Below are 57,671 nucleotides of genomic sequence, written 5' to 3' on the forward strand. Positions count from 1 at the left end.
TCTACCGACACCTCACAGCCACCACACCAGTTGACAACCTATAGAAGCGTCTCGGCGCTAGCGCGCCTCGCACCTCGACCACCGACCCCCGGTGGTCTAGCTTGTCGAGACCCCCGCCACCCACCGCCCCGCCTCGGGTGCGGTGGCCTCGACGACGGTCGCTGCTCGACCACCGGAAGGACGGGAGGGCGCGTCGGCGCGAGACCGCCGTACCCGTGTTGTCAGCCTGTCGGTGGCCGATCCGAGCGGACCCGCAGGTCGCGCTCACCGAGCTGCCGCCGAAGCTCTTGACGCCGAGGGGTCGATGCGGGGAACGTCCCTCCATGGAGCGCGTGCCTCACGAGAACGTCGCCACCGTGCTGGTCGACCCGGCGGTGCTGCGTGAGCTCGAGGTGCACCTGATGACCCTCGATCTGAGACTGTGGCCGATCGCCACCGCGCCCATCTGTGCCGACGGTCCGCGCCGGGCCTTCCAGGTCCGCTACCGGATGCTGATGGCGCGCAGGGGCGAGTGGGACGACGCGGCCGCCTGGACGCCGGCGTGGATCTCCTTCGGCGACAGCTGGTACGACGGCGACGAGCCGCTCCCGTGGGTCGCGCACCGGACGCTCTACCGCACGCTCGAGCAGTACGCCGAGCAGGTCCGCTACCGACCCGGCCTCGGTGGCGTCCCACGCCTCGCCGTACCCCGCGAGCGGAGTGCGTAGCGCCGGTCACGCCGGGTGTTGCCAGGTCAGGAGGCGGCTGGCGGGCCCTGCTAGCGTCTAGTCGGCTCGGGGCGGCTCGCCACGACCACGGCCGCAATGGCCAGATCTAGCCCAGGGGGAAGCCGACGGTGTCACTGCGGTCTCGAGCACTGAAGAGGATCGTCTGAGGTGCCCTCTCCTCCCTCGTCGGATGGCTGGACCTTCGCGCACGGCATCGGCGGCGCCAAGGACCTCCCGATCTCGCCGGAGCTGGCGATCGCCGGAGCGACCGCGGCCCTCGTCGTCTCGTTCACCGTCCTCGCGGTCGCGTGGCGTACCCCGAGGTACGACGCTGCGAAGTCCGGCCGACCCGCGCCCGCCTGGTTTGTCGGGATCGTCGACGCCCTCTGGTGGCGGGTCCTGTGGCGGACCCTCGGGTTCGCGCTGTTCGCGTACGTCGCGACTGCGGCCGTCCTCGGCGAGGACCTGGTCAGCAATCCCGTCTTCGGGGTGTTCTACGTGTGGTGGTGGGTGGGGCTGGTCCCGCTCTCCCTGCTGTTCGGCCCCGTGTGGAAGGCGATCAGCCCGGTCCGCACCATCAACGCGGCGTTCGCGAAGATCTCGGGCAGCGACCCCGATCGCGGCGTGTTCACCTACCCCGAGCGGCTCGGCCACTGGCCGGCCGCCGTCGGACTCTTCGCCTTCGTCTGGCTCGAGCTGGTCTACCCCTACTCGACCGAGCTCGGCCCGGTGCGGTTGTGGGCAGCGGCGTACGTCGCGGTGATGCTGGTCGGCGGCGCGCTCTTCGGCAACGTCTTCTACGAGCGGGCCGACCCGTTCGAGGTCTACTCGACGCTGGTGTCGCGGATGTCGGCGTGGGGCCGTCGCGACGGGGTGCTGCTCATCCGGAGCCCGCTGGCCAACCTGGACTCCACGCCCGCCCTTCCCGGCCTGGTGGCCGTGGTCGCGGTGCTCTTCGGCAGCACGGCCTTCGACTCGTTCAAGGACTCCACGCGCTGGGTGCAGTTCATCCAGGGCAGCGACATCTCCATCTACCTGCTCAACAACCTGGCGCTGCTGGCCTTCTGCGTCGGGGTCGGTGCGATCTTCGCGGCCGGCACCATGCTCACCGGGCTCGGCGACGACCTGCAGCGCAAGCACCTGCCGGACCTGTTCGCTCACTCGGTCGTGCCGATCGTCGTCGGCTACGTCTTCGCGCACTACCTCAGCTACCTCGTCGAGGTCGGCCAGCTGACGCTGGTCCAGCTCAGCGACCCGTTCAGCAACGGCAGCAACCTGCTGGGCACCGGCAACCTCGAGGTGAGCTACTGGCTGAGCTACCACCCCACCTTGCTGGCGAACATCAAGGTGATCGCCGTCGTCGCCGGTCACGTGCTCGGCGTGATCGCGGCCCACGACCGGGCGATCCGGATCCTGCCGCAGCGCCACCAGCTCACCGGTCAGCTCCCGCTGCTCGCCGCCATGATCGCCTTCACCGTCGGCGGGCTGTACCTGCTCTTCGCTGCCTGAGCCCGTTCAAGCGCAGGCGTCGTGGGTCGGCCGCGCGCTGCGCTCGCACACTGAGAAGCACGTGGCAGCCGATCTCCGTGGATCCGCGGGGACGACGGAATGAGTCATAGGGCCGAGCTGTTCTCCCACCGCCGATATGGGCGATTCGCGACACGGTGTCCGGGATGAGGGACCACACTTGACCGTGCCGTACGGTGGACGTACTGAAATGAGGAGTTGACGATGGCCAACCAGTCGACGGTCAAGGTCGGGCCGGTTCCCGCCGATCGCAAGACTGCAGTTGGCAAGTCGAACCCGATCGGCTCGGACTCAGGTGTGAAGACGTGGGTCGTGGGCGGCAAGATCCACGGCATCACGATCAAGAAGTCCTGACCGCTGGGTCGCGAACGGCCCGGGCAGCGTGGCCGCCGCCGAGTGGCCGCGTGCTCCGCTGACTTCAGTCGCTGAGTTCGTTGATGAACTTGCTGGCGAGCTCTTCGATGGAGTTCAGCAACGCGTCGAGTTGTGGCGCATCCATCCGCGCAATCGGTGAGACCTGCGACCCAGGGATGGACGAGTCGCTGACGTCGACGGCCCCGGTGGTGTCGAGCGAGATGGCGCCCACCATCAGTCGGTCGAGTGCTTGTCCGTTGACCTGTGACTCGGATTCTGCTCCGTTGATGATGAGCGGCACTGCGATGAATCCACGCCACGCACCAGGTTCGGTCTGATTTCGCAGGGTGTGTGTGCCTCCGAACAACGCTTTGCCGACGTTGTAGGGGGTGCCTGCCCACACGTGCGCCACGCGATTCCCGTTCCAGGGGAGCCAATGGACGTAGGTTGAGGAAGCAATGAGACCCAGCGTGATTCTGCGCGCCGACGGTCGCGGGATATGACGCAACCACAGATACGCTGAGAACTGCTCTTCCTCCTCGCTCATCACTTGGTCGGCTACGAGTTCACGGGTGTCGTTGATGAGTTCGACGGGGCCGCCCGGCGCGTGGAGACCCTCGCTGAGGTACTTGCTGTAGCGCAGGGCACGGTCCTCATCGACGCGGCCGGTCGCCTGATCGACATGCAGACCTTCGTACAGTCCCTCGAGCGCTCGCTGAAGGCGCAGTCCGTAGACCAGAGAGTCCGGCGCACTGTGGGTGTACCTGTCCGGTTCAGCGGCCGCCAGGGCCATCTCGCTGATCACCTGCGTCGGTTGCGCGTGGGTCTTGAGCAGGATCGGTCTGACGCCCAGTCTTTCGTCCAGGTAGCGCGCCTGGGTGACCGCGTACTCGGCGGCTGGTCGCGACCGTCCTTCTTCTCCGAGGTGCGGAGTGAAGAGAGCGAAGGCATCCCCGTTGGCCGCTCCGTCCTCGGCACTTGCCCGCTTGAAGAGCGGGCCCAGGAGGTTCGGATCGGTCATGCTGAGCCCGACGAACAGCGTCACGTCCTGGCTGATGAGCTGACTGACGACTCCCTGCACGTCCTGTCCGTGAGCCAAGAAGTCGGACTCGGTCAACAGCAGCGGCTCGAGAGGTGGATCGCCCTGTCGCACCATCCCGTGCAGATGCAGGATGCTGACCGCCTGTGCTTCAGGGTCGAGGCTCCACCACTCATCGACGTTGTCGAGGGAGAAGGACCGAGCGGTGCCTATGCCGTGCATCGCATTGATCGCCTGCTCGAGGAGATTGTCGAAGTTCGTGGTGACGATCCGGACGTGCGGTCCGTAGGCGAGGGACATCCTGACGATCGCGTCGACGAGAAGCCCCGGTTGCTGCGTTCTTCCGTCGGTGTACAAGGCGTCGCGGACGATGTCGCCGACCGAGAGGTTGCCGTTGTAGCCGCGCATGATCTGCACCGCGGTCTCCGCCTGCCGGAACAGGTTCGATGACTCGAGCCCCCGGATCAGCTCTTGGGTCGGCTCGCTGACGATGCGCGAGATCATGTTGTCGACTAGTCGAGCCCATGAGGGCAGCCCGGACCCCATCGAGGCGCCGGCGCCGACGATAATATTGAGGGGTCGTTCGCCCTCGCGCACGATCGTGATCAGGTCCTTGAGAATGGGTTGGCGCTTCAGTGAAAGCGAATGGTTGTTAACGAGGACGCCAGCGTTGATAACCCGGCTGCTCAAAGTCACTCCATCCGTCTGCTGTCCGCACTTTGCAGCGCGTTGTCTGGCGCCAGTCGGCTCGCGTTAGCGAAGGCTAGTCGAACAGCGAGCCCGCGTGACCGGGTTATAGGAATCTGCGGCGGGGAGATCGCCCGGATATCACGCGTCCACCGGTAATGCGGCAGGCAGTCCTACTTTTGTGAGGGTGTCCGTCGCCGCGCAAAGTCGAAACAACGTCAACGATCTCGTGTGCCGTCGGCAGCGGCACGAGCTGAGGCTATTGCCGGTGGTCACGTCCTGCGTACCGAAACCGCGCGGACCGCGGCAGCGGGAGATCAGGGACTGACGCCGACGCGCCACTGCGCCGAGAGCCTGTCGGGAACGAGTCGGTCCAGAGAGGCGAAATGGCGGGCAGCAAGGGCAACTGCAACGAGTCCCCCTGCACAAAGACCCCCGCTGATGCTTCAGCGGGGGTCTCGCTGCAGGTCAGCGACCTACGGTGCCTGTGGCCAGGGGCGGGGTCGAACCGCCGACCTTCCACTTTTCAGGCGGACGCTCGTACCAACTGAGCTACCTGGCCAAGCGACGGAAACCATACAGGAGCGGACGGGGGTGGGCGAAAACCGGACCAGCCTTCAGGCGGCGGGGTCGATCACGACGTCGCGGACGCCGATCAGGCGGTTGATCTTCGCGGCGACCCGCTCGACCTGCCAGGCGTCGCCGCGCACGCCGATCTCCACGAGTGCGTCGGCTTCGGGACCCACGACGTACTCGAACCGGTCGATGCTGAACGGTCCGAGGATCGAGGTGATCCGGGTGAGCATCGCGTTCCCGTCCACGGCGCGCGCCCGTACGCGCGTCGACGAGACGTCGGCGGCAGGGAGAGCGGGCACGTCTCGCAGGCTAGTGTCGCGCGCGTGCATGCCGGTTCGTCGACTTCGACGGGAGAGGCCGGGCAACCTCGTCGGATCGGACGAACACCCCGGGAGATCCGGCTCTTAGCGTGTGCCGCATGAGCAACCTCGAAGACGTCCAGGCCTGGATCGCCGATCGGATGCCGGCGCTTCTCGAGAAGTACGACGTCCCGGCCGCGGCCTGGGCCGTCCTCGCCGGTGGTGAGGTCGTCGACGGCGCCGCGGGGGTCCTCAACCGGGCCACCGGAGTGGAGGCGACCCCCGACTCGGTCTTCCAGATCGGCTCGATCACCAAGCTCTGGACGAGCACGCTCGTCATGCAGCTGGTCGACGAGGGCATGCTCGACCTCGACGTCCCGGTGCGCACCTACCTGCCGGAGTTCACGATCGGCGACGAAGCGTCGGCCGCGGTGATCACCGCCCGCCAGCTCCTCACCCACACCGCGGGCTTCGAGGGCGACATCTTCACCGACACCGGGGTCGGTGACGACTGCGTCGAGAAGTACCTCGGCGTGCTGCACGAGGTACCCCAGCTGTTCCCGGTGGGCGAGCGCTTCTCGTACAACAACGCCGGCTTCTGCGTGCTCGGCCGGCTGGTCGAGGTGCTCCGCGAGAAGACGTACGACGCCTGCCTGCGCGAGCACCTGTTCGCCCCGCTCGGCCTCACGCACGCGGCGACGAACCCCTACGAGGCGATCATGTTCCGCGCCGCGCTGGGCCACATCGAGCTCGAGCCGGGCGCCGGCTACCGGCCTGCGCCGTACTGGACCTTCGCGCGCTCGAACGCTCCGGCTGGTTCGATGCTCTCGATGCGCCCCCGCGACCTGCTGAAGTTCGCGGCCATGCACATGCACGACGGCAAGGCCGAGGACGGCACGCAGGTGCTCGCGCCCGGCACCGCGGCGCGCATGCACGCCAAGGAGGTCGAGCTCCCCGACCTCGGCCTGATGGGGACGTCCTGGGGCCTGGGCTTCGAGCGGTTCGACACCCCCGACGGCGCGATCATCGGCCACGACGGCAGCACGATCGGCCAGAACGCCTTCCTGCGGATCGTCCCGGAGGCCGGCGTCGCGGTCGCGCTGCTCACCAACGGCGGCGACATCATCTCGCTCTACGAGGAGGTGTACGGCCACGTCTTCGACGAGCTCACCGACACCCACCTGCCGACGCTTCCGGTGCCGCCCGCCGACCCTCCGGCGGTCGACGCGAGCCGGTACGCCGGCACCTACTCCACCGAGGTCGGCGACATGATCGTCAGTCAGGACGACGAGGGCCGGGTCTGGATCGAGATGATCCCGAAGGGCATGTTCGAGGAGCTCGGCGAGAAGCCGGAGCGCAAGGAGCTCGTCTACTACAGCGAGGACAGCCTGATCCCGCTCGAGCCCGACCACGGCATGCACATGCCGCACGCCTTCGTCGGTGACGACGGTGACGGTCGCGCCCTCTACCTGCACGTCGGTCGCGCCATCCGGCGCGCCGGAGCCTGAGCACCGCCATGACCACCGCGACGACAGGAACCTCCATGAAGCTAGCCGTCACTGCCATCAGCCTCGGCGTGACCGCCGCCCTTCTCGCCGGGTGCGGCGGGAGCGATGGTGGCTCCACGTCCGGAGACAACGGCAGCAGCGACTACGTCGACGGCGCCACGTTCACGATGGCGCTCAAGGGCGACCCCGGCAAGCTCGACCCGCAGTCCTCCGCCAGCAGCCAGCTGTTCACGATGAACCAGCTCGGCTACGACAACCTGGTCGCGATCAACGCCGACACCGGTGCGATCGAGTCCCAGCTCGCCAGCGACTGGAAGGTCGACGGCAAGACCGTCACGCTGACCCTCAACGAAGGCATCACCTGCTCCGACGGCAGCGACTTCACGGCGACGACCGCCGCCGACAACATCGCCTACGTCGGGGACCCGAAGAACAAGAGCGCCTACCTCGGCACCTTCCTGCCGGCGGGCGCGACCGCGAAGGCGGACGACGCCGCGGGCACCGTCACGATCACGCTGGCCCAGCCCGCGCCGTTCGTGCTCAACGGCCTCGCCAGCCTGCCGATGGTCTGCGACGCCGGGATGAAGGACCGCAAGTCCCTGGCCGCCGGGACGGCCGGCACCGGCCCGTACGTGCTGACCGAGGCGGCACCGGGCGACCACTACACGTACGAGGTCCGCGACGGCTACACGTGGGGCCCCGACGGCGCCACGACCGCCGAGAAGGGCATGCCCGAGACGGTCGTCATGAAGATCATCGAGAACGAGGGCACCGCCGCCAACCTGCTGGCCGCCGGCGACGTCAACGCCGCCCAGGTCATCGGCCCCGACGCCAAGCGCCTCGAGGCCCAGAACCTGTTCTCCTACGGGACGCCCGCGCTGCAGGGCGAGCAGTGGTACAACCACAACGACGGGCACGCGACGAGCGACCCGGCGGTGCGGATGGCTCTCACCCAGGCGCTCGACCTCGCCGAGCTCGCGTCGGTGTCCACCGCCGACGCGGGTACGCCGGCCACCACCCTGGCCGCGATCCAGCCGGTCGCCTGCCCGGGTGACTCGGTCTCCGGCGCGCTCCCGGCGCAGGACGTGGACGCGGCCAAGACCGCGCTCGCCGGCAAGCCGGAGCTGACCTTCCTCTACTCCAGCGCTGCCGGCAGTGCCGTCGCGGCCGCCGCCGAGCTCGCCGTCCAGCAGTGGGAGGCAGCGGGCGTCAAGGTGACCGCGAAGGGCGTGGACGAGACCGCTCTGCAGGGAGCCATCTTCGGCACCGGCGACTGGGACATCGCCTGGGTCCCGCTCAACGTCAACAGCCCCGATCAGCTGGTCCCGTTCCTGTCCGGCGCCGGCCTGGCCGACGGCGGCACCAACTTCTCGGGGATCGACAACAAGAACTACACCGACGGCGTGGCCGCGGCGAGCGCCCAGCCCGGCACCGACGGCTGCGACGCCTGGCTCGACGCCGAGTCGTCGCTCGTCTCCGCGGCCGACATCGTGCCCTTCGCCAACAACGTGGTGAAGACGTTCGGCAACGGCGCCGAGTTCGAGACCCCGGGCCAGCTCGTGCCGACCAGCATCCGAATGCTGGCGAAGTAGTCCATGGCACTGGCGAACTCGGCGATCGCCGCCACCCCGCGCGTCGGGAGGCTCGGCTCCCACGCGTGGCTCCGGTTCGGCGTACGCCGAACCGGGCGCCTACTGGTCTCGCTGTGGGTGCTCGTCACGGCGTCGTTCCTGATGCTCCACCTGATCCCCGGCGACCCGGTGCGCGCGGCCCTCGGCCCGACGGCACCGGCCGCCCTGGTCGCGGCCAAGCGTGACGAGATGGGTCTTGACGACCCGATCCTGGCGCAGTACTGGCACTACCTGCAGGGCCTCTTCACCGGCGACCTCGGCACCTCGATGATCTCGCAGCTCCCGGTCTCGGAGGTGATCTCGCAGCGGCTGCCCGCCACGTTGACGCTGGCCCTGCTTGCCTTTGTGTTCGCGGTCGCGGTCGCGGTGCCGTTGGGAGTCACGATGGGCGTGCTCACCCGTCGCGGCCACGGCCGGCGCACCGAGCTGGCGTTCACCACCAGCAGCGTCGTGCTCGGGATCATCCCCGACTTCGTCATCGGAGTCGTCCTGGTCTACGTGTTCGGAGTCAGCCTGGGCTGGCTCCCGGTCGCCGGCAACGACACCCCCTCGGCGTACGTCCTGCCAGTGCTGTCGCTGGCGATCGGGCCGGCCGCGATCCTGTCGCGGATCATCCGGGTCGAGATGGTCAGCGTGCTCGACGCCGACTTCGTCCGTACGGCGCGCGCCAAGCGGCTGCCGCGGCGGACGATCTATCTCGGCCACGCCCTGCCCAACGCACTGACCGCGTCGCTCACCCTCGGTGGTCTGATCCTCAGCGCGATGGTCGCCGGGACGGTGCTGGTCGAGAACGTCTTCGCCTGGCCCGGGCTCGGCAGCACCATCGTGTCGTCCATCCTCAACAAGGACTACCAGGTCGTGCAGGCCATCGTGCTCGTGTACGGCGTCGGCGTGCTGCTCGTCAACACCCTGGTCGACGTCGCGCTCGCGCTGCTCGACCCGCGCTCGATGATCCGGGAGGACTGAGGACGTGTCGCGCCTCAAGAGCGTCATCCGTACGCCGGTCGGCCTCACCGCCACGGTCCTGACGGTCGGTGTCCTGCTGCTCGCCGTCGTCGCGCCGATCCTCTGGAGCGACGACGCGGACGCCGTCGACACCGGCAACATCCTGGCCGGGCCGTCCGCCGACCACTGGGCCGGCACCGACAACCTGGGTCGCGACATCTTCTTCCGGACCCTGGTCGCGACCCGGCTCTCCGTCGAGCTGGCACTGGCCGCCACCGCTATCGCCGTGGTCGTGGGGCTCCTGCTCGGCACCGCGTCCTTCGTGCTCGGCCGACGCAGCGGGCGGATCGTCAACGCCGGCGTCAACATCGCGGTCGCGTTCCCCGGCCTGCTGCTCGCTCTCTTCTTCGCGGTCGTCTTCGGCGTCGGCGCCACCGGTGCGGTCCTCGCGATCGGACTCGCCGGGGCACCGGCGTTCGGTCGACTCACCCGGACCCTCGTCGCGTCGGTGTCGTCGCGGGACTTCGTCGACGCCGCCCGCGTCGCGGGCGTCGGCCGGGTGCGGATCCTCTTCCGCCACGTGCTCCCCAACATCTCCGAGCCGCTGGTCGTCAACGCCACCATCGGGGCGGGCGGCGCGCTGCTGTCCTTCGCCGGCCTGTCGTTCCTCGGCCTCGGCGTGCAGCAGCCGTCGTACGACTGGGGTCGGCTGCTCTTCGACGGCATCGGCTCGATCTACGTCAACCCGGCCGCCGCGCTCGCACCCGGCGTCGCCGTGGTCGTCGCGGGACTCGCGTTCAACCTGTTCGGCGAGTCCGTCGCCAAGGTCCTCGGCGTCGGTGTCGTCGCAGGGATCGAACTGCCGCCGTCCGTGCCTGCGATGGAGGCGCCCCCTCCGATCGACGACAGCCACCACGACGCCGACGACGTGGTGCTCGACGTCCGCGACCTCGAGGTCACCTTCCCCGGCCCCGCCGGTCCGATCCGTCCGGTCCGCGGCGTCACCTTCGCCGTACGCCGCGGCGAGGCGGTCGGCGTCGTGGGGGAGTCGGGCTCCGGCAAGTCGCTGACCGCCCTCGCCGTCAGCCGGCTGGTCGGCGATCCAGGACGGGTCGACGCGAGCCGGCTCGAGCTGCTCGGCCACGACCTCCGCGCGGCCGACAGCAAGCTCCTGCGCAAGCTGCTCGGCACCTCGCTGGCGATGGTCTTCCAGGACCCGATGACATCGTTCAACCCGACGAAGCGGATGGGCGGCCAGCTCGCTGAGGTCGCCCGCCACCACCAGGGTCTGGACCGCCGGTCCGCGCTGGCCCGGGCGGTCGACCGGATGCGCGCGGTCCGGATCGCCGACCCGGAGCACCGGGCGCACCAGTACCCGCACGAGTTCTCGGGCGGGATGCGGCAGCGCGCGATGATCGGGATGGGCCTGATGGGCACGCCCGCGCTGATCGTTGCCGACGAGCCGACCACCGCCCTCGACGTGACGGTGCAGCAGCAGGTGCTCGACCTGCTCGCCTCGATCCGCGCCGCCGACGACGTCGCGCTGGTGCTGATCAGCCACGACGTCGCCGTCGTCGGCCAGGTCTGCGACCGGGTGCTCGTCATGTACGCCGGCAAGATCGTCGAGGACCTCCCCGCCGCCGACCTGGCCGCCACCGCCCGGCACCCCTACACCCGGGCACTCGTCGCCGCGGTGCCGGACATGGACACCGATCTCGACCAGCCGCTCGCGGTGATCCCGGGCCGGCCGGTCGACCCCGCCGACGTGCCGCCCGGGTGCGCATACGCCGCCCGGTGCCCGCTGGTGACCGACCGCTGTCGCGCGCAGGAGCCGCCACTGGAGGCCGACGCTGGCGGACGCCGGGTGGCCTGCTGGCACGCGGGCGAGCCGGTGGACATCGAGATCGAGGACCGCCAGATGGTGGAGGTAGAGACGCCGTGAACGAGCTGCGCTTCGAGGACGTCACCGTCCGCTACGGCCAGACCGTCGCCGTCGACGGCGTCAGCCTCACCGTGCCCGGGGGCCAGGTCGTCGGCCTCGTGGGGGAGTCCGGCTCCGGCAAGTCCACCCTGGCCCGGGCGGCGGTCGGCCTCGCGCCGTACGCCGGCCGGATCCTGCTGGGAGACCAACCGGTGCCGACACGCGGTCGGCGCCGGCCGCTGCAGATGGTGTTCCAAGACCCCTACTCCTCGCTCGACCCCCGGATGAGCATCGGCGAGAGCATCGCGGAGGCGATGCCGCGCGGGACCTCTCGCGCGCAGGGACGGGCCGAGGTCGAGCGGTTGCTGGAGCTCGTGCACCTCGACCCGACGCGCGCGTCCGCACGGCCCGCGGAGCTCTCCGGCGGCCAGCGCCAGCGGGTCGCGCTGGCCCGCGCCCTCGCCGGCCGGCCGGAGGTCGTCATCGCCGACGAGATCACCTCGGCCCTCGACGTCTCGATCCAGGGCGCCGTGCTCAACCTGGTGCGGGAGCTCCAGGCCGAGCTCGGCCTCTCGATGCTGTTCATCTCCCACAACCTCGCCGTCGTGCGGTACGTCGCGACGCACGTCGCCGTCATGCGCGACGGCCGGATCGTCGAGCAGGGCCCCACCGCGCAGGTGCTGGCCGCGCCCGAACACGACTACACCCGCGAGCTGCTCGCCGCCGTACCCGGATCGACCACCAGGAGCCTCCGATGACCCGCCGCACCACCATCGACGACCTCACCTCTCTCGCGGTGCCGTCGCAGCCTGCGCTGTCGCCCGACGGCACCCGCGTCGTCTACGTGCTGCGCACCCTCGACGCCGACGAGGACCGCAACGTCGACCAGCTCTGGACCGTCCCTGTCGCCGGCGGCGCCGCGCGCCGTCTCACCACGGGCAGCAGCGACATCGCGCCGGTCTGGTCGCCGGACGGCTCGCGGCTCGCCTTCCTCCGTGACGGTCAGGTGCACGTGCTCCGGACCGACGGTGGCGAGCCGGAGAAGGTCACCGACCTGCCGCTGGGCGCCGGTGCGCCGGTGTGGAGCCCGGAGGGCGACCGCATCGCCTTCACGTCCCCTGTGAACCCCGGCGACCCCACCGACGGCAGCGGCCCGCTCGCCACGTCGGGCGTCGACTACCAGGCCGACGGCGCCGGCATGTTCGGTGCGGTCCGCAACCAGCTGCACCTGGTCGACCTCGAGTCCGGTGCATGCCGGCAGCTCACAGACGGCGACCACGCCGGCCAGCCCGCCTGGTCGCCCGACGGCAGCACTCTCGCCTTCGCCCGCAAGCTCGGCGCGGACAGTGACCTCACCCTCCGCACGGCCGTGCACCTCCTCGACGTCACCGACCCCAAGGCCGAGCCGCGCGTCGTCGCGTTCGAGGACGGCATCGCCGGCACCGTCTCGTACGCCGCCGACGGCCAGAGCCTGCTCGTCGTCGGGCACCCGAGCCTGAGCCTCGGGCACGCCCACCTGGTGAGCGTCCCGCTCGACGGCGGCGCGCCCGTCGACCTCACCCGCCACCTCGACCGCAACGTGATGCCCGGCGGCCCGGCGTACCCCGGCGCCCGTCCGGTCGAGACCACCGACGGCCGGATTCTCTTCGCGATCCGCGACCGCGGTTGCTCGCACCTCTGGGACGAGCAGGGCCCGATCCTCGCCGGGGACGGCCGCGTCGTCTCCGGTCTCTCGGTCGCCGGCAGCATGGCCGTCGTCGCCCTGGCGACCCCGACGTCGTACGGCGAGATCGTGGCGCTCGACCTCGCGTCCGGAGCCGAGACGGTGCTGACCGACCACGGCCTCGCTGATGTCGAGCTGTTCGTCCGCGAGGAGCGCACCTTCACGATCACCGACGGCACCGAGGTCCAGGCCTGGCTGGTCCGCGACCCCGAGCTCCAGGGTCCGCTGCCGCTCCTGCTCGACGTGCACGGCGGGCCGCACAACGCCTGGAACGCCGCCGCTGACGAGATGCACTTCTACCACCAGGAGCTGGCCGCGAAGGGCTGGGCGGTGCTGCTGGTCAACCCGCGCGGCAGCGACGGCTACGGCGAGGCGTTCTACGACGGGGTCCACGGTGCATGGGGTGTCGCGGACCACCTCGACTTCCTCGAGCCGATCGACACCCTGGTGGCCGAGGGGCTCGCCGACCCCGAGCGGCTCGCGGTCACCGGCTACAGCTACGGCGGGTTCATGACCGCCTGGCTGACCGCCCACGACGACCGGTTCAAGGCGGCCGTCGCCGGCGGGATCGTGAGCGACCTGGTCAGCGAGTACGGCTCCAGCGACGACGGCGCGCTGATGGGCCGCTACGAGCTGGGCGGCGCGCCCTGGGACGACCCCGAGGCCTACGCCGCGATGTCTCCGATCACGCGTGTCGGCTACGTGGCGACGCCGACCCTGGTGCTGCACGGCAAGGACGACCTCACCTGCCCGGTCGGCCAGGCCCAGCAGTGGCACACCTCGCTGCGCGACTGCGGCGTACCCACCGAGCTGGTGCTCTACCCGGGCGCCTCCCATGTCTTCATCCTGCTCGGCCCGCCCTCGCAGCGGCTCGACTACGCCCGTCGGGTCGTCGACTGGGTCGAGCGGTACGCCGTGCGCGGCGGACGCCCGCGCCTCGACCTCGCCCACTGGCAGCGTCGCCTCGAGGTGCTCGCCGAGAAGCACCACGTGCCTGGTGCACAGCTCGGCATCCTCGACGGGGACGACCTCGCCGAGGCGGCGTACGGCGTCCTCAACAAGCGCACCGGCCAGCCGGCGACCACCGACTCGGTCTTCCAGATCGGCTCGATCAGCAAGGTGTGGACGGCGACCGTCGTCATGCAGCTGGTCGACGAGGGGAAGATCGCGCTCGACACCCCGGTGATCGAGGTCGTCCCCGAGCTGCAGCTCTCCGACCCCGACGTCACCAAGCAGGTGACGATCTGGCACCTGTTGACGCACACCAGCGGCATCGACGGCGACGTGTTCACCGACACCGGACGCGGCGACGACGCCCTGGAGAAGTACACCGAGCTGCTCGTCGATGTCGCGCAGAACCACCCACTCGGCGCCACCTGGTCCTACTGCAACTCAGGCTGGTCGCTGCTCGGCCGGGTGATCGAGAAGCTCACCGACCAGACCTGGGACCAGGCGATGAAGGAGCGGCTGTTCACGCCGCTCGGCCTCGGCCACACCGTCACCCTGGCCGAGGAGGCGATCCTCTTCGCCGCCGCCGTCGGGCACGTCGATGCCGACGGTGAGCAGATCCCCACGTCGGTCTGGGACCTGCCTCGCTCGGTGGGTCCCGCCGGACTGATCAAGTCGACGGTCCGCGACGTGCTCGGCTTCGCGAAGATGCACCTCTCCGGCGGACGCGCGCCCGACGGCACGCAGGTGCTCTCGCCGGAGTCGACCGAGGCGATGACCCGCCACGAGGCCGACCTGCCGGACAAGTTCATCCTCGGTGACTCCTGGGGGCTCGGCTGGATCCGGTTCGGCTGGGACGGCGAGCGCCTGATCGGTCACGACGGCAACACCCTCGGTCAGGCGGGGTTCCTGCGGCTGCTCCCCGGCTCGGCCGGTCATGGGGGAGTCGCGGTCGCGCTGCTCGCCAACGGCGGCAACACGCGTGACCTCTACGAGGACCTCTACCGAGAGATCTTCCGCGAGGTCGCCGGCGTGGAGATGTCGACGCCGTTCGCACCGCCGGCCACGCCGGTCGACGTCGACGTCGCGCCGTACGTCGGCACCTACGCGCGCTCCTCGGTGCGCATGGAGGTGCTCGCGCCGGAGGGCGACGCCGGCCCCCGGCTGCGCACCACGGTCCTCGGGCCGCTGGCCGAGGTGGTGCCGGACCCGGTCGACGAGTACCCGATGGTGCCGGTCGGCCCCGCGCTCTTCGCGGTCCGGCCTCCGGGCGCGGACACCTGGGCGCCGGTGACCTTCTACGAGCTGCCGACCGGGGAGCGCTACGTGCACTTCGGTGTGCGCGCGACGCCGCGGGTTGACTGATGGACCTCGAGGCAATGCTCGACGACGTCCGCGAGCTGGTCGAGTGCGAGTCGCCCTCCGGCGACCTCGCGGCCGTCGCCCGGTCGGCCGAGGTGGTCGCCCGCGTCGGCGCGCGCCGGCTCGGCGTCGAGCCCGAGCGGATCGTGCTCGACGGGCGCACTCACCTGCGCTGGCGGCTCGGCAGCGAGCCGTCGCGGATGCTCGTGCTCGGCCACCACGACACGGTCTGGCCCCTGGGCTCGCTGGCGACGCACCCCTGCACGGTCGAGGACGGCGTGCTGCGCGGACCGGGCAGCTTCGACATGAAGGTCGGGCTGGTGATGGCCTTCCACGCGCTCGCCGGAGTGGACGGTGTCACCCTGCTCGTCACCGGCGACGAGGAGCTCGGCTCGCCGAGCTCGCGAAGCCTGATCGAGGACGAGGCTCGGGCTGCGGAGGCCGCGCTGGTCCTGGAGGCCTCCGCCGACGGCGGCGCCCTCAAGACCGAGCGCAAGGGCGTCTCCCTGTACGACGTCCGCGCGGTCGGCCGCGCCGCGCACGCGGGCCTCGAGCCCGAGGCCGGTGTCAACGCCACCGTCGAGCTCGCCCACCAGGCCATCGCGGTCGTCGCGCTCGGACGACCCGGGGTCGGCACGACGGTCACGCCGACGGCGAGCCGCGCCGGCACCACCACCAACACCGTCCCGGCCGCGGGGTCGTTCTCCGTCGACGTACGGGTGCGGACCATCGAGGAGCAGGACCGGGTGGACGCGGCGATGCGCGCGCTCTGTCCTGTCCTGCCGGGCGCCGTGCTCGAGGTCACCGGTGGGCCGAACCGGCCGCCGCTCGAGGCGTCGGCCTCGGCCGCGCTGTTCGATCGAGCGAGCACCCTCGCCGTACGCCTCGGCCTGCCGGCTCCGACGTCGGCCTCCGTCGGGGGCGCCTCGGACGGCAACTTCACCGCAGGGGTCGGCACTCCGACGCTCGACGGCCTCGGTGCCGTAGGCGGCGGGGCGCACGCCGACGATGAGCACGTGCTCGTGGACGAGCTGCCCGATCGGACCGCGCTGCTCACCGCCCTGGTCGCCGACCTGCTGGCGCAGCCGACGAACTCGGTCCTCACGGCTGGTGCCGCACGACCATGACGAGCCCGGAGGAGCGCAGCAGCATGGGAAGCGTGACGAGACTGACGAGCGTCGGCGCGGTCGACCAGGACCTGGACGAGGCCGTCCAGGCGGCCGACGCGGCGGCGCTGGCGGCGGGCGTGTCGGTGCGCGAGGTCTCGGAGCTCGACGACCTGGCGGCCGTGGTCGGCCTGTACGCGAGCATCTGGGGCCGCGACGCCAACCCGCCGATGACGCTGGAGCTCCTGCGTGCGTTCACCAAGGCCGGCAACTACGTCGGCGGCGCGTTCGAGGGTGGCCGCCTGGTCGGCGCGTGCGTGGGCTTCTTCCACGCCCCCGCGGACGACGCGTTGCACAGCCACATCGCCGGAGTGTCGGGCGACGTGCTCGGGCGCCACGTCGGCTTCGCGCTCAAGCTGCACCAGCGTGCCTGGGCGATGCTGCGCGGTGTCTCGGAGATCGCCTGGACCTTCGACCCGCTGGTGAGCCGCAACGCCTGGTTCAACCTGGTCAAGCTCGCGGCCCGGCCGGCCGAGTACCTGCCGAACTTCTACGGCGCGATGCTCGACACGATCAACGGCGACGACGACTCCGACCGGCTGCTCGTGCGGTGGAGCCTGCGCGACCCGGCCGTCGTCGCCGCGTGCGCCGGGAGGACCACTCCGGCGCTGCTCGCCGAGGAGCTCTCGGCGGGGGCCGTCGTCGCCCTCGGCATCGGGGCCGACGGCGGCCCCGAGCCGGGCCCGCTGGACGGGGCGACCAGCCTGGTCGCCGTACCTCCGGACATCGGTGCGCTGCGCGCCGCCGACCCGGCGCTCGCCCAGAAGTGGCGGCTCGCGGTGCGCGAGGCGTTGTTCGCCCTGCTCGCGGACGATGCCCGGATCGCCGGCTTCGACCGCAGTGGCTGGTACGTCGTGAGGAGAGACGCGTGAAGCTGACCGGAGTCGAGCTGCGGCGGGTCAGCATGCCGCTGGTCTCGCCCTTCCGGACGTCGTTCGGGACCCAGACCGCCCGCGAGCTGATGCTGCTGCGCGTGGTCACGGACGAAGGCGAGGGCTGGGGGGAGTGCGTCGCGATGGCGGACCCGCTCTACTCCTCGGAGTACAACGACGCCGCTGCCGACGTGCTGCAGCGCTTCCTGGTACCCGCGCTCGCGGCCTCCGGACCGCTGGAGGCGCATCGGGTGGCGACGGTGCTGGCGCCGTTCAAGGGGCACCGGATGGCCAAGGCCGCACTGGAGATGGGCGTCCTCGACGCCGAGCTGCGGGCGCAGGGCCGCTCCTTCGGCAGCGCACTCGGAGCCGTGCACGAGCGGGTCCCCTGCGGGGTCTCGGTCGGGATCATGGACAGCGTCCCCGCCCTTGTCGACGCCGTCGGCGGCTACCTCGACGAGGGCTACGTCCGGATCAAGCTCAAGATCGAGCCGGGCTGGGACGTCGAGCCGGTCCGTGCGGTCCGTGAGCAGTACGGCGACGACGTGCTCCTCCAGGTCGACGCCAACACGGCGTACACGCTCGCCGACGCCCGCCACCTGGCGAAGCTCGACCCCTTCGACCTGCTGCTGATCGAGCAGCCGCTCGACGAGGAGGACGTGCTCGGCCACGCCGACCTCGCGAAGCAGATCCGGACGCCGGTCTGCCTCGACGAGTCGATCGTGTCCGCGCAGTCAGCGGCGGCGGCGATCCGGCTCGGTGCGGCGGCGATCGTCAACATCAAGCCGGGCCGGGTCGGCGGCTACCTCGAGGCCCGGAGGATCCACGACGTCTGTGTCGCGAACGGCGTGCCGGTGTGGTGCGGCGGGATGCTCGAGACCGGCCTCGGCCGGGCGGCCAACGTCGCCCTCGCCGCACTCCCGGGCTTCACGCTGCCCGGCGACACGTCGGGGTCGGGTCGCTACTACCACCGCGACCTCACGGCGCCGTTCGTCCTCGACGACGGCCACCTCGGCGTACCGACCGGGCCGGGGCTCGGCGTCACCCCGCTGGAGGACGCCCTCGCCGAGGTGACAACGGCGACCGAGTGGCTGACCGTCTGAGCAGCCGTAGGCTGGCGGTCGCCATGACCCCGGTCCCGACCGCACGCCCGCGCGCCAGCCTCGGCCGCGTCTTGGACGACCTCGGGGCCACCCTGCTCGATCTCGTGCACGGCGACGCCGAGAGCACCGAGGAGATCGGCGGCGTCGTCATCCACGACCCGGTGGACGCCCCGGCCCTGCCGCCCCACGCGCTGGTGCTCGGTGTCGGGGTCGAGGATCCGGAGCAGGTCGTCGCTCTCCTCGGGGTGCTCGGCGCCGGAGGAGCCGCCGGCCTGGTGGTCCGCGGCCCGGTCCAGGCGACACCGGAGGTCCGCGTCGCGGCCGACGCCGCCGGCGTCGCGCTGCTCGGGCTCAGCCGCGGCGCGCCCTGGGCGCACCTCGCGGCGATGCTGCGCTCGCTGCTCGCGGAGGGCGACGTCCGCGTCGCCGACGAGGAGACCCTCGGCGGGCTGCCGTCGGGTGACCTGTTCGCCGTCGCCAACGCGATCGCCTCGCTGCTCGACGCCCCCATCACCATCGAGGACCGCAGCTCGCGCGTGCTCGCCTTCTCCGGCCGCCAGGACGAGGCGGACCCGTCCCGGGTCGAGACGATCCTCGGTCGCCAGGTGCCCGAGCGCTACTCCCGGATCCTCAACGAGCGTGGGGTCTTCGGCGAGCTCTACCGCACCGACCAGCCCGTCTTCATCGAGCCCGCCGGCGACCAGGGCAGTGCCTTCTCGATGCCCCGGGTCGCGATCGCCGTGCGCGCCGGTGACGAGGTGATCGGCTCCATCTGGGCGGCCGTCCCCAGCCCTCTCAGTGCCGAGCGCAGCGAGTCGCTGGTCGACGCCGCCAAGCTCGTCGCCCTGCACCTGCTGCGGGTCCGTGCCGGTGCCGACGTACGCCGGCGGGTCCGTGCCGACCTCGTCAGCTCGGCCATCGAGGGCGGGACCGGCGCGCGAGAGGCGCTCGAGCGACTCGGTCTGGTCGACACGTCGCTCGTGGTCTTCGGGGTCACGCTCGCGGGTCCGCTGTCGTCTGCGGACGCCTCCATGACCCATGAGCTGCAGCGGCTCGCCGATGCCTTCGCGCTGCACCTCAACGCCGTCAACCCCCGATCGGCGGCCGCGCTCCTCGGTGGTGTCGTCTACGGCCTCGCCGCGGCGAGCGGCTCCGCTGACGAGAGCGAGCAGCGCGCTGTCCAGCTCGCCACGGACTTCCTCGAACGGATCGGTGACCGGTCGCAGGCCGTGGTCGCGGTGGGCGGCGCCGCGAGGACCGTGCCGGAGATCGTCGAGGCGCGGACGGCGACCGACCGCATCCTGCGCGTCATGCGGGAGCGCCCGGTCGACAAGCAGGTGGTCCGGCTGACCGACGTCCAGACCGACGCACTGGTCCTCGAGCTGCGCGACCTGGCGGCGGCCCGCAGCGAGCGGCCGACCGGGCCCCTCGGCCGGCTGATGCAGTACGACCGCGAACACTCCGCCCACCTGGTCGACACCCTGCAGGCCTGGCTCGACGCGTTCGGCGACGTCGCCCTGGCGTCGGAGCGGCTGTACGTGCACCCCAACACGTTCCGCTACCGACTCCGGCGGGTCGCGGAGGTGGGCCAGGTCGACCTGCGCGACCCCCGGCAGCGCTTCGCCGTGATGCTCCAGCTCGCCGTGTTGGGTGACTGACTCGAATTCGTGCCGGAACCGGCCGACCTCTATGCTTCTGCGTGCGTCCGGCCCCCATCGTCTAGCGGCCCAGGACCCCGCCCTTTCACGGCGGTAGCACGGGTTCGAATCCCGTTGGGGGTGCAACGGCACAATCGTGTCCTGACCTGCGGAAACGCCTGGCGGACCTTCAGCGGCTTCGGTGGCCCCAGATGGCTGGGGCAACACTGGGGCAACAAGACGGACAGCCGCGCGCCGCTGCTGGGCCACTGTTCGGGCTGCGTCCATGGCATCGCCGACCTCGTCGAGGCGGTCGTCGAACAGGTGACCGTAGGTGTCCAGGGTCATCGTCGCGGAGGCGTGGCCGAGCATCTGCTGGACGACCTTCACGTCCGCGCCGCTGGCGATGGCGAGACTGGCGGCGGTGTGGCGGAGCTGGTATGGGTGCAGGCCCGGGATGCCGATGGCCCGAGCAGCCGCACCGAACTGTTTGCGGAACGTGCTCACCCGCGGCGGCTCTCCGCTCCTGAGTGTGCAGAAGACGAGCTCGTCGGGAGCCTTGTGCGCGACGTGACGCTCAAGCTCATCAACCAGGAAGGCTGGGATCGGGACCTCGCGGCGTTGGTGGGTCTTGGGCGTTCCCCAGACCCAGGCCGTGACCCTGGACCGAGGTCACTGACTCGGTGATGCCGGCGCGTCGTCGGGGCTGGTCGAGTCGCCGGACACGCAAGGCCGCCAGTTCGCCGAACCTGACGCCCGTGTAGGCGAGGAACAGCACGGCAAGGCGCGAGGTCTCATTCGAGCGGGTGTCGTAGGCGGCGTGCTTGCTCGGCTCGGCTGGAAAACCGGTGGCATGGGCGAGGTCATCGACCTGGTCATGGGTCAGGTACAGATGCTCGTGCTTGGCGACCCGCGGCAGGTTGACGCCGTCGGCGACGTTGCGAGCGAGTCGCCCGTCGTTGACGGCCATGTCCAGGATCAGACCGAGGACGCGGTGGATCTTCTGGACGGTGGCGGGTGAGTCCTCCTTCGCCCAGCGCGGTGATCCAGGCTTGTACGTCGGCATGGGAGACGTTTGCGAGCTTGACGCTGCCCCATCTCGGGTGGACGTGCGTGCGCAGGATGCCGGCGTACCGCTCGTAGGTGGTCGGCTTGAGATGCGCCTGCCCCGGAAGCCAGCGGTCGGCCCAGTCGCCGATGGTCACTTTGGCCAGCGCCGGCCGTCGTGGACCAGGATCATGAAGCCCCGGAAGTTCAAGGACTCGTTGCCGCTGTAGGTCTCGTAGGTGCCGGTGGTGGTGACGTGGGTGTAGGGCGGCACGTGCCATTCGGGTTCGGACGTCGTCACGATGCGTGCTCCACCCGCTCGGTGGTCAGCGCATTGGCGTGGGCTACGAGCAGCTCGACCCTCGGATTGGGTGGGGTGGGTGCGCCGAGGTTCTCCTCGGTGAAGACGCCGGTCCGGTCGGTCTTCCCCCACCGCCAGGCCCGGGCGTCGGGCTCGTCGATGCCGCGCAGGACCACGAAGAAGCGGTGGCCGTCGTCGTGCCAGAACTCGATCTGGGTCGGGGCGTCCGGGTCGGTCCAGGCATGCACCTCGAGGACACCGCCGCAGAAGGGCAGCTCCCACTGGATCTCCACCGGCTCCGCCTGGTGGTTACTGATCACGAGTCGGGTGGCCATGAGAGGAGACCGCCGCTTTGGTGCGACACTCCCCCTGCCCAGTGATCACGCCCGGCGCAGCGGCAGTGACGGCGTGGCATGCAGGCGGCGGCAACGAGCAACTGGGCAGAACCCTTTGAGCTGCGTCCACCTCATGCGAAGCTTGCCGAAGCCCCAACGGCAGCCCTCGGGGCGGGCGGCGTTGTGGTCGTGACCGACGCCGTCATCAGTCCGACTCGGCAGGGCACGAGCTCAGCCTCGCAACGGGTTCCAGCGCTCGGCCAGACCGCGACTACGCAGGAGATCATCGCGGCGATGGAGGGACGCCACGGCGTGACGGAACCGCGGCGACGCACGCCATGAACGCTCCTCAGAAGTAGGCGTTGCCCGGGAAGGATGCGCCGTTGACGTGATGGTCCCCAACCGCGGACGCCTTGAGGAACGTCGGATTGTGGGTCGATGCGACCCGAGCGTTGCGCCAGTGACGGTCGAGGTTGTGGACCCTCTGCGTCGCCGAGGCGCCGCCGACGTCGAAGAGCTTGGCGGCGGTGGCGTACGAGAACCGGTCGATCGCGATCTTGGCCTGCGCAGCGGCGAGCTGGGCGGCTTCGGACGCTGTCGGGTCGGGGGTGCCGTCGACGACCGAGTCGAAGGCCATCTGGATGGTGTCTGCGGCCGCCAGGACGATGGCCTCCGCCGCGAAGGCATCCGCCGAGATTTCGCCCACGACCTGGAGCACCTGTCGGTCGTCCGTGGCCGAGCCGCTCGCGGCGTGGCTGAAGTTGCGGGCACGCCGCTGTACGAGTGACACAGCGTCGTTCCGCACGCTGCGCAAGATGCCCGCAGTAACCGCCTGCAGGTAGAGCTGTAGGAAAGCGCCCATGTAGCCGGTCGGCTGATCGTCGGGGTCACCCAGGTCGAAGAACTCCTCGTCGTAGACCGCGACATCGTCCAGCCGTGTGGTGCCGGTGCCTGTGAGTCGCTGGCCGAATCCGTCCCAGTCGTCCTCGACGGTGACGCCGTCGCGGTCGATCGGCACGACTGCGCCGGCGATGCTGTGGTCGCCGGAGGATGCCCAGATCTGGGTGTGGTCGCAGTACATGGTCCCGGTCGAGTAGAACTTCACCCCGTTGAGCCGGTATCCGCCATCGGGGTGGGGGGTGATCGTCGTGTCGAAGTGCAGGCCGACTGCGTGCTTGCTCTGCTCGCTGAAGCCGTTGCCGACCAGCTGGTCGGCGGTGATGACGGCCAAGCCGCGGGCCCGGGCCGCCGGGTCGACGGCTACGAGCTGCTGCTCGACGAACCAGAAGTGCGTGCGCAGGATGTGCGCGACGTTGGAGTCTGCCTCCGCCAGCGCGATCAGCGTCGCGAAGAACTCGCGAAGGGTGGCTCCGCCGCCCCCCTCGGAAACCGGGACTCGTAGCCGCCCCAGTCCTGCTCGCTTCGCCCACGCGATCTGCTCGTACGGCGCGACGCGGTCCCGGTCGCGAAGATCTGCGTCGATGGCGATGCGGTCGAGGAGAATTCGTAACTCGGGCGACCCTGGCCTCACCGGGGTGTCGGTCGTCGGGGCATGGCTCGTCGAGTGGTCCTCGGTCTGGGTGCTCATGGATGCTCCTGCGTAGCAGTGAAGAGATGCGCCGTCGCGCAACTCGGCTATGTCTAGTAACAATATCCAGTTTGAGCGACGTCCCAAACCGCCCCGTGCTCTGACCTGCCGAGCGGGGGCTCGGCGAAACCGTGCAGCATTTGTGACGCGCATCCCTTGCCAGACCAGTCTAAGTCCATAAAGTCACTCAAGATTGTTCGACCGATGACAGGGACGACCCATGATCGAGATCTCCGGATTGACCAAGAGGTACGGCGCTACGACCGTTCTCGACGGCATCGACCTACGCGTCGAAGACGGCCGGATCGCCGCTGTGGTCGGACCCAGTGGCGCCGGCAAGAGCACCCTCGCTCGATGCGTGAACCTGCTCGAACGACCCACGACCGGGAGCATCGCCGTCAGTGGCGCCGACCTGGCCGCGCTGTCGGGCCGTGACCTGCGCCGGGCGCGTCAGCAGATCGGGACGGTCTTCCAGTCGGCCAACCTGTTGCGCCGCCTCACCGCCGCGCAGAACGTCGCTCTGCCGATGCGCAACCAAGGTCTGGCCGAGGCTGAGGTGCGACGCCGCGTCGGCGACCTGCTCGAGAGGGTGGGGATGCTCAACCGCGCGAACCACTACCCGTCCCAGCTGTCCGGCGGTCAGCGCCAGCGGATCGGGATCGCCCGAGGTCTGGCCCTGAAGCCCTCCGTGCTGCTCTCGGACGAGGCCACGTCGGGCCTGGACCCCGATTCCACCCGGGCGATCCTCGCCCTGCTCACCGAGCTCCGCGACGACCTCGGAGTGACCATCCTGGTGATCACCCACGAGATGGACGTCGTCCGCGGGATCGCCGACCACGTCGCCCAGCTCGACCACGGCAGGATCATCGAGCAGGGAAGCGTGGCCGACGTCGTCCGTCGCTCTGACTCACCGCTCGCGACGGCCCTCCTCCCGATGCCACCGGTGGTCGCCGCGCCGGAGCTGCGTCAGTGGCGGCTCCGGCTCGAAGGTGACGTCTCACCGTTCTGGCTCGCCGAGGTGAGTCGCGACCTCGGCTCGGACGTCGCCGTGCTGGCCGCTCTCATCGAGGAGGCCGCACAGCTCCCGGTCGGTCGTCTCACGGTGGGTCTGGATCCCAGGCTCGACGAGAAGCGTGTCGCTGACCATTTCCGCAGCCATGGAGTGGTGGCGGAGCCGACCAGCCCGGTAGGGCTCAGCTCGGTCTCCGATACTCGTCGCAACGCGGAGCCCGCGGCATGAGCGCCCTCACGCCCCTCATCGCCACTCCCTGGCCCGACGTACCCGACCTGCTGCTACCGGCGCTCGCAGAGACCGCCCGCATGGTCGCCGTCGTCATGACGATCGTGGTGCTGCTCGGCGGCCCGCTCGGGCTGCTCATCTTCAACACCTCGCCCCTGGGGCTGACCCCTCACCGCGTCGTGCACGTGTCGATCAGCTGGGTCGCCAACCTGGGACGGTCACTGCCGTTCCTCGTCCTGATGGCAGCGATCATCCCGGTCACCAAGCTGGTCTTCGGGACCACGATCGGCTTCAAGGCCGCCATCATCCCGATGTCAGTGGCGGGCGTCGCCTTCTTCGCCCGGCTGACCGAGAATGCCGTGCGAGAGGTTCCTCGAGACCTCCTCGACGTCGGCCTGGCCACCGGCGCCAGCAGGTGGCAGATCATGTCCGGCATCCAGCTGCGCGAGGCGCTCCCAGGCCTGGCGGCCGGCCTGACGCTCAACGTCATCGCGATGATCGAGTACTCCGCCATCGCCGGCGCCATCGGCTCTGGCGGCATCGGCTATCTGGCCGTCAACTACGGCTACAGGCGCTTCGACAACAGCATCATGATCGCCTGCATCGTCCTGCTTGTCGTCCTCGTCCAGGCCATCCAGTTCACCGGTGATCGCGTGGTCCGCTCCCTCACCCACTGACCTGAGCATCACCCCTCGCGCCCGGGCAGCACCTGCTCGGGTGTCAGCCCGCGCGCTCGTGCGTCTCGAAAGGAACCGTCATGTCCACCACCCAACAGCCCTCGGGCTCGCGAACAGAGCCCAATCACAGTGACCTCGACCTCGGAGGCCGCCCGCGACGATGGCTGATTCCGGCACTCGCAGGCGTCATCGTCCTGGTCATCGTCGTCGCCCTCGTTCTTCGCTTCACCGGGGACGACAAGAAGGCGATGGACGGAAGTGCGTTCTCCAACGACTTCAGCATCGCCTTCCAGGCCAGCTCGGCTTCCGAGCAGGCGTTCCTGGGCTATCTGAACAAGGACATCGCGCCCGACTACGGCGTCACGATCAAGGGAGTCGGCATCGAGGACGGCAACCAGCTCGACCAGGCCACCGCGGACGGCAAGTACATCGCCAATATCTACCAGCACAAGCACTGGCTGGCGCAGGTTCTCGACTCGACCGGCATGAAACTGACCGCGCTCGGGCCGGTCTTCCAGTGGTCCTACTCGATCTACTCCAGCAAGTACGGCTCCCTCGAGGAGCTGCCGCAGGGCGCCACGATCGCGCTGCTGAACGACCCCGCCAACACCGCGCAGGCGCTGTGGATCCTCGAGCGCGCCGGCAAGCTCACGTTCAAGGACGGCCTCGACCCGTGGGCAGCCACCGAAGCCGACATCGCCACAAACCCGAACGGCTACAAGTTCACCTACATGGAGTACGGCGCGGGCCCCCGCACGCTCGACTCGGTCGACGCGGTCATCGACTACAACATGTCCTTCGTCGACGCCGGGACCCCGGAGTCGGACAAAATCTACGCGCCCGACGCGCCGAAGGAGTTCGCCGGACAACTGGTGGTGGGCTCGAAGTACGTCGACGACCCGCAGGTCGCGAAGCTCGAGAAGATCTTCTTCGACCCTCGCGTCCAGGAGTACCTCGCGACCAACGACGACCCGAACCTGCAGGGTCAGCTGGCTCCCGTCTCGGACAGCTGAGCCTTGTCGCTGCGGCGGACCGCGACCGGGTCCGCCGCAGCGTTCAGGCCACGGCGCTGCGGGCCTTCGCCACGAGGGAGGCGTGCAGCTCGCGTACTGCGGCCGGCACATGGTCGGTCTGGCGCTGAAGCAGGACGAGGGTGACTCGAGTCCGGTCTCCGGCAATGGGACGCGTGGTGATCATGCCTCCCCGCTCGAGCGGGTCGCCGATCACGCTGTAGTCGGGCAGCACGGACACGCCCAGGCCCTCGGACACCATCAGCTTGCCCATCTCGGCGCCGTCGGTGGCGTGGATGACCCGTGGCATGGAAGTGCCGAAGAGCCGGTGCGCGAACCGGTGCATCAGGTAGCCCGCCCGCATCGCCACGAACCGATCCTCGCGGAGCTGCTCGACGGTGACCTCGTCCTGGGCCGAGAGTGGGTGGTCGGTGGGGAGTACCACCACCGGCCGCCCGTGCAGGAGATCGGTGCCGACCAGGTGCAGGATCGGCTCGTCCCCTGCTAGGACGTTGACCAGGCCGAGGTCGAGCGAACCCTCGATGAGGGCCTGGTGGATCTCTGCCTGTTGGATGTTGAGGATCTCGACGGTCGTTCCCGGCACCGTGTCCTGGAAGGTGCGGGCCGCTGGAACCAGGAGCGTCGAGGTGGCCGCATTCACGGTGCCCACCCTGACGGTGAGGCTCGCCGTGTGTTGGTCTTCCGCCGCGACCTTGAGACGGTCAACGGCCTCAAGCACCTCCACCATTTTCTGCAGCAGGACCTGGCCTCGACGGCTGATTCGAGCGCCGGAGCGACGTCGGTCGAGCAGCGTCACGCCGAGCTCGCGTTCGAGCTTGCTGACGGCCTCGCTCAGGGCGGGCTGAGAGATGTGCAACCGCTCGCTGGCGCGCCGCAACGAGCCGTGCTGCGTCACCGCGGCGACGTACTCCAACTGCTCGATCCGCACGACGGTCTCCTCTGTCCACGGACTCCGGGTGAAAGGCGAATCCGCTGGCCCCGTCGGCATTTCCGTGTGCTGTCGAGGTGCCTGCACCTTGCGTAGTCGCTAAAGACGACTAGGTTACTAGACAACGACTATCGCATCATTGCCGAGAGCGAGACACCATGACACTCACCGAAACCACTGCCGCTACTCGCGCGGACTGGGGACCTGCGCCCACGGATCCCGAGGGTTGGGTTCAGCGTGGTCGTGATGTCGCCTCCCAGTTGGCGGTCGACGCCGTGATGCGGGACCGTGCGAACGCCACGCCGTACGCCGAGGTGCGGCTCCTGAAGGACAGCGGGCTCGTCACGATCCTCGGGCCTGTCGAGCACGGGGGCGCCGGCCAGGACTGGGCGACGGCGCTCCGGGTGGTCCGGGCCGTCTCCGCCGGCGACGGCTCGATCGGCCAGCTGCTCGGCTACCACTACCTCTGGGCTTGGGCCGCCCGCCTGGTCGCGACACCCGAGCAGGTGGCTGCCGTCGAGCAGCAGGCCACGGAGAACGCCTGGTTCTACGGAGGAGCCGTCAATCCACGTGACAACGACCTGGTCATCACCGAAGAGGACGGTGAGCTCGTCTACCGAGGTGAGAAGTCGTTCTCCACCGGCGGCCAGGTCAGCGACGTCACCGTGCTCGAGGGAGTTATAGAGGGGACCGAGAAGCACGTCTTCGCCATCGTGCCCACCGACCAGCCCGCCATCCAGTTCAAGGGGGACTGGGACAGCCTCGGGCAGCGCCTCACCGAGAGTGGCGGCGTGGTCATCGACGGCGTTCGTGTCCCCTGGGAGGCTGCAGCGGGCTACGTCACCACGGATGATGGCGGTCACGAGTTCGCGCCGCGGGTCTACAACACCCTCAACGTGCCGCTGATCCAGCTGATCTTCGCCAACATGTACGTGGGCATCGCCGAGGGAGCGCTCGCGACCGCGGCGACCTACACGCGGGAGCGCACCCGGCCTTGGCCCTACGCCGCAGACGTGAAGGAGCGCAGCAGCGAGGAGTTCTACGTCCTCGAGGCCTACGGTGACCTGCGCTCCAAGCTCTGGGCTGCGGAGGCGCTGACCGAGAGGGCGGCAGTCCTGATCGAGGCGATCAACACGCACGCCGACACCGTCACGGCGCAGGAGCGAGGCGAGGCGGCCGTCGTCATCGCGGCAGCCAAGCAGGTGGCCATCGACGTGGGGCTGGAGATCGGGACCCGCGTCTTCGAGGTGACCGGCGCTCGAGCCAGCTCCAGCTCGGTCGGCCTCGATATCTTCTGGCGCAACATCCGCACCCACAGCCTCCACGACCCCGTGGCGCACAAGCGTGCGGAGGTGGGCCGCTACGCGCTCCTCGGCGAGATCCCTGAGCCCACTTGGTACACGTGAGCCGCCGCCGCCGCGCCGGGTGATAGGTCGTGCCTATCGTCCCGTCGCGGCTTCCGACGCCTGATGCACCGTCTCGCCTTGCATCGCGCGACAAAGTCAAGCAATCTGATGTAGATAACCGCCTTAGAGGAGTTGTGATGAGCGAGCCGACCGTCGACCGGGCCCACGAGCCCCTGAAGTTCGCCTACTGGGTGCCCAACGTCAGTGGTGGCCTGGTGGTCAGCAAGATCGAGCAGCGCACCGACTGGAGCCTCGACTACAACATCGAGCTCGGCCGCCTCGCCGAGAACAACGGCTTCGACTACGCCTTGTCGCAGGTGCGCTACATGGCCGGCTACGGCGCGGCCTACCAGCACGAGTCGACGTCGATCAGCCTCGCCATCGCCCTGGCGACCGAGCGCCTCAAGGTGATCGCCGCGGTGCACCCTGGGCTGTGGCAGCCGGGCGTCCTGGCCAAGCTGGTCGCTAGCTCCGACCAGTACACCAAGGGCCGCTTCTGCGTGAACGTCGTCAGCGGCTGGTTCAAGGATGAGTTCACCAAGCTCGGCGAGCCGTGGCTCGAGCACGGCGAGCGCTACCGCCGCTCGGAGGAGTTCATCCGCTACCTGCGCGAGATCTGGACGAGCGACCACGCCGAGCTGAACGGCGACTTCTACCGCCTCCATGACTTCGACCTCAAGCCGAAGCCGTACGACGTACCTGGTCGCCCGCACCCGGAGATCTTCATGGGCGGCAACTCGACGGACGCCCGCGGCATGGGTGGTCGTGTGACCGACTGGTACTTCATGAACGGCAACTCGCCCGAAGGCATCGCCGAGCAGATCCAGGACGTCAGCGACGTCGCTGCGGTCAACGGCCGTGGTGGGCACGTGCGGTTCGGCGTCAACGGCTTCCTGATCGGTCGTGACACCGAGGCTGAGGCGCACGCCGTCCTCGACGAGATCGTCGAGAAGGCCGACGTCGAGGCGGTCGAGGGCTTCGGCTCCGCCGTCAAGCAGGCCGGTCAGTCGACGGGCGACAAGAAGGGCATGTGGCAGGACTCCGACTTCAAGGACCTCGTCCAGTACAACGACGGCTTCCGCACCGGCCTCATCGGGACGCCCGAGCAGATCGCCCGCCGCATGCTCGAGTACAAGCGCCAGGGCGTGAACCTGTTCCTGCTGGGCTTCCTGCACTTCCAGGAGGACGTCCAGTACTTCGGTCGTGAGGTCCTCCCCATCGTCCGCGAGCTCGAAGCGGCGGAGCTGGAGCGGGTCTGATGGCTGTCCCCGTGCTGATCGCCGCCGAGGCGGCCGCTGTCGCGGCCGACCTTGGCGAGCGGTTCGCCAAGGGCGCCGCCGGCCGTGACGTCGACCGGGTGATACCGGTGGCCGAGATCGACGAGCTCTCCGAGTCCGGACTGCTCGCCATCACCGTGCCCGCCGAGCACGGCGGCGCCGACCTCTCCGCGGAGGTGGTTGCCGATGTCTTCCGACTGCTCGCGGCCGGGGACCCGAGCATCGCCCAGATCCCGCACAGCCACTTCGTCTACGTCAACGCGCTGCGCCACGCCGCCTCGCCGGACCAGCAGGCGTACTTCTTCGGCGAGGTTCTCGCCGGCAAGCGGTTCGGCAATGCCCAGTCGGAGATCGGGACCAAGCACGTCCGCGACTTCCGGACCACGCTGCGGCCCGCGGCGGGTGGCTGGGTCCTGTCCGGCGAGAAGGGCTACGCCACGGGCGCCCTCCTCGCCGACTGGATCCCCGTGCTCGCCCACCTCGACGAGGACGGGCCGATGCATGTCGCGTGGGTCGAGCGCCACGCCGTGGGCGTCACGGTCGTCGACGACTGGGACGGCATGGGGCAGCGCACCACGGCCAGCGGCACCGTGCGCCTTGACGAGGTGAACGTCCCTGCCGACCGCGTGACGCCCTGGCACCTCACGTTCGACGGTCCTCAGACCTACGGCGCCTTCGCTCAGCTCCTGCATGCCGCCATCGACGCAGGAATCGCGCGCGCCTCGATCACTGAGGCAGCGGAGTTCGTCACCACGAAGAGCCGTCCCTACCCAGATGCGCTCTCCGAGCTGGGCCTCGAGCGCCACGCCGACGACCCGACGGTCGTCCAAGCGTTCGGGGAGATGGAGCTCGCGGTCCGGGGAGCCGAGGCGCTCGTGACCGAGGCGGGCCGAGCGGTCGACCGAGCCGACGCGGACCTGACGACCGAGACCGCGGGCGCCGCCAGCCTCGCCGTCGCCGCAGCGCGGGCCGCCACGACGCAAGCCTCGATCGACGCAGCGAGTCGACTCTTCGAGGTCAGCGGCACCCGTTCGGCCCTCGACTCGCTCAACCTCAACCGGCACTGGCGCAACGCCCGCACCCACACCCTGCACGACCCAGCGGCCTGGAAGATCCGCCACCTCGGACGCCACGCGCTCGACGGCACCCTTCCGCCCAACCACGGACAGCTCTGACCGGAGGCGACGACATGACCGACCAGCTCAAGTTCCATTGGTTCCTGCCCACCAACGGTGGCGACGGCCGACAGGTCGTCGCAGGAGGGCACGGCGTCAGCGCCGGCGCCGCGGGCCGGCCTGCCTCGGTTCCCTACCTCGGCCAGATCGCTCGAAGCGCGGAGCAGCTCGGCTTCGACGCCGCCCTGACGCCGACCGGTGCGTGGTGCGAGGACGCGTGGGTATCCACCGCAATGATCAGCAGCCTCTCCGAGCGGCTGAAGTTCCTGGTCGCCTTCCGTCCTGGTCTCACGTCGCCGTTCCTCTCGGCCCAGATGGCCGGCACCTTCCAGAACCTCTCCGGTGGGCGACTGCTGCTCAACGTGGTCACCGGCGGCGAGTCGCACGAGCAGCGCATGTACGGCGACTTCCTCGACAAGGACGGCCGCTACGAACGATGTGAGGAGTTCCTGCACGTCGTCCGCTCGCTCTGGGCCGGCGGGACCGTCACCTACGACGGGAAGTACTACCAGCTCGAGAACGCGACGCTCGACCAGATCCCCGACCCCCTGCCCGAGATCTACTTCGGCGGCTCATCGGAAGCCGCGGGCCGGGTAGCTGCCAAGCACGTCGACGTCTACCTCACCTGGGGCGAGCCGCCAGAGGCGGTCCGCGAGAAGGTCGAGTGGATCCGCAAGCTCGCGGCGGACGAGGGCCGCGAGGGTCAAGTGAGGTTCGGCATCCGGCTTCACACGATCGCGCGGGACACCTCCGAAGCTGCCTGGGCCGAGAGCGACCGACTCCTTAGCGGCATCAGCCAGGACCAGATCGCCAAGGTGCAGGCCGGGCTCAAGCGCAGCGAGTCCGTCGGTCAACGGCGGATGCTCGACCTCAACGCGGGCAGCAAGGACTCGCTGGAGGTCTACCCCAACCTGTGGGCCGGAGTCGGTCTTGTGCGTGGCGGAGCCGGCACCGCGATGGTCGGTTCTTTCACCGAGATCGCTGACCTGGTCGAGCAGTACGCCGAGGTCGGGATCGAGGAGTTCGTGATGTCGGGATATCCGCACCTCGAGGAGTCGTACTGGTTCGGCGAGGGCGTGCTCCCCGAGTTGACCAGGCGTGGTCTGTGGACCCACCCTGCGCCGGTCGCGGCGACCGCGGCCTCGGTTCCCTTCGGCTCGGGGCGGATCGTCTCGTGACCACCGCAGTAGTCGTTGGCAACCCGAAGCCGGCCTCCCGCACGCTCGCAGCCGCGACTTACATCGCACGCGAGCTCTCGGGGCGGGAGGCCGACCTCGTGCTCGACCTGGCCACGCTCGGTGGGAGTCTCCTCAGCTGGGACGACCCGACGGTGACCTCCCTGGTCGAGCAGGTCGGTGCTGCCGACCTGGTCGTGGTCGCCTGCCCCACCTACAAGGCGACGTACACCGGACTCCTCAAGCTCTTCCTCGACCGCTTCTCGACCACTGGGCTTTCCGGGGTCGCCGTTCCCCTCATGCTCGGCGCCGGGCCGGCTCACGCGCTGGCCCCCGAGCTCACTCTGCGTCCCGTGCTGACGGAGATCGGCGGAACCACGGTCCGCGGGCACTACGTCCTCGACAGTCGTCACGACGATCCAGCCGCCTACGTCGAATGGCTGGCCAAGGTCCGTCCCACGGTCGACGCCCTCGCCCAGGCAGGAGCACTCGCATGACCGTCTCCACCCTCACCACCAACCAGGACCTCGATCCCGCCATGCTCAGGCAGGCCTTCGGGGTGTTTCCCAGCGGAGTCGTCGCCGTCGCCGCCGAGGTCGACGGACAGAGGACCGGTCTCGCCGCGAGCTCATTCACCTCGGTCAGCCTCGACCCGCCGCTCGTCTCCTTCTCGGTCGCCAACACGTCCAAGACCTGGCCCGATCTGCGGCGCGCCGACCACCTCGGCCTCACGGTCCTGGCCGACCACCACGGGGAGGTTTGCCGCCGGCTGGCCGGACCGGTCAAGCACCGGTTCGACGACGTTGCGGTGACCTCGTCCGAGGATGGGGCCATCACCCTCGACGAGGGACTGGCCCGGTTCGACTGCACGATCTACAACGAGGTCGAAGCCGGCGACCACACGATCGTGATCCTTCAGCTGCACGCAGTCGAGCACACCGACACCTCCCTGCCCCTGGTGTTCCACCGGAGCGGCTTCGGACGCCTCTCCGAGTCCGCGTAGCCACAAAGACTGCTGGCGCCGCTCCACCCGCACAATCAGCCAGTCGAGGCTCTTAGTGCCACGTCTGCGAGCCGAGCCAGGCGAGTGCCCGCTCGGTCGTCGGTATGTGCGCGCGGGGGACCGTAGGTATCCGGGCTGCGATCAGGTCAGCGTCGACCAGGCTGGCTTCCAGGAGGGCGGCGACGAAGCTGCGGTCCTTCTCGCGGAATGCGCAGAGCTTGGCGACGCAGAGGTCTTCCTTATCCAGGCACCAGCCGGTGAAGGTTTGCTCGCCAGTCGCATCGGCCGTGTTGGCGTCCTGGACCTTGACCAGCCGGTCGAGCCAACCATCGGGGAGTACGGCGGTGTCGAGGTCGACACACCGTCGATGCTGAAGCCGTGTTGCTGTTCGAAGGGGGACCACTCGCCGGCGACTCCCTCGATCACGTCGGCGAGGCGAGCGGTCTCGCCATTGGTGTCGGCGATTGGGAGGACGTCGACCTCGACCGACATCGTCGCCGCATCGGGGAGTTGGTCCTCGCTGTATGTCCCGAGAATTGCTTGGGAGCCGATGATGATCACGGCAGGCTGTTCGATGATCTGACACGCCGTGTGGATTGCGTGCTCCAGCTGATCGCGGCGCATCAGCCCACCAGCCCGAGAGCCTGCGAGCGTTCGTCCTGGGGCAGCAGCCCGCCCAGAGGGGAGACCTCGCGCATCTCGATGGAGTCGTCATCGAGACCGGTCATCATGCGGCGGAGGCCGGAGACGTCGCCGTTGCGGACGAGCTCGCGCCAGCGGTCGAGGTTGCGTGTGTGCGGTTGGCCCTGGACGCTGCCCTGGAGCCGCTTGAGGTTGCTCAAGATCGTGGGCCGCCACTTGGTCAGCGTCTCGCCGGTGAGGTGGGTGGAGAGTTGGCGGTGCAGCTGCCACGACCGCTCGACCGAACGAGTGAGGTGTGGGCGAACGGGTCGGCGCACGACTTCGAGCCGGTAGCCCATGCAGGAGAGCAGCCGGTCGAGCATCTCGTCGCTCAGGTCGACCCGGTCCGAGAGGAAGCCACTGATGCTGGGCTGGTGAACCCCCGACAAGCGACAGCCTGCTCTGGGGGGTGCGAGTCTCCCGCATCACCTCGCGTAGTACGTCGCTCCGCCTGGTCATACACGTGGCATAGCAAGAACTGCTATGGGCGTCTGGGGCAACACAAGGGCAACACAAGGGTCGAAAACGGTCATCGAGACCCAACGACGCCAAGCCACGGAAATTGGCCCTGACCTGCACATTCGTCAGTTGTCATCGTCACCCGTCGGTCCCTCGCTCGCCCTTTCACGGCGGTAGCACAGGTTCGAATCCCGTTGGGGGTGCCACCGAGGCCTGTTCGGGCCCTGCGGCCCGTCAATCACCGAGCGGGCGACCTCGCCGGCGTTCCGGCGCCGACCCCGCCACCCCGCGGCCGCGGGGGTCATTCACCCGGTCGACAGACGGGCGTCGTCTGGATGCGCCCCGCCGGATGCTGAAACGTTGCAATCCGTCCCTAGGTTCCTTGCGGCCTCTCGGCCATCCCCGCCTCGTCCAAGGAAGCGACTGCATGCCCATCTCGCGCTCACGCCGTGCTCGTCCGCCCCGTCTCATCCTCTCCGCCGTCGCCGCCGCAGTCGCGGCGGCGAGCCTCGCCGTGGTCGCGCCCGCCGGCGTGGCCACCGCGGCCTCCGCGCCGGAGACCGACTACACCGAGCTCGTCAACCCGTTCATGTCGACCCAGGGTGACAACGGCCAGAACCTGCCGGGCGCGCAGGTGCCCCACGGCCTGGCCAAGCCCAACCCGATGACCTCGCCGGGTCGTACGCACTCCGGCTACGACTACGCGCAGGGCAAGATCGCGGGCTTCACGCTCACCAACCTCGACGGCGTCGGAGGCTCCGGCGGCGGTGGCGACCTGCTCGTCGTGCCGACGTACAACAGCTACACCGACCGGCCCTCAACCGCCACCTACCCGCTGCCGTTCTCGCACAGTGACGAGACCGCGGAGCCGGGCTACTACCAGGTCGGCCTGCAGGCCGCGCAGGGCACGATCAACTCCGAGCTGACCGCGACGGTCCGCACCGGCCTGGAGCGGTTCACCTTCCCCCAGGCCGGACAGGCGTCGCTCGTCCTCGACCTGCAGAACAACTTCACCGGCCGCAACGGCTCCGAGCTCACGGTCAAGATGCTCGCCGACGGCCGCGCGGAGCTCTTCGGCACCGTCGCGGGCCGCTTCAACGGCTACAACTACCAGCTCTACTTCGACGCAGTGACGGACAAGCCGGTCACGAGCGTGCAGACCTGGGGCAACGGCACCAAGCTCGGCGACGCCACGCACCGCGAGGGCACCGACACCGGCGCCGTCATCAGCTTCGACGTGACCGACGGCGAGGCCGTCCAGCTCAACACCACGCTGTCACCCGTCAGCGTCGCGCAGGCGCGCAAGGACCAGGCGGCCGAGCTGACCGGCAAGTCGTTCGACGACGTCCGCCAGGACGCGCACGACGACTGGCAGGAGACGCTGGGCAAGGTCGCCGTCACCTCGAGCACGGCCACCGACCCCGACGGGGACCTGGAGAAGATCTTCTACACGAGCCTCTACCGGATGCTCGCCACCCCGACCAACGCCACCAGCACCGCCGGCACCTACCGCGGCGTCGACGGCGCCATCCACCGCGCCGACGGCTACACGCACTACGACGGCTGGGGCACCTGGGACGACTTCCGCAAGTACTCGGTGCTGGCCACCATGTACCCGGACATGTACGCCGACGTCGTGCAGTCGCTCGTGGACCTCTACGCCGACGACGCCAACGTCGGCAACGCGACGCTGAACAGCCGCACCATGGCCGTGCCGACGGTCCGCTTCGAGCGCTCCGCGATCGTGATCGCCGACGCCGTCTCCAAGGGCGTGCACCTCGACCGGCTCGCACAGGCCTTCCCGGCGCTCGTGGCGAACTCCAACACCTACAACGCGGCCAACCAGTCCCTCGGCTACATCGCCGGCGACCCGGGCACGACCGTCGCGACGTCGTACGACGACTACGCGCTCTCGGTGATCGCCACCGCGCTCGGCAAGAAGGCCGACGCCACGTCGTACGCCGCTCGCGCCGGCAACTACGAGAACGTGCTGCGGCCGGGCGCGTGGACCGCGGAGGACGGCACACCGGTCTCCGTGCTCGACTCGAGGAACGCCGCGGGCGCCTGGACCTCGGCAGACCTGGAACAGTTCCAGGCCGTGAACCTCTACCAGGGCACCCTGTGGCAGTTCAACTGGTACCCCTCCCACGACATGGCCGGCCTCGTCACCGCGATGGGCGGCAAGGCGGCCACGCAGAAGGCGCTCAGCCACTACTTCGGCATGCAGGCGCCCGACGACGGGACGCGGATGCTCAAGTCCAACGCCAACGAGGTCGACCTGCAGACGCCGTACCTCTTCAACTACCTCGGCGAGCCGGCGAAGACCCAGAAGTGGGTCCGCGACCTGTACACCAAGGCGACCTGGCAGAACTACATCGCCACCGGCGGCACCGACGGCAACAACCCGCCGTCGAGCAACGGTCACCTGACCCCGCCGATCAAGACGAAGGTCTTCAAGAACGAGCCGCTGGGCTTCCTGCCGACCATGGACGATGACACCGGCGCGATGTCGGCGACGTTCGTGGGAGCAGCGCTCGGTCTCTACCCGGTGACCGCCGGCTCCTCGCAGTACCAGGTCGGCTCGCCGTTCTTCCCGCGCGTCGACATCGCCCACGCCGACGGCACCACCTTCAGCATCACCGCCGACGGCGTCTCGACCGACGACTACTACATCCAGGAGGCCGAGCTCGACGGCAAGGCCTACGGCAACACCTGGGTCGACTACTCCGACATCGTCGGCAACGGCTCCTTCGACGTCACGATGGGCTCCACCGCCTCCCAATGGGGCACGGACGGCAAGCCGGCCTACTCGCTGAGCACCGCCGGGGACGGTACGCCGGCCACGGCGAGCGTGACCTCGGACAAGGCGACGGTCGCCGCTGACGCGGACGGCAAGGTCGACGGCACCATCACGATGACGCTCGCCGGCGCGACGTTCGCCGGCGCGACCGGCGACGAGCTCACCAGCAACGGCAAGGTCTCGGTCTCCGGGCTGCCGGACGGCGTCGCCGCCATGGTCACCCGGACCAGCGACGCCACCGTGGCGGTCAAGGTGACCGGCACGCTGCCGAAGCTCGCGAAGGTCAAGTTCGCGGTTCGGCTGACCGACGCCGCCCTCAGCGGTGTCGCGGCGTCGGCCGTCACGGGCAAGGGCCTCTCGATGCTCGACCCGTTCGCCATCGTGGTCACCAGCCACTGGCGCGCGACGCTGCAGGCGACGTACGACGAGGCACGGCTGGTCGTCGCGGGCAACTACGACGGCTCGACCTTCGCCGCACTGACCGCGGCCCGGGCCAGCGCCAGGACGGTCCTGGCCGACGCGACGGCCACCGACGACGACATCAACAACGCCGACGCCACCCTCACCGCTGCGATCGACGGCCTGGCCCTGAGCCAGGGCGGCTACCGCAGGCTCGAGGCCGAGAAGCACGACTCGTGGTCGGGCGGTGCGCTCGGCAACGAGCCGACCGGCATCGGCGGTGTCCGTCCGGCCTCGTGGATCGCGTTCAACGGCATCACCTTCGGTGCGGACCAGCTGCCGGACCAGATCCAGGTCCGCTACACGGGTGCCTCCGCGGACGGCTACGCCAACGCCGCCGTCCAGGTGCGCCTCGGGGCCGTCGACGGTCCGCTGCTGGCGACGGTCGCGACCCCGCCGACGGGCAGCACGTTCGGCACCTATGCCACCGCGACCGCTGACCTGGCGAACGTGCAGGCGCTGGTCGACGCCGCGCCCGCGACGGTCTACTTCGTCTTCACCGGCTCCAACCCTTCAGCAGGGGACACCGCGCTGCACTGGGTCGGCAACTTCGACTTCATGCAGTTCGCCGAGTCCGGCACGCCGGACGAGGAGCCGGTCGACAACGACATCGTGCTCACCCCCGAGGCGCGAGCCGAGTGGGGCGGCGACGGCGTCAGCGTCGGCAGCAACACCATGAAGATCGAGACCGACACGGGTGCCGCAGGCAGCTTCACCGCCATCGCCAACACCCACAACGGTGACTGGGTGCGCTGGGCGGGTGTCGAGTTCCCCCAGTCGCCGACGAAGCTCTCGGTGCATTACATCAACAACTCCAACCGGGTCGCTCCTGACGCCAACATGGACGTCTACCTCGACTCGCGCGACGGCACCAAGCTGGTGAACGTCCCGCTGCCGGCGACCGGCGCCGCGTGGAACCTCGACGGCACCGCCACGGTGAACCTGCCGGCCGGGATCACCGGCAAGCACGACGTCTACATCGTCCTGCGCGGCACCTACACCGCCGACCGTCCCTACGTTGGCAACATCGGCAACCTCGCGCTCGTCGTCCCTGACCCGGTGAAGTCCGACGGGCTCAAGGTCGAGTTCGAGGACCGGACCGCGTGGACGGGCACCGAGCTCAAGACGGAGTCGTTCAGCGGATGGAACGACGGCACCTCCGGCGTCAACGTCGGTGGGACCCACGACGGCAACGTGCTCGAGTACGACGCCCAGACGTTCGCCGGCACGGCGACGTCGATGTCGGTGCACTACGTCAACAACTCCTCACGCTGTGGCAACAACTCCCGGATCGACGTCTTCCTCGACACCGTGGCCGGCGACCCGGTGGTCACCGCTCCGCTCCCGGTGACCGGCTCGGGCTGGTCCAACGCGGGCACGGCCAAGGTGGCTCTCCCGACCGCGATCAGCGGGACCCACAAGGTGATCCTCGTCCTGCACACGGACATCCCGGACGCCAACCACCCGTTCGTGGCGAACCTCGACTCGTTCACGTTCAACTACGGCGTCGACAAGACCGGTCTGAAGAGGCTCTACGACCAGTACCAGCCGGAGCTGGCCGACGGTGACCGCTACGTCGACGTCGACTTCCGGATCTTCACCGACGCGATGGCCACCGCGGAGGCGGTCCTCGCCGACGAGACGGCTGTCGCATCGGAGGTGACCAGTGCGAACCGCACCCTGCTGCTCGCCGGCGGGCAGCTGGCGCCGCGCGCCCAGCGGTCGCTGGTCGCGGCCGTCGCGGACGCCGGGGCGCTCGTCCTCGACCGCTACACCAAGGCCACGGCCGAGGCGCTGACGACGGTCCTGACGGACTCGGCGGCAATGCTCAAGGCGGCGACCGCCACCGACGAGGAGTACGCCGACCAGGCGACCAGCCTCGAGGCGGCGATCGACGGCCTGGAGCTCAAGGCCTCCTCGGCGCCCGATGCGCCGCAGGCGGTCTCGGCAACGGCATCCGGCCAGAGCATCACCGTGTCCTGGGCAGCGCCGACGTACGACGGCAACTCCCCGGTCACCGGCTACACCGTGCAGCTCACGGGGGTGGAGCCGGTCACCGTCGACGACGACACCACGTCGTACACCTTCACCGGGCTCAAGCGCGGCCAGCAGTACCGGGCGAGCGTGAAGGCGGTCAACGCCCTCGGCTCGTCGCCGGCGGGTGAGTACGCGACGGACGTCCCGATCGCGAGCAACAAGCCCGAGGTCCCGGCCCAGCCCGGCATCTCGGCCGTCGGCCAGGCGGTCACGATCAGCTGGCAGGCACCGGATGACGGTGGCGCGACGATCACGGCCTACACGGTGCAGCTGAGCAACGGCACCGAGGTGGAGGTCGCGGGCACCGAGAAGAGCCACACGTTCACCGGCCTCGCCGCGGGCGACTACTCGGCGTACGTCGCGGCCAGGAACGTGAACGGCAGGTCGAACTTCTCCCGGGCCTCCGCCACGGCGACGGTACTCCCGGTGCCGACGGTGTCCCAGGTGACGGCCAGCGCACCTTCCTGGTCGCAGGTCCGGGTGCGGTGGACGGCCGGCTCGGAGCGGTTCGTGCTCCAGGTCGAGCTGAGCCACGCCGGACGGGTCGTCGCGATCAGCCAGGCATGGTCGGACGCGCCGGACGGGGTCGTCTTCTCCGGTCTCGCCGGCGGCACGGACTACCAGGTGAGCATCACCCCCGTGGGTGGCGCCGGTCCGGTCACGGCCACCGTGCGGACTCCCGTCCGCCCGAAGGTCGCGACCCACGCGGTCCAGATCACGGGTGCGGCCAAGGTCGGCAGGACCCTGTCCGTCAACCTCCACGCCGGAGCCTGGAGCACGGGGACCCGGTTCAGCTACGTGTGGCTGGCCAACGGCAAGGTCGTCGGCCACGGCGCCAAGCTCAAGCTGACGCCGAAGCTGAAGGGCAAGAGGGTCATCGTCCGCGTCACCGGCACCCGGGGTGACTGGACGCCGGGCACGGTGACCAGCAAGGCGGTCAAGGTGAAGGGCAAGCGCTGACCTGACCGGCAACATCCGGAGCCCGGTGCCCGGCCCTCGTGGCCGGGCACCGGGCTCCGTCGATCTCGGTCGTCTCAGTCGACCCGGACGACGAAGCCGGCGTAGCCGCGCAGCACCGCGGCGACGCCGGCGTCGAGCGCGCGACGTGCCCGCTCGACCGTGAACGTCGAGGGGTCGTACCTCCAGGCGTTCCCGGTGCCGCTTCCGCCGCCTCGCGCGGTCGTGCCCTTCCACACCGCGCTCGTGACGTTGAACGTCGGCTCCGCGAGCTCGGCGCCGAGGAGGAGGAACTCCTGATCGGGCCAGCTCGCGGTGACCACGGACAGGGGGTCGGCGAGCGGGTCGCCGGCGCTGACCACCAGGTCCGGGTGGAGGTCGATCGCGTTCTGGATGGCCGCGAGGTACGCCGCCGGGTCGTGGGCGGGCACCACCGTCACGTGGACCTCGTGGGCGGCAGCCCAGGCCTCGGCCGCGCTGCGGAGGTGCCGTGCGGCCACGGAGTCGTCGGTCGCGATGAGGGCGACGCGGTAGCCGGCCGGGACCGTCACTCCCGACCAGGATCCCGGGGACGGCGTCATCGTGCCGCCCGGCGGTGGCGGTGCCGTCGGCGTGACGAACCCCGGCCCCAGCGTGCCCGAGCCGGGCGAGGGCACGACTGGTCCACCGTCGGCACCGAGGATCGTGGCGGCGGACGGAGTCGGGCTCGCCGGCACGGACGAGGACGGCGACGAGGCCGAAGGCGTGGTGGTCGTCGTACCGGACGTGGACGACGAGCAGGCCGAGACGGTGACCAGCACCGCGGCGAGTGCGGCGGTACTGGGGAGCAGCCGGACGATGCGGGGCAGCACGGGGCGCCTCTCCGAAGATGGGGACTGGGCGCGGTCGTTTCTACCCGTCCTGCCGAGACGTTCCAAAGCGGATGGTGCTGGCCGCGATGCGTTCAACGGCCCGTCGCCTCCCGTTCATGCACGGCCCGCCGTCGCCCGCCCGCCATGGGCAGATCGTTCGACTGGAGTGGCCCCCGCGCACGCCTCCTGTTCACCGGCCGGTCGCTGGATGTCGAGAGGTTGAGCAGTCAACTCACCACCCCTTTCTCGGATCCGAAGGGAACTGCATTTCATGATGTTCAATCTCACCCGTCGCCGCCTCGGCGTCGGAATCGCGACCGTGTCGCTGGCCGCCGGTGCCGTCATGGGCACCGGGGCAACGCTCTCCGCCAACGGGGCCGACCCCGTCGCCTTCTCGGTCACGGGCCTCGTGCTCGGCGTCGGCAACGACGAGACCTCGCGCACGGTGGCCTGGTACTCCGCCACCGATCCGTCCGCCGGGGAGTCCGTGGAGCTCGCCACCAAGCAGGACTTCTCGGACAAGACCGTGGTCCCCGCGACCGTCGACGCGAACACGACCACGGACGCCAAGACCGGCGTCGCGCTCACCAACTACAACGGCAAGGTGAAGCTGAGCGGTCTCAAGGCGAACACCACCTACTACTACCGCGTGGCCGAGAAGGGCTCCTCGACGAACGTCTCGAGCGTCTCCTCCTTCAAGACCGGCACCTTCGGCAACGGCGACTTCCAGTTCCTCTTCTTCGGTGACCCGCAGATCGGCTCCTCCGGTGATCCCGAGACCGACGGCGAGGGCTGGGAATGGACGATGGACCAGACCGAGAAGCAGAGCCCCAAGGCGGAGCTCTACGTCTCCGGCGGCGACCAGGTCAACACCGCCAACAACGAGACGGAGTGGGACAACTTCCTCCAGCCCGACCAGCTGCGCTCGGTCCCGTGGGCCGCCACCATCGGCAACCACGACGTCTCGGGCTACGCGTACGAGCAGCACTTCGCGCTGCCGGAGACCGTCGACCGCAGTGACGCCATGTACACCAACGCGGCGAGCAAGTCGCAGCTGTCGGGCGGCGACTACTGGTACAAGTGGAAGGGCGTGCTGTTCATCGACCTGAACTCCAATGCCTACTCCGCGGGCAACGGCAGCGACCCTGCCCACGTCGCCTTCGTCACGCAGACGATCCAGGCACAGAAGGACGCCGGCATCAAGCACGTCGTGCTCGTCTACCACCACTCGATCTACTCGCCGGCCGACCACGCCAACGACACCGACAACCAGCAGCGTCGCGGCGACTTCACCAAGGCGTTCTCCGATCTCGGCGTCGACCTGGTCCTGCAGGGCCACGACCACTCCTACTCGCGCACCTACGCCCTCAAGGGCACGGCACTGGGTTCGGCGCCGGTCAAGGCCGACGCCAACGAGCAGCCCGGTCAGCAGACCGTCGTCGAGAAGGAGGGTGGCGTCGTCTACGTGACGGCCAACACCGCCTCCGGCTCGAAGTACTACGACCTGACGGAGCCGGATGCGAGCAAGGGCGGATACGGCCCGGACACGAAGATCGGCGGCCCGCAGTCGGTGCAGACCGGCAACCACGCGCAGGCGCACGTGCGGCACTGGGCCAACTCGGTCGAGAACCAGGAGCACGTCCAGACCTACGTCGAGGTCACGGTCAACGACAAGGGCTTGCAGGTCAAGAACATCCGCGCCAACGACGCGACGTCGGGTCCGAACCCCGCCGTCGACCGCGGCAACGTCACGGGCGTCGGGCCGGAGCTGTCGGACTGGGCGGCCCCGATCGGGTCCGTCCAGGACCAGTTCGACGTCTTCCGCAACGGCACCGACATCTCGCCGATCTTCCCGCCGATGGACGTCGTCACGAAGACCGAGACCCAGACCGTGACCGAGACGATCGTCAAGGACCACACAGTCGTCAAGGAGGTCGTGCCGGCCAAGGTGAAGGCGAAGGTGGCAGCGAAGATCAAGGTGCTCGCCCGGCACATCAAGAAGGCACACGGTGCCAAGAAGGCCCAGCTGAAGGCCCAGTTGGCCGCCTACCGCGCCATCCAGAAGCAGCTTCGCTGACATCCTGGCGATGCCGCATCGGCAGCCGGTCCCCGGAGAATCTCCGGGGACCGGCCGCGAGATCTCGGCGCGGCTCCGCGTCGGGTGCGGGTGGGCCGACCTCGATTGGGAGTCGGCGACGACCATGGGTTAGAGTTCCACCGCTTCACCAGTGAGGCAGCAACAGGCAGAACAGCACCACCATGGCCCCGTAGCGCAGTTGGTTAGCGCGCCGCCCTGTCACGGCGGAGGCCGCGGGTTCGAGTCCCGTCGGGGTCGCAGAAGATCGAAGCCCCTCCCAGGTGGGAGGGGCTTCGATCATTTCCGCTCACCCGCCACAATGACCGCATGCCGGTCGAGATGGGTCCCGTGGAGTTCGACTCCCTCGTGGACCGCGCGCTCGACGGGATCCCCGACGAGATCGCGTCCCTCGTGCGCAACGTCGCGGTGCTCGTCGACGACGAGCCGCCGGCCGATGACCCCGACCTCCTGGGGCTGTACGACGGGATCGCGCTGACCGAGCGCTGGGGCGACCCGATGATGGAGCTCCCGGACCGCATCTTCATCTTCCGCAACCCGCTCCTCGACATGTGCGAGAGCGAGGAGGAGCTCGAGAAGGAGGTCCGCATCACCGTCGTGCACGAGATCGCCCACCACTTCGGCATCGACGACGCCCGCCTGCACGATCTCGGCTATGCGTGATCGAGCGCGTCGAGGCCCGGTGAGCCGACTGTCAAGCCACAACCCAGAACCCCAGCGCGCACGCGGCGAGCGACACCGCGATCGTGACGACGGCGTACGCCGTGCCTCGCCGCGGGCCGAGGCCGTGGGTCTGCACCGCGAACGCCGAGTACGTCGTGAACCCGCCGCAGAAGCCGGTGCCCAGCAGCGCCATGGCGTGACCCGACAGCGCCATCGCCGAGAACGCGCCGAGCAGACCCGAGCCCAAGACGTTGACGACCATCGTCCCGACGGGCAGCCCGCCCGGCCGGTCGTACGTGCTTGCGACGAGGAACCGGAGCGGGGCGCCGAGCGCCGCCCCGAGAGCGACTAGGAGCGCAGTCATTCGTCGCCCCCCTCGGCCTCGAACGCCTCCCGCTGAGACGCCGACGACCAGTGGTCGGCGACGGCCACCGCGACCAGGCAGGCGGCCAGGGTGCCGACCAGGTAGAGCCCGGCGGTGGCGGTGCGTCCGTGGTCGAGCAGCGCCCGCGCCTCCTCGGAGTACGCGGACAGCGTCGTGAACCCGCCGAGGACGCCGGGCCCGAGACCGACCGTGACCAGCCGGGACCGGCGTACGACGGCGAGCGCGGGGAGCAGGGCGAGCACGAAGGAGCCAGCGACGTTGATCGCAAAGATCGTCCACGGGAAGCCGTCGACGTCGTTCGGGAACGCCCCCGTCAGGCCCCACCGCGCCAACGCCCCGACCGCACCACCGACGGCTACCGCGGCCACGATCCGCGGCGCCGGGGCGCCTGCGGTCACGACAGGCTGCTCTGGTTCTCGTCCCGTGACACGGGCGCATCCTGCCACGGGAGCGGTGCCTCGCCGCGCTCCTGCCGGACGAACTCGCTGAGGAACCAGCGCTGGAAGCGCTGCTGGTCAGGGGTGCGGGCCAGCGACAGCAGCCGCTTCTCCCGGCAGAACTCGTCGGCCAGATCGAGCAGCTCGATGAACCGCCCGATGGTGGCCGCAGTCTCGCGCGGCATCGCGACCCGCAGGTCTGCCGTGGCGTCCCCGGTGCCGAGCGCCTGGTCGATCTGGTCGGCGCCGATGCCCTCGCGCAGATCGCTCTCGAGGGCGCCGAAGAGCTCGGAGAGGTCCTTGGCGAGCGGGTAGACGGACTCGTGGGCCAGTGCGAGCAGTCGGACCTCGCGGCGCAGCTCGCGGTAGTGGCCCTGGAACTCGACGAACATCCGCCGGGGTACGCCGACGATGTCGATCCGCAACTCGTCGGGGCCGGGCACGCGGTCGCTCACCGGCTGCTCGCCGGTGACCCGGCCCTCCACGGGTTCGCCGCCGGGCTGGGTCGCGGGGGCGAACCAGACCGTCTTGCCGCGCTCCTCGAGGTCGACTCCCCAGGCGGTGGCGCAGCGGGCGACGATGCCCAGCCCGCGGCCGAAGGTGAGCAGCAGGTCGTCGTCCTCGGCTCCTCCGGCGGTGGGCATCATCGGCAGCTCGGGGGAGCCGTCGTGGACCTCGACCCGCGGGTGCTCCGCCGTACCGCGGACCCGGACCTTGAGCGGGGGGACGGCGTGGAGGAGGGCGTTCGTGACCAGCTCGGAGACCCCGAGCTCGGCACACTCGGTGAGGTCGTGGCGGCCGATGTCGTGGCAGGTCTGAACCACCCAACGGCGTGCGTCTTGCACGCCGCGGGGACCCGAGCCCAGCGAGAGGGCGGGCCTGTTCAGCGGCACAAGCGTTCTCCACAGAAAGGCTGATCAAGTTGTTGCCAGACGCGGCTCGTGTACCCCTGCGAAATCGCGGCGAAACCTCGCGACAGCCTTTCGATTTCAACGGTCCAGACCGGTTGCCGCAACGGAAGTGATCGGTGCGGGGTCGTGTGATCGAGAAGACCCCCCGGATTGCGGGAATCCGGGGGTGGAGCGGAACAATGGGTACCGCGGAGCGTGTTCTCTTGGCACGATCCAACGAACGGGAGTGAAAGGTTCGGTCATGGCAGCAACGCAGCCGACCACGCAGACAGCAGACCGGCACCGGGTGGTGATCATCGGCTCGGGCTTCGGCGGACTGTTCGGGACCAAGCAGCTGCGCCGCTCCGACGTCGACGTCACCATCGTCGCGAAGACGACCCACCACCTCTTCCAGCCGCTGCTCTACCAGGTGGCGACCGGCATCCTGTCGCAGGGCGAGATCGCGCCGCCGACGCGCGAGATCCTGAGCAGCCAGAAGAACGCCCAGGTGCTCCTCGGTGAGGTCACCGACATCGACCTGGACGCGCACACCGTCACGTCGCAGGTGCTCGGCCGCTCGACGGTCACGCCGTACGACTCCCTGATCGTCGCGGCCGGCGCTGGCCAGTCCTACTTCGGCAACGACCACTTCGCCGAGTTCGCGCCCGGCATGAAGAGCATCGACGACGCCCTCGAGCTGCGCGGCCGGATCTTCGGCGCCTTCGAGATGGCCGAGATCGGGGCGACCCGGGGCGAGAACGTCGACCACCTGCTGACCTTCGTGGTCGTGGGCGCCGGTCCGACCGGCGTCGAGATGGCCGGTCAGATCGCCGAGCTCGCGCACCGCACGCTGCACAAGGACTTCCGGTCGATCAACACCCGCCAGGCCCGCGTGATCCTGGTCGACGCCGCGCCCCAGGTGCTCCCGCCGTTCGGCGAGAAGCTCGGCATCAAGGCGAAGTCCGAGCTCGAGAAGCTCGGCGTCGAGGTCATCCTCGGCGCGATGGTGACCGACGTCGACGAGCGTGGCATCGAGATGAAGTTCAAGGACGGCCGCGTCGAGCGGATCGAGAGCGTCGCCAAGATCTGGGCGGCCGGCGTGCAGGCCAACCCGCTGGGTCGCACCCTCTCCGAGCAGACCGGGGCGCCGTTGGACCGCGCCGGCCGGATCGCGGTCAACCCCGACCTCACCCTCCCGGGCCACCCCGAGGTCTTCGTCGTCGGCGACATGATCAACCTCGACCATCTCCCGGGCGTCGCGCAGGTCGCGATCCAGGGCGCCAAGTACGCCGCCAAGGAGATCGACAACCGGCTGAAGTCCAAGCCATCAGCCGGCCCGTTCCACTACTTCGACAAGGGCTCGATGGCGATCATCAGCCGGTTCCGGGCGGTCGCCCTGATCGGCAAGCTCCGGGTCACGGGCGTGCTCGCCTGGCTGATGTGGCTCGCGCTGCACCTGATCTACATCACCGGCTTCAAGAGCCGGGTCACGGCGCTGCTGCACTGGGCGGTCTCGTTCATCGGCCGCGGCCGCTCCGAGCGCACCACGACCGAGCAGCAGATCTTCGCGCGCAGCGCGCTCAGCCGGCTCAAGCGAGGCGCGACCGACTTGGTCTCCGACCCCGGGGCGTACGACGCCGCGCGGGCCATGCTCGAGACCACCCGTCGGGCAGAGCTCGAGGAGCGGGCGCTCGAGGAGGCGCGGCTCACCGACGCCGGCGAGCGCGGCGTACCCGTCGAGCAGGCGTCCAGCGTCGGCTGAGGCCTACTCGAAGGACGTCGGCTGCTCCTGCGGGGGCTTCTCGCGGGCCCAGCGCGGCAGGATGAAGAGTCCTTCGGCCTCGACCGTGACGCCCTCGTCGTCGGAGAGGTTGCCGCGCGCCCAGGTCTTGATCCCCTCGGTGCGCTCGATCCACGCCTCGCCGCGCAGGTCGCCGAGCGGCGTGGCGCGGCGGTAGATCAGCGTCAGGCTGGCGGTCATGCCGGGCCGACCGCCCGCGCCGGTCGCCTCGCCGAGCAGCTGGTCGAGGACCAGCGCGGACACCCCGCCGTGCACCAGTCCCGGAGGGCCTTCGTACGCCGCGCCCAGGTGGAAGCTCGACCAGACGCGGCCGGTGCTCTCCCGGTCGATGTGCAGCGGCGGCGCGACCGCGTTGCGCAGCCCGACGACGGTGTTGCCCCAGTGTCGGCCGCGGTTGTTGACGGCGTACGGCCCGTCGAGCTGGCGGGTCCGCATCCGCTCCACGATGCCCTCGAGCTCGTCCTTGATCGCGCGGGCCTCGTCCTCGTCGATCTGAGTGCGGATCGTCGCGTCGACGAGCTCGCGCACGACCTCGGTGAACGGGCCGTAGAGGGCCTGCTCCCGCTCGACCTGCTCTGGGGTGATGTCCTCGGTGTCGGCCACCGAGCGATCCTAGAACACGTTCCAGTTCTGCGGTCTGATGGGATGGGGACGTGACGTCTCTGGTGCGCCCCGGCCTCCGGCTGCGCGAGTCCTGGGCGGCGGCCGTCGCCGAGTTCGTCGACGCCGGGTCGACCCAGCACGGGTACGGCCTGTGGGACTTCGAGCCGATCGACGTCACCGAGGAGGGTTGCCGCAAGATCGTCGACCACCTCCTCGCCCAGGCCGACCCGGCGACCGAGATGCCCGGCGACTGGGTGCACTGCACCTACTTCTGGATCGCCGACGGCGACCCCGAGGAGTTCGTCGGCTACCTCGCGCTGCGCCACTCGCTCTCGCCCTGGCTGCTCGAGGAGGGCGGCCACATCGGCTACTCGGTGCGCCCGTCGCGCCGCCGCGAGGGACATGCCTCCCGAGCCCTGGCCCTCGCCGTACGACGCGCCGGCGAGCTCGCGATCGAGCGCGCCCTCGTCACCTGCGACGACGACAACGAGGCCTCGCGGCGCACGATCGAGCGCTGCGGAGGCGTCTACGAGGACACGCGCAACGGCAAGCGCCGGTACTGGTTCGACACCACTGACCGGGTCCCCGAAAAGGAATGAACCGCCGGCGTCTCGGGCCACCGACGGTTCAATCTTCGCCAGAGGCTAGGGACTCCCCGGCAGCGCTGAACAGGGCCTCCCAGAAACCCTGGGGTCGGAGTAGCCCGGTTGCCCGGCCGCTCGGTGGGATGACCGTTCGGTAGGCCCCGTGGGACTCGAACCCACAACCCGCGGATTAAAAGTCCGATGCTCTGCCAATTGAGCTAGGGGCCCGGGGGTCCTGGCTTCCGGTCGACGGCACCCTCGACGGACCCCGCTACGGAACAGAACCTCTGGCGAGAGCCTAGTGGCCCCGCCGACGAGGCCTGCAGCGGACCTCGTCCCCGAGGGCGCGTAAGGAAGCGGCCGGTCCCGGCGTCTCACAGGGAGCAGGCAAGATGGGAGACGCCATGGGGACCGCTACACCTCTGCCGAGAGTGAACGGCGACTTCCTCGTCCGGCCACGGCTGCTGGAGGTCCTCGACCACTGGTCGCCGATCACCCTGCTTCTCGCTCCGTCCGGCGCCGGCAAGGCGGTGCTGGCGGTGCAGTGGGCGTCGTCCGCCCGCGAGGCAGGTGACGACGTCATCTGGCTGGACGGTGAGGTCGACGACCCTGCTGCCGTCGTCGCCGCCCTCGCGCGGCACGCCGGAGAGCCGGTCGATGCGGACCTCGACACGACGCTGCGCCGGCTGCGGCGCGGGCTGCGCGGGCTCGACCGCCGGCTGGCGGTGGTCGTCAACAACGCGGAACCCATCGTCGAGGCGATCGGCGATGCCCTGGTCGAGATCGTCCGCGACTGCCGGGAGGTGCACCTGGTCGTCTGCCTGCGACGTCGCCTCGACCCGGTCGCGAAGGCGCTCCTCGAGGCGGAGAGCCGGGTGCTCGGACTGAGTGACCTGCAGTTCACCGTCCCCGAGATCGAGACTCTCGCGCGGCAGCACGGGCTGACTCTCACCTCCGATGAGGCCGAGTCGATCTGGACCTCGGTCGGCGGCTGGCCGGCCCTGGTCCGTACCGGGCTGGAGCCACTGCCCAACACCGGTTCGAGGTCGGTGGCCGCCTGGTCGCCGCGTCATGTGGGCTGGTTCCTCGGGGTCAACGTGGCGCCGGCGCTCCCGCCGACGGCGCTCGCCGCGCTGTGCCGTACCGCGCTCGTGGAGCGCCCGACGTACGGCGCGGTGATAGCCGCAACGGGCCCTCTCGACGACCCGGCCCGGATCACCCTCGAGGCGCTCGGCATCCTGGACCCGCTGGTCAGCGAGGGTGAGCCGATCGTGCGGCTGCCTCCGCTGATGCGCGACTTCTTCCGGAGCCGGTACGACGAGCGCGAGCTCGGGCCGGAGGTCGAGGTGCACCAACGGGTCACCCGGTTCTGGCTGGACGCCGAGGAGCCCCGGCCGGCGTTGGAGCAGGCCGTGCACGGTCGATGCTGGGCGCTCGCCGTCGAGATCGTCGAACGGCACTGGTGGGCGGTGGCCGACGCCGACCTCCTGGAGATCCCGGCCACCGAGGTGCGTGGCCACCCGCGCGCCGAGATCGGACGTCAGGTGGTCCTCCCCGACGACCCGACCCCGTCGTCGCCCGCCGTCCGCGCGTGGGAGGCCGAGCTCCGGTCGGCCTCGGCCGAGGATCTCGTCGACCGCGCGGGCGAGCCCGACGTGCTGGCCCTGCTGACGTTGCTGATGGTGCGCGACCGCAGTCGCGGGGAGCAGCGCTCCGCGCTCGACCTCGCAGACCGCGTCGAGACCGTCGTCGACCCGGCGGGCCTGGAGGGTGGGGCCGCCCCGCCGCCCATCGCACGTGCTGCGCTCGAGGCCGGCCGCACCCGGCTGCTGGCGGGTGACGTCGTCGCTGCCACCCGGATGCTGCGCGTCGCGGATGGTGCGGCCGACGACCTCGCCCTGTGCGCGGCCGTCACGGGCGACCGGCCGGCGACCGCGCACTGGGTCGAACGCAGCACTGGCGCCGGGGGCCGGATCGCGGCGGCTCTCGACGCGCTGCACTCGCTGGACCGAGAGCGGTCCGCGGACGCGCTCACCCGGCTGCGCGCCGACGGGATCATCCGTGACCAGCTCTGGCCGTTCGCCGCGTGGGCGGAGGCCGAGCACGCCCTGCTCTGGGGCGGCCGCAGCAGGGTTCGAGCCGAGATCGCCGCGACCCGAGGTGCGATGACCCGTCGGCGCGAGACCGGCTGGCTCCAGGGCCTGCTCGCCGCGGTGGAGGCCGATCTGTGCATCTCGCTCGGTCGCACCGCAGTCGCCTCGCGGCTGCTGACCGAGACCGACGTCGACGACGTGCACGTCCTGCTCGCGCGGGCTCGCCTGGAGCGGGTGGTCGGTCGACCGGAGGAGGCGCTAGGGCTGCTCGACGTGGTGGACGCGGCCGGTGACCCGTCCGCGCTGGTGAGCCTCGAGTCGCTGGTGCTGCGCGCCTGGTGCCTCGACGAGACCGGGGCAGGGGCGGGGGCCGCGGATGCGCTCGCCCAGGCCCTCGAGTGCGTACGGCGGGACCGGCTGGTGCTGCCGCTCACCCACGTCCCGATGTCGCTGCTCGCCCGGCACGCCCGAACCGTGCCGGGCCTTCGCCAGCTCGCTGACCGGCTGCGTGAGGCGCGGACGCGTGCGCCGTACGACGTCGTCGACGAGCTGCCCGAGCTGACGCCGCGGGAGGCCGCCGTGCTGGAGGCGCTCGCGCGCGGGTTGTCTCTCGAGGAGGTGGGTCGCGAGCTGTTCGTCTCCCGCAACACGGTCAAGTCCCAGGCGTCGTCCCTCTACCGCAAGCTGCGGGTCTCGGGCCGTGCCGATGCGGTGCGCAAGGCCAACCGGATCGGCCTCCTGGACTGACACTAGGAGTCGCGTCCCTCCGCCTCGTCGTCGAGGTGGGTGAGCAGGAGGCGTGCGCCGACCGCGAGCGGTTCGTCGTCCAGGGGTTGCGGTGCGGCGAGAAGCAGCCGCTGCAGCAGTCCGCGCAGCTCGGTCTCGGTGATCTCCAGCTCGTGCCGCACGCTGCCGCTGGCGTCCCGCGCGGTCAGCCGCCGTCGGCGCGCGTCGAAGACCAGCCGGCCGCGGCTCAGCTCCTCGAGCTGCTCGTCGAGGCGGTGGTGGGGGCTCACGGGAGCTGGCTCCGCACGACGTGCAGTGCGGCCTCGAGGTCGGACCGCTTCGGGATCCACCCGCGGGCGAGCTCCTCGGCCCACAGGGCGACGAGGGCCGACCGCTCGTCAGGTCCCAGGGCCTCGCTGAGGTCGTGCATGGTCCGTCACCTCCTGCTTCCACCACTACGCTTCCTCGGTCAGGGCCGGCGCCGCCGTGGGGACGTGCGGCGCCGGCGAGGAGAAGACCCGCGGGCGCGCGGGTGCTTACGGCCGTTCGCGATCCGGTCCGTCTGGACTGGACCAGGTCGCTCAGTCGGCTCAGCTCTGGAAGACCAGCTCATTGTTCGCCGGGTCGGGGTCGACGTTGTCCACGGCAGAGACCCGGGCGACGGCGTCGAGCTGGCCCGCCACGACGACGTCGATCGCGAACGTGCCCTGGCCCGGCGCGAGCTGGCAGGTGATCGTGGTGACGTCCCCGTCGACACCCGCCTGCGCGCAGGTCGCCGCCAGGTACGTCGTCTCGGTGTGCACCGTGAAGCTCTGCAGGCCGTGGACGTCGATCGTGAGGATCGTCGGGTCGAGCAGCGCCGTGACCGACATCTGCACGTGGTGGTGTGGCCCGTAGTAGGCGTGCGATCCCGACCCGATCGCCAGGTCCTCGTGGGTCGTCGGGTCGATGGTCGGCGTCGGCGTCGGCGTCGGCGTCGGAGTCGGAGTCGGAGTCGGTGTCTCCGACGGCGGCACGGTCGGCGTCACCGAAGGCGAGATGCTGGGGGAGGCCGTCGGGCGCGTGGTGGGCGAGGGGGCACCCGTCGGGCTGGGAGAGGACGTCGTCGGCCGCGACGTCGGGTCCGGGCGGCTCGACGGTGACCGGGTGGGCACGACCGCGGGGGTGGTCGCCGCGGTCGTGGTCGGCAGCGACCCGGCAGAGGTCACGGTCGGGTCGACCGGCCGGGTCGGGTCGGGGGAGTCGGCCGGCGGCGCCGCGGGAGAGCTGGCCGACGGGTCCGTGGTCGCTACGACCGCCTCGCCGGGTGGGTCGGCGGAGACTGTCCCGTCCGGATCGCCGCGGCCGACGACCAAGGCGAAGCCACCGGCTGCCACGGCGACGACCACGGCGGCCGCCGCGGCGGCCGCCAGCGAGGTCCGCAGGCTGCGGCCACGGAACAGAGCAGCGACGCCGCCGGCGCCGCCGCCGATGCCGGCCGAGGCGCTGGCGTACCCCGCGGCCGTGACCCCGAGTACGGCGGGTGCGAGCACCGCTCCCAGGTCGGAGCCGATCGCGCCCAGCTCGAGGTAGCCCGCGGTGCAGTCGGGGCACTGCGTGAGGTGCTCCTCGAGCCGCTGGCGCCGACGGCCGCGCACGCGACCGCGCACGTACGCCGCCAGCTGCTCGCGGTACGGTCCGCAGGCCTCGTCGCGCATGCCACCCAGGTGCGCCTCGAGGTAGGCCCGACGCAGACCTTCACGCGAGCGGAACGCCAAGGCCGCCACGGCGTTCGCCTTGAGCCCCAGCATCCTGCCGACGGTCTCGTGGTCCTCACCCTCGACCGCGGTGTGCCACAGCACCGCCTGCCAGCGTTCGGGCAGCGAGGCGAACGCCGCGGCGAGGACCGTCGACTCCCGGCGCTGGTCCACGGAGTCGGGCACGGGGACGTCGAGGTCGTCCGCGTCCTCGATCCAGGCGTGCCGGCTGTCGCGGCGCACGTGGTTGACGTAGACGTTGTGGACGGTGCGCAGCAGGTAGGGCCGGAACGCCTGCGACGGGCCACCGCCGGCCCGGATGCTCTCGAGCAGCTTGGCGAACGCCTCGGCGACGAGGTCCTCGGCGGTGGTCGGATCCGCCAGTCTGCGGGCATACCGCGCCGCGGCGTCGTGGTGACGCACGTAGAGCTCCGCCACCGCCTCGTCATCACCGTTCCGAGCGGCGGAGATGAGGTCGAGGTCGCTCGCGGACTCACGTTCCAGGAACGCGGTCATGGGGCTCGATCTCCTCGGAGTGCTTCGAGTCAGGACTAGGTCGTCCACGACCTCGGCACCGCGTCCAGGGTCGTCGGCCATGGGGGTTCCACGGGTCGATCGGACGAGTATCGGCCGGATTTCACCCGCTGGTTCACCCGCCGGTCCAGTCCGTCGATCGGCTTGGTCTAGACCTCTCGAACCCGATCTCGCGGAGGCCGTAAGCGAGCAGCCCTTCGGGCGTCCCTCACCTCGTGTTCGGGCTCATGCCCGATGCGAGGCACAGCGACAACAGATGTGGGGACAGACGATGAGCAACACCTGGCGGCGCGGGAGATTCGCGACCAGAGCACTCATGGCGGCGGCTTTGACGCTGGCGGCCATCACGGCGGGATCTCAGGGAGCGGCCGAAGCGGCGCCCGCGCAGTCTCAGGTGGGCATCACCAAGGAGAGCAGCCTGGACGGGTCGGCGGTGACCCCGGGCGCGCAGTTCACCTACACGCTGACCGCCCGTTGCTCCGGCCTGACGGCGGGCTGCGTCAACCAGACGGTGACCGACGTACTGCCTGCGGGGCTCGACGTGACGTCCCTGCCGTCGTCGACCGACACCAGGGTGATCGAGTACGACGCCGCGGCCCGCACGTTGACCGTCCGGTTCGTCGAGCCGCTCCAGGCGCCGGTCGGCGAGGTCGGCCTCAACGACGGCGCGACCCGGGTCTTCGAGATCGGGATGCGCCTGCCCGCGAACTCCTCGATGCCGAACGGCGCCGAGATCACCAACACCGCGACGACGGTCGCCGACAACGCACCGTCGGCGTCCGCCGACAACGTGCTGCCCGTATCCGTGCCGCGCGACGTCAAGCCGGTGGCCACCAAGTCGTGGACCGACGGCTCGGCGATCGCCGGCAGCAGTGAGCACACGACGGTGACGCTCGGCGTGCGCAACGCGTCGTCGAGCTCGGTGAGCGTGGGCGAGCTGCGCGTCACGGACGCGACCCCCGCGACGTACGAGCACTTCGACCTCACGGCCGTCGAGCTCGTCTCGTTCCCCGCCGGTGCCGACCGCGCGCGGCTGCTGGTCTGCACGGCGGCGGGTTCGGACTGTGCCGACGAGAGCGACTGGTCTGGGGGGCCGGTCGCCTCGTCGGCCGGTCCACTCGGTCTGCCCGGCGGCGTGCCGCCCGGCAACGTCACCGGAGTGCGGGTGGTCTTCATCGACAGCGCCGGCGACCCGCTGCCGTACGACGCCACCGGAGGCAAGGTCCGCCTCGACCTCCAGCTCCGTGACACCCTGCGGTCCGACGGCACCGACCTCACGCCGACCAGCAAGCTCACGCTCAGCAACTGCGCGGTCCCCGGCGCGATCGACGAGACGGACACGCTGACCAGCGGCGCGTCGGTGTGCGCGTCCTACGACGTGCTGCCGGACACCGTCCTGGTGACCGCCCAGAAGACCTTCGTCGCGGACACCAACGGCAACTTCACCCGCGACACCGGCGAGTACGCCGTGGTCGGCGAGCACGCCCCGGTCTCGGCCACGGTCGCGATCCGCAACAACTCGGCGTTCCCGCTGCGTCAGATCCGGATCACCGAGCCCGACGCGGGTGCACCGGCCTCGGAGTTCGAGAAGCTCGACACCACGAAGGTGCGGCTGCGCTTCCCGACCGGGGCGACGACCGCGCACCTCGTGGTGACGTACGCCGACGGCAGCGCCGACCTCGAGCAGGACCTCTCCGCCTCGGGGACGGTCGACGTCGCGCGAGCGGGCACTCGGGTCAGCGGCATCGAGGTCGTCTACACCGGCGTGGACGGCGACGGGAGCCCGTCGATCGCGATCGGCTCCACGTCGTACCTCGACCTGCACGGCACCCTCAATGACGACGTGACCGTCGACGACCTGCCGAACGGCTCGTCGCCCGGAGTCGGCAACTGCGCTGCCTACCGCGCGCAGGCGGACGTCTCCAACAGCACCGGCACCACGAGCGGCAACGCCTGCGCCACCCTCTCCGTCGAGCTGCACCGCGCCAGCGGCAGCGGCGTGAAGACGGTGGGCCAGAGCACGGTCCCGCCAGGCCAGCCGATCCCGTTCTCGCTGACGCTGACCAACAACGGCAACGTCGCCCTCGTCGACCCGGTGCTCAACGACCCGCCGGTCGACGCGGGCGGTGAGCCCCGGGCCGCAGACAACCCCTTCACGGTGCTGTCACTGGTCTCCGCGACCGTCCGCAAGGACTCCGGCACGCCGGATGTGGATGTCGAGGTCTTCGACCCGGATGCCGACTCCTGGGTGGCGTACGCCGCCTCCGACGCAGCGCTGCTGACCCGCGCCACGGGTGTCCGACTCCTCGTCGACGGCGAGCTGACGCCGACCAAGCGTGTCTTCCTCGACCTGGTGACGGTCCGTCGTGACGGGGTGCCCGACGGCGTGCAGCTGAGCAACTGCTTCACGGCCGGCGCCGTCGGCTGGACCGGCGACCCGGTCTGCTCGGCCGAGGTCGTCACCGCGCCGGCCTCGAGCGGGGCCGCGCTGAACAAGTCGATCGCGCCGGGTCAGCTCCCGGCGCCGATCGCGGGTGTCCCGCAGCAGACCGCGCAGCTCCGGCTGGCCGTCGCCAACACCGGCAACGTGAGCGCCAAGCGCCTTCAGGTCACCGACGAGGACACCGACTTCTTCGACGCGGTCGACTTCGGGAAGGTCCGCTCGGTCGCGTTCCCGGTGGGCGCGAACCGCATCCAGGTCGACGCCCTCACGTCCTCCGGCTGGGTGACCGGCACGCCGGTCGCGAGCGGTGCGAACTACCCGCTCCCGGGTGGCGTCACCGCTGCGGACGTCATCGGCGTGCGGCTGACCTTCACCAACTCGGACGGCGACTACTCGCTGCGCCCCTGCGAGGGCACGCCCACCCCGATGAACTGCACGGGCGTCGTCGTCCTCGACGTGCACCCGCGCAGCACGCTGCGCTCCGACGCCGACACGGCGCCGCCGATGGAGCTCGACAACACCGCGTCGGCAGGCTACGAGACCCGGCTGCAGACCGCCGGCACGCTCGCCACCGTCGACCCGGTCGACGCCACGCTCGACCTGGTCGACGGCGCCCCGCAGCTCGACGTCGAGAAGACGCCGAACACCGCCATCTCGCCCGGCGAGACCGCGCCGTTCCGGCTGAAGGTGACCAACTCCGGCACGGCCGACCTGCCGCACGTCCGCGTCACCGACCGCCTGCCGGCCGGCCTCACCTTCGACGAGGCCTTCCAGAGCGGCACCGGCTACCGCGTCGTCGACGCGCAGGTGCCCGCCGGCACCGACGACGTGCCCACGCCGACCTTCACCACCACGAGCAGCAGCGGCCGGATCTCCGAGCTGCACTGGTCCTTCGGCGACTGGGTGATGCGACCCGGCACGACGTTCACGATCGAGGTCCAGGTGCGGCTCGCTCCGGGGGTGACGGAGGGCCAGGTGAACACCAACCAGATGGGTGCCACCTCTCCCGCCGACGACCTGGCCTGCGCGGCCGGGACGGGCACGTCGACTGACGGCACGTTCGGCTCCGGCACCTGGTGCACGGACTCCGCGGCCGTCACGACCAAGGCCGGAGCGGCGTTCGAGGCCCGCAAGTGGGTCGCCGGCAACGACGAGCTCGGCTGGTGGGACAACCGCAACCTCGAGCCGGTCGCCGTCGGCGACCCGGCCTGCCCGTCACGGACCGAGGGTGGCCGGACCTACACGGCGT

Annotated in this window: 46 protein-coding genes, 5 tRNA genes and 2 pseudogenes (1 of these 53 running past the window's edge); 32 read left to right on the forward strand and 21 right to left on the reverse strand. The window is 70.1% G+C overall.

The window, feature by feature from the left end; all coding sequences use genetic code 11:
- Positions 1 to 323 precede the first annotated feature (323 nt).
- The 3 genes from ABEA33_RS12490 (at position 324) to ABEA33_RS12500 (ending at position 2,588) form a co-directional block, all read left to right on the forward strand.
- Entirely contained in the window at positions 324 to 707 is a 384-nt protein-coding gene (locus ABEA33_RS12490; protein ID WP_345527108.1) for a hypothetical protein, read from the forward strand.
- Between the two features lie 168 nt (positions 708 to 875).
- A complete protein-coding gene (locus ABEA33_RS12495) occupies positions 876 to 2,216 on the forward strand; it encodes a hypothetical protein (protein WP_345527109.1) in 1,341 nt (446 codons plus the stop codon).
- 222 nt (positions 2,217 to 2,438) lie between these two features.
- The gene (locus ABEA33_RS12500; protein WP_345527110.1) at positions 2,439 to 2,588 is read left to right on the forward strand and encodes a hypothetical protein; all 150 of its coding nucleotides are present in this window, start codon (positions 2,439 to 2,441) and stop codon (positions 2,586 to 2,588) included.
- 64 nt (positions 2,589 to 2,652) lie between these two features.
- Here the strand turns inward: ABEA33_RS12500 and ABEA33_RS12505 are convergent, their stop codons facing one another.
- The 3 genes from ABEA33_RS12505 to ABEA33_RS12515 form a co-directional block, all read right to left on the reverse strand.
- Positions 2,653 to 4,317: an SIR2 family protein gene (locus ABEA33_RS12505; protein WP_345527111.1), complete on the reverse strand. Its 1,665-nt coding sequence runs from the start codon at positions 4,315 to 4,317 to the stop codon at positions 2,653 to 2,655.
- 485 nt (positions 4,318 to 4,802) lie between these two features.
- Positions 4,803 to 4,876: transfer RNA gene (locus ABEA33_RS12510), tRNA-Phe, on the reverse strand.
- A 55-nt stretch (positions 4,877 to 4,931) separates the two neighbouring features.
- Positions 4,932 to 5,189 (reverse strand): hypothetical protein, encoded by a 258-nt coding sequence (locus ABEA33_RS12515; protein WP_345527112.1) that lies wholly within the window; start codon positions 5,187 to 5,189, stop codon positions 4,932 to 4,934.
- A 119-nt stretch (positions 5,190 to 5,308) separates the two neighbouring features.
- Between ABEA33_RS12515 and ABEA33_RS12520 the strand changes: the two genes are divergently transcribed.
- From ABEA33_RS12520 to ABEA33_RS12570, 11 genes are all read left to right on the forward strand, one after another.
- Entirely contained in the window at positions 5,309 to 6,697 is a 1,389-nt protein-coding gene (locus ABEA33_RS12520; protein ID WP_345527113.1) for a serine hydrolase domain-containing protein, read from the forward strand.
- 35 nt (positions 6,698 to 6,732) lie between these two features.
- Positions 6,733 to 8,289 carry an ABC transporter substrate-binding protein gene (locus ABEA33_RS12525; protein ID WP_345527114.1) on the forward strand — a complete coding sequence of 519 codons (1,557 nt, stop codon included), beginning with the start codon at positions 6,733 to 6,735 and terminating at the stop codon, positions 8,287 to 8,289.
- A gap of 3 nt (positions 8,290 to 8,292) precedes the next feature.
- Positions 8,293 to 9,294, forward strand: coding sequence for an ABC transporter permease (locus tag ABEA33_RS12530; protein ID WP_345527115.1), 1,002 nt, complete (start codon positions 8,293 to 8,295; stop codon positions 9,292 to 9,294).
- A gap of 4 nt (positions 9,295 to 9,298) precedes the next feature.
- Entirely contained in the window at positions 9,299 to 11,215 is a 1,917-nt protein-coding gene (locus ABEA33_RS12535; protein WP_345527116.1) for a dipeptide/oligopeptide/nickel ABC transporter permease/ATP-binding protein, read from the forward strand.
- Entirely contained in the window at positions 11,212 to 11,952 is a 741-nt protein-coding gene (locus ABEA33_RS12540; RefSeq protein WP_345527117.1) for an ABC transporter ATP-binding protein, read from the forward strand. Before ABEA33_RS12535 ends, ABEA33_RS12540 begins: the two co-directional genes overlap by 4 nt.
- Positions 11,949 to 15,230 carry a serine hydrolase gene (locus ABEA33_RS12545; RefSeq protein WP_345527118.1) on the forward strand — a complete coding sequence of 1,094 codons (3,282 nt, stop codon included), beginning with the start codon at positions 11,949 to 11,951 and terminating at the stop codon, positions 15,228 to 15,230. Before ABEA33_RS12540 ends, ABEA33_RS12545 begins: the two co-directional genes overlap by 4 nt.
- Positions 15,230 to 16,354, forward strand: a complete 1,125-nt coding sequence (locus ABEA33_RS12550) for a M20 family metallopeptidase (RefSeq protein ID WP_345527119.1) — start codon at positions 15,230 to 15,232, stop codon at positions 16,352 to 16,354. Before ABEA33_RS12545 ends, ABEA33_RS12550 begins: the two co-directional genes overlap by 1 nt.
- Positions 16,355 to 16,386: 32 nt before the next feature.
- A complete protein-coding gene (locus ABEA33_RS12555) occupies positions 16,387 to 17,265 on the forward strand; it encodes a GNAT family N-acetyltransferase (protein ID WP_345527120.1) in 879 nt (292 codons plus the stop codon).
- On the forward strand, positions 17,262 to 18,368 hold the full coding sequence (gene menC, locus ABEA33_RS12560) for an o-succinylbenzoate synthase (RefSeq protein ID WP_345527121.1): 1,107 nt from the start codon (positions 17,262 to 17,264) through the stop codon (positions 18,366 to 18,368). The genes ABEA33_RS12555 and menC overlap by 4 nt, the downstream gene beginning before the upstream one ends.
- 23 nt (positions 18,369 to 18,391) lie before the next feature.
- A complete protein-coding gene (locus ABEA33_RS12565) occupies positions 18,392 to 20,026 on the forward strand; it encodes a PucR family transcriptional regulator (protein ID WP_345527122.1) in 1,635 nt (544 codons plus the stop codon).
- Positions 20,027 to 20,076: 50 nt separating this feature from the next.
- Positions 20,077 to 20,149, forward strand: a tRNA-Glu gene (locus ABEA33_RS12570).
- 231 nt (positions 20,150 to 20,380) lie between these two features.
- On the opposite strand, the pseudogene ABEA33_RS27460 reads toward ABEA33_RS12570, so the two are convergent.
- From ABEA33_RS27460 to ABEA33_RS12590, 6 genes and pseudogenes are all read right to left on the reverse strand, one after another.
- Positions 20,381 to 20,611, reverse strand: a pseudogene (locus tag ABEA33_RS27460) (tyrosine-type recombinase/integrase); the annotation flags it as partial.
- Positions 20,592 to 21,071, reverse strand: coding sequence for a hypothetical protein (locus tag ABEA33_RS12575; RefSeq protein WP_345527123.1), 480 nt, complete (start codon positions 21,069 to 21,071; stop codon positions 20,592 to 20,594). The pseudogene ABEA33_RS27460 and the gene ABEA33_RS12575, both read right to left, overlap by 20 nt.
- A 28-nt stretch (positions 21,072 to 21,099) precedes the next feature.
- A pseudogene (locus ABEA33_RS27465) lies at positions 21,100 to 21,210 on the reverse strand (tyrosine-type recombinase/integrase); the annotation flags it as partial.
- A complete protein-coding gene (locus tag ABEA33_RS12580; RefSeq protein WP_345527124.1) occupies positions 21,207 to 21,353 on the reverse strand; it encodes a hypothetical protein in 147 nt (48 codons plus the stop codon). The pseudogene ABEA33_RS27465 and the gene ABEA33_RS12580, both read right to left, overlap by 4 nt.
- Positions 21,350 to 21,688 (reverse strand): hypothetical protein, encoded by a 339-nt coding sequence (locus tag ABEA33_RS12585; protein WP_345527125.1) that lies wholly within the window; start codon positions 21,686 to 21,688, stop codon positions 21,350 to 21,352. The genes ABEA33_RS12580 and ABEA33_RS12585 overlap by 4 nt, the downstream gene beginning before the upstream one ends.
- 349 nt (positions 21,689 to 22,037) lie before the next feature.
- Positions 22,038 to 23,276 carry an acyl-CoA dehydrogenase family protein gene (locus ABEA33_RS12590; protein WP_345527127.1) on the reverse strand — a complete coding sequence of 413 codons (1,239 nt, stop codon included), beginning with the start codon at positions 23,274 to 23,276 and terminating at the stop codon, positions 22,038 to 22,040.
- A 220-nt stretch (positions 23,277 to 23,496) separates the two neighbouring features.
- Here ABEA33_RS12590 and ABEA33_RS12595 point away from each other — a divergent pair, with 220 nt between their 5' ends.
- The 3 genes from ABEA33_RS12595 (at position 23,497) to ABEA33_RS12605 (ending at position 26,206) form a co-directional block, all read left to right on the forward strand.
- Positions 23,497 to 24,516 (forward strand): methionine ABC transporter ATP-binding protein, encoded by a 1,020-nt coding sequence (locus tag ABEA33_RS12595; RefSeq protein WP_345527128.1) that lies wholly within the window; start codon positions 23,497 to 23,499, stop codon positions 24,514 to 24,516.
- On the forward strand, positions 24,513 to 25,193 hold the full coding sequence (locus ABEA33_RS12600) for a methionine ABC transporter permease (RefSeq protein WP_345527129.1): 681 nt from the start codon (positions 24,513 to 24,515) through the stop codon (positions 25,191 to 25,193). The genes ABEA33_RS12595 and ABEA33_RS12600 overlap by 4 nt, the downstream gene beginning before the upstream one ends.
- Positions 25,194 to 25,273: 80 nt before the next feature.
- Positions 25,274 to 26,206 (forward strand): MetQ/NlpA family ABC transporter substrate-binding protein, encoded by a 933-nt coding sequence (locus ABEA33_RS12605; protein ID WP_345527130.1) that lies wholly within the window; start codon positions 25,274 to 25,276, stop codon positions 26,204 to 26,206.
- Between the two features lie 43 nt (positions 26,207 to 26,249).
- Here ABEA33_RS12605 and ABEA33_RS12610 read toward each other — a convergent pair whose 3' ends face one another.
- Positions 26,250 to 27,152, reverse strand: a complete 903-nt coding sequence (locus tag ABEA33_RS12610; protein WP_345527131.1) for a LysR family transcriptional regulator — start codon at positions 27,150 to 27,152, stop codon at positions 26,250 to 26,252.
- Positions 27,153 to 27,310: 158 nt separating this feature from the next.
- Here ABEA33_RS12610 and ABEA33_RS12615 point away from each other — a divergent pair, with 158 nt between their 5' ends.
- The 6 genes from ABEA33_RS12615 (at position 27,311) to ABEA33_RS12640 (ending at position 33,188) form a co-directional block, all read left to right on the forward strand.
- Positions 27,311 to 28,558 carry an acyl-CoA dehydrogenase family protein gene (locus ABEA33_RS12615; protein ID WP_345527132.1) on the forward strand — a complete coding sequence of 416 codons (1,248 nt, stop codon included), beginning with the start codon at positions 27,311 to 27,313 and terminating at the stop codon, positions 28,556 to 28,558.
- A 137-nt stretch (positions 28,559 to 28,695) separates the two neighbouring features.
- Complete coding sequence (gene sfnG, locus ABEA33_RS12620) at positions 28,696 to 29,817, forward strand: dimethylsulfone monooxygenase SfnG (RefSeq protein ID WP_345527133.1); 1,122 nt, start codon at positions 28,696 to 28,698, stop codon at positions 29,815 to 29,817.
- Positions 29,817 to 31,010 carry an SfnB family sulfur acquisition oxidoreductase gene (locus ABEA33_RS12625; protein WP_345527134.1) on the forward strand — a complete coding sequence of 398 codons (1,194 nt, stop codon included), beginning with the start codon at positions 29,817 to 29,819 and terminating at the stop codon, positions 31,008 to 31,010. The genes sfnG and ABEA33_RS12625 overlap by 1 nt, the downstream gene beginning before the upstream one ends.
- Before the next feature lie 14 nt (positions 31,011 to 31,024).
- Positions 31,025 to 32,188: an LLM class flavin-dependent oxidoreductase gene (locus ABEA33_RS12630; protein ID WP_345527135.1), complete on the forward strand. Its 1,164-nt coding sequence runs from the start codon at positions 31,025 to 31,027 to the stop codon at positions 32,186 to 32,188.
- A complete protein-coding gene (locus tag ABEA33_RS12635) occupies positions 32,185 to 32,682 on the forward strand; it encodes an NADPH-dependent FMN reductase (RefSeq protein WP_345527136.1) in 498 nt (165 codons plus the stop codon). The genes ABEA33_RS12630 and ABEA33_RS12635 overlap by 4 nt, the downstream gene beginning before the upstream one ends.
- On the forward strand, positions 32,679 to 33,188 hold the full coding sequence (locus tag ABEA33_RS12640) for a flavin reductase family protein (RefSeq protein ID WP_345527137.1): 510 nt from the start codon (positions 32,679 to 32,681) through the stop codon (positions 33,186 to 33,188). The genes ABEA33_RS12635 and ABEA33_RS12640 overlap by 4 nt, the downstream gene beginning before the upstream one ends.
- A 52-nt stretch (positions 33,189 to 33,240) precedes the next feature.
- Here the strand turns inward: ABEA33_RS12640 and ABEA33_RS12645 are convergent, their stop codons facing one another.
- Both ABEA33_RS12645 and ABEA33_RS12650 read right to left on the reverse strand, forming a co-directional pair.
- A complete protein-coding gene (locus tag ABEA33_RS12645) occupies positions 33,241 to 33,591 on the reverse strand; it encodes a DUF6036 family nucleotidyltransferase (RefSeq protein ID WP_345527138.1) in 351 nt (116 codons plus the stop codon).
- A 220-nt stretch (positions 33,592 to 33,811) separates the two neighbouring features.
- Positions 33,812 to 34,258 carry an XRE family transcriptional regulator gene (locus ABEA33_RS12650; protein ID WP_345527139.1) on the reverse strand — a complete coding sequence of 149 codons (447 nt, stop codon included), beginning with the start codon at positions 34,256 to 34,258 and terminating at the stop codon, positions 33,812 to 33,814.
- A 210-nt stretch (positions 34,259 to 34,468) separates the two neighbouring features.
- On the opposite strand from ABEA33_RS12650, the gene ABEA33_RS12655 reads away from it, so the two are divergent.
- Together ABEA33_RS12655 and ABEA33_RS12660 are read left to right on the forward strand one after the other, a co-directional pair.
- Positions 34,469 to 34,534, forward strand: a tRNA-Ser gene (locus tag ABEA33_RS12655).
- Positions 34,535 to 34,755: 221 nt separating this feature from the next.
- Positions 34,756 to 40,584 carry a glycoside hydrolase domain-containing protein gene (locus ABEA33_RS12660; RefSeq protein ID WP_345527141.1) on the forward strand — a complete coding sequence of 1,943 codons (5,829 nt, stop codon included), beginning with the start codon at positions 34,756 to 34,758 and terminating at the stop codon, positions 40,582 to 40,584.
- Between the two features lie 74 nt (positions 40,585 to 40,658).
- Here ABEA33_RS12660 and ABEA33_RS12665 read toward each other — a convergent pair whose 3' ends face one another.
- Positions 40,659 to 41,432 (reverse strand): type 1 periplasmic-binding domain-containing protein, encoded by a 774-nt coding sequence (locus ABEA33_RS12665; protein WP_345527142.1) that lies wholly within the window; start codon positions 41,430 to 41,432, stop codon positions 40,659 to 40,661.
- A gap of 271 nt (positions 41,433 to 41,703) precedes the next feature.
- Here ABEA33_RS12665 and ABEA33_RS12670 point away from each other — a divergent pair, with 271 nt between their 5' ends.
- The 3 genes from ABEA33_RS12670 to ABEA33_RS12680 all read left to right on the forward strand — a co-directional run bounded on the left by ABEA33_RS12670 (position 41,704) and on the right by ABEA33_RS12680 (position 44,190).
- Positions 41,704 to 43,509, forward strand: a complete 1,806-nt coding sequence (locus ABEA33_RS12670; protein WP_345527143.1) for a purple acid phosphatase family protein — start codon at positions 41,704 to 41,706, stop codon at positions 43,507 to 43,509.
- Positions 43,510 to 43,693: 184 nt separating this feature from the next.
- A tRNA-Asp gene (locus ABEA33_RS12675) sits at positions 43,694 to 43,767 on the forward strand.
- Between the two features lie 69 nt (positions 43,768 to 43,836).
- Positions 43,837 to 44,190, forward strand: coding sequence for a metallopeptidase family protein (locus ABEA33_RS12680; protein WP_345527144.1), 354 nt, complete (start codon positions 43,837 to 43,839; stop codon positions 44,188 to 44,190).
- A gap of 31 nt (positions 44,191 to 44,221) precedes the next feature.
- Here ABEA33_RS12680 and ABEA33_RS12685 read toward each other — a convergent pair whose 3' ends face one another.
- From ABEA33_RS12685 to ABEA33_RS12695, 3 genes are read right to left on the reverse strand one after another with little or no spacing between them, the layout of a single operon-like run.
- Positions 44,222 to 44,554, reverse strand: a complete 333-nt coding sequence (locus ABEA33_RS12685; RefSeq protein WP_345527145.1) for a fluoride efflux transporter FluC — start codon at positions 44,552 to 44,554, stop codon at positions 44,222 to 44,224.
- A complete protein-coding gene (locus ABEA33_RS12690; protein WP_345527146.1) occupies positions 44,551 to 44,973 on the reverse strand; it encodes a FluC/FEX family fluoride channel in 423 nt (140 codons plus the stop codon). The genes ABEA33_RS12685 and ABEA33_RS12690 overlap by 4 nt, the downstream gene beginning before the upstream one ends.
- Positions 44,970 to 45,905 (reverse strand): ATP-binding protein, encoded by a 936-nt coding sequence (locus tag ABEA33_RS12695; RefSeq protein ID WP_425577403.1) that lies wholly within the window; start codon positions 45,903 to 45,905, stop codon positions 44,970 to 44,972. The genes ABEA33_RS12690 and ABEA33_RS12695 overlap by 4 nt, the downstream gene beginning before the upstream one ends.
- Positions 45,906 to 46,164: 259 nt before the next feature.
- Here ABEA33_RS12695 and ABEA33_RS12700 point away from each other — a divergent pair, with 259 nt between their 5' ends.
- Complete coding sequence (locus ABEA33_RS12700) at positions 46,165 to 47,664, forward strand: NAD(P)/FAD-dependent oxidoreductase (protein ID WP_345527148.1); 1,500 nt, start codon at positions 46,165 to 46,167, stop codon at positions 47,662 to 47,664.
- Positions 47,665 to 47,667: 3 nt separating this feature from the next.
- Here ABEA33_RS12700 and ABEA33_RS12705 read toward each other — a convergent pair whose 3' ends face one another.
- On the reverse strand, positions 47,668 to 48,306 hold the full coding sequence (locus ABEA33_RS12705; RefSeq protein ID WP_345527149.1) for a PaaI family thioesterase: 639 nt from the start codon (positions 48,304 to 48,306) through the stop codon (positions 47,668 to 47,670).
- A gap of 50 nt (positions 48,307 to 48,356) precedes the next feature.
- Between ABEA33_RS12705 and ABEA33_RS12710 the strand changes: the two genes are divergently transcribed.
- Positions 48,357 to 48,905: a GNAT family N-acetyltransferase gene (locus ABEA33_RS12710; RefSeq protein WP_345527150.1), complete on the forward strand. Its 549-nt coding sequence runs from the start codon at positions 48,357 to 48,359 to the stop codon at positions 48,903 to 48,905.
- A gap of 140 nt (positions 48,906 to 49,045) precedes the next feature.
- On the opposite strand, the gene ABEA33_RS12715 is transcribed toward ABEA33_RS12710, so the two are convergent.
- Positions 49,046 to 49,118, reverse strand: a tRNA-Lys gene (locus ABEA33_RS12715).
- A gap of 164 nt (positions 49,119 to 49,282) precedes the next feature.
- Between ABEA33_RS12715 and ABEA33_RS12720 the strand changes: the two genes are divergently transcribed.
- A complete protein-coding gene (locus tag ABEA33_RS12720) occupies positions 49,283 to 51,730 on the forward strand; it encodes a LuxR C-terminal-related transcriptional regulator (RefSeq protein WP_345527151.1) in 2,448 nt (815 codons plus the stop codon).
- Positions 51,731 to 51,732: 2 nt separating this feature from the next.
- On the opposite strand, the gene ABEA33_RS12725 is transcribed toward ABEA33_RS12720, so the two are convergent.
- The 3 genes from ABEA33_RS12725 to ABEA33_RS12735 form a co-directional block, all read right to left on the reverse strand.
- Complete coding sequence (locus tag ABEA33_RS12725; RefSeq protein WP_345527152.1) at positions 51,733 to 51,999, reverse strand: hypothetical protein; 267 nt, start codon at positions 51,997 to 51,999, stop codon at positions 51,733 to 51,735.
- A complete protein-coding gene (locus ABEA33_RS12730) occupies positions 51,996 to 52,139 on the reverse strand; it encodes a hypothetical protein (RefSeq protein ID WP_345527153.1) in 144 nt (47 codons plus the stop codon). Before ABEA33_RS12730 ends, ABEA33_RS12725 begins: the two co-directional genes overlap by 4 nt.
- A gap of 160 nt (positions 52,140 to 52,299) precedes the next feature.
- A complete protein-coding gene (locus ABEA33_RS12735) occupies positions 52,300 to 53,961 on the reverse strand; it encodes an RNA polymerase sigma factor (protein ID WP_345527154.1) in 1,662 nt (553 codons plus the stop codon).
- A 289-nt stretch (positions 53,962 to 54,250) separates the two neighbouring features.
- On the opposite strand from ABEA33_RS12735, the gene ABEA33_RS12740 reads away from it, so the two are divergent.
- Positions 54,251 to 57,671, forward strand: partial view of a DUF5979 domain-containing protein gene (locus ABEA33_RS12740; RefSeq protein WP_345527155.1) — the 5' portion only. The gene runs 2,669 nt beyond the window's last position; the window shows 3,421 of its 6,090 coding nt (coding positions 1-3,421); the start codon lies at positions 54,251 to 54,253; its stop codon lies beyond the right edge, outside the window.

The sequence above is a fragment of the Nocardioides endophyticus genome, from assembly GCF_039543845.1.
Lineage (GTDB): Bacteria > Actinomycetota > Actinomycetes > Propionibacteriales > Nocardioidaceae > Nocardioides > Nocardioides endophyticus.

Bases quoted from the DNA above. Each gene is read 5' to 3' on its own strand.
- ABEA33_RS12490 (WP_345527108.1), top strand. From the start codon at position 324: ATGGAGCGCGTGCCTCACGAGAACGTCGCCACCGTGCTGGTCGACCCG.
- ABEA33_RS12500 (WP_345527110.1), top strand. From the start codon at position 2,439: ATGGCCAACCAGTCGACGGTCAAGGTCGGGCCGGTTCCCGCCGATCGC.
- ABEA33_RS12520 (WP_345527113.1), top strand. From the start codon at position 5,309: ATGAGCAACCTCGAAGACGTCCAGGCCTGGATCGCCGATCGGATGCCG.
- ABEA33_RS12525 (WP_345527114.1), top strand. From the start codon at position 6,733: ATGAAGCTAGCCGTCACTGCCATCAGCCTCGGCGTGACCGCCGCCCTT.
- ABEA33_RS12530 (WP_345527115.1), top strand. From the start codon at position 8,293: ATGGCACTGGCGAACTCGGCGATCGCCGCCACCCCGCGCGTCGGGAGG.
- ABEA33_RS12545 (WP_345527118.1), top strand. From the start codon at position 11,949: ATGACCCGCCGCACCACCATCGACGACCTCACCTCTCTCGCGGTGCCG.
- ABEA33_RS12550 (WP_345527119.1), top strand. From the start codon at position 15,230: ATGGACCTCGAGGCAATGCTCGACGACGTCCGCGAGCTGGTCGAGTGC.
- ABEA33_RS12565 (WP_345527122.1), top strand. From the start codon at position 18,392: ATGACCCCGGTCCCGACCGCACGCCCGCGCGCCAGCCTCGGCCGCGTC.
- ABEA33_RS12575 (WP_345527123.1), bottom strand. From the start codon at position 21,071: ATGCCGACGTACAAGCCTGGATCACCGCGCTGGGCGAAGGAGGACTCA.
- ABEA33_RS12585 (WP_345527125.1), bottom strand. From the start codon at position 21,688: ATGGCCACCCGACTCGTGATCAGTAACCACCAGGCGGAGCCGGTGGAG.
- ABEA33_RS12590 (WP_345527127.1), bottom strand. From the start codon at position 23,276: ATGAGCACCCAGACCGAGGACCACTCGACGAGCCATGCCCCGACGACC.
- ABEA33_RS12595 (WP_345527128.1), top strand. From the start codon at position 23,497: ATGATCGAGATCTCCGGATTGACCAAGAGGTACGGCGCTACGACCGTT.
- ABEA33_RS12600 (WP_345527129.1), top strand. From the start codon at position 24,513: ATGAGCGCCCTCACGCCCCTCATCGCCACTCCCTGGCCCGACGTACCC.
- ABEA33_RS12605 (WP_345527130.1), top strand. From the start codon at position 25,274: ATGTCCACCACCCAACAGCCCTCGGGCTCGCGAACAGAGCCCAATCAC.
- ABEA33_RS12615 (WP_345527132.1), top strand. From the start codon at position 27,311: ATGACACTCACCGAAACCACTGCCGCTACTCGCGCGGACTGGGGACCT.
- sfnG (WP_345527133.1), top strand. From the start codon at position 28,696: ATGAGCGAGCCGACCGTCGACCGGGCCCACGAGCCCCTGAAGTTCGCC.
- ABEA33_RS12625 (WP_345527134.1), top strand. From the start codon at position 29,817: ATGGCTGTCCCCGTGCTGATCGCCGCCGAGGCGGCCGCTGTCGCGGCC.
- ABEA33_RS12630 (WP_345527135.1), top strand. From the start codon at position 31,025: ATGACCGACCAGCTCAAGTTCCATTGGTTCCTGCCCACCAACGGTGGC.
- ABEA33_RS12640 (WP_345527137.1), top strand. From the start codon at position 32,679: ATGACCGTCTCCACCCTCACCACCAACCAGGACCTCGATCCCGCCATG.
- ABEA33_RS12660 (WP_345527141.1), top strand. From the start codon at position 34,756: ATGCCCATCTCGCGCTCACGCCGTGCTCGTCCGCCCCGTCTCATCCTC.
- ABEA33_RS12670 (WP_345527143.1), top strand. From the start codon at position 41,704: ATGATGTTCAATCTCACCCGTCGCCGCCTCGGCGTCGGAATCGCGACC.
- ABEA33_RS12680 (WP_345527144.1), top strand. From the start codon at position 43,837: ATGCCGGTCGAGATGGGTCCCGTGGAGTTCGACTCCCTCGTGGACCGC.
- ABEA33_RS12685 (WP_345527145.1), bottom strand. From the start codon at position 44,554: ATGACTGCGCTCCTAGTCGCTCTCGGGGCGGCGCTCGGCGCCCCGCTC.
- ABEA33_RS12700 (WP_345527148.1), top strand. From the start codon at position 46,165: ATGGCAGCAACGCAGCCGACCACGCAGACAGCAGACCGGCACCGGGTG.
- ABEA33_RS12720 (WP_345527151.1), top strand. From the start codon at position 49,283: ATGGGAGACGCCATGGGGACCGCTACACCTCTGCCGAGAGTGAACGGC.
- ABEA33_RS12730 (WP_345527153.1), bottom strand. From the start codon at position 52,139: ATGCACGACCTCAGCGAGGCCCTGGGACCTGACGAGCGGTCGGCCCTC.
- ABEA33_RS12735 (WP_345527154.1), bottom strand. From the start codon at position 53,961: ATGACCGCGTTCCTGGAACGTGAGTCCGCGAGCGACCTCGACCTCATC.